The organism is Pseudonocardia lacus (assembly GCF_018531445.1).
Classification (GTDB): Bacteria; Actinomycetota; Actinomycetes; order Mycobacteriales; family Pseudonocardiaceae; genus Pseudonocardia; species Pseudonocardia lacus.
On record NZ_JAHDTH010000013.1, the window covers coordinates 1 to 56,848 of the forward strand.

The following is a 56,848-nucleotide window of genomic DNA, read 5'->3' on the forward strand; positions in this document are numbered from 1 at the left end:
GGCGGCGCGCTCGGCAGCCGCAGGTTGCGCCCGGCCGCCGCGGCGCCCGGCGCCCCGACCCCGGACAGACCGGCGGTGCCGGTGCCGTCCTCGTCGGCGGCCAGCCGGGCCCTGGCCGTGGCCAGCTGCGACTCGGCCGCCGCCACCCCGGCGTCCAGGGCGGTGGTGTCCAGGCGGGCCAGCACCGTGCCCGCGCTCACCTGCTGCCCGACCGCCACGTCGACGACGGCGATGCTGCCCCCGACCGGGAAGGCCAGGTCGGCGCGGTCGACCGGCTGGATGGAGCCGGCGGCGTCCAGGGTGACGGTCACGTCGCCCGGTCCGGCCGCGGCGGTGCGGTACCGGGGCGCGGCCGAGCCGGCGGTGGCGGCGAAGACCGCCAGCGCGGCCAGCAGCACCACGACCACCAGGGCGATGATCCAGAGGCGGCGGCGGCGCGGGGCACCGGTCATGGCTGTCATCAGCTGGTCTCCACTCACTCGCTGCGCAGCGCGTCGATGGGGGCCAGCCGGGCGGCCCGGCTGGCCGGGTAGACGCCGAACAGCAGGCCGATGCCGATCGAGACCGCCAGCGCCAGCAGCGTGGCCGACGGCGAGACGACGATCGGCTGGCCCAGCGCGTTCGACAGCGCCGCCGACCCGGCGATGCCGACGACCACCCCGGCGATGCCGCCGGCCAGCCCGAGCACCGCGGCCTCGACCAGGAACTGGCGGCGGATGACCGTGGGCGTGGCGCCCAGCGCCTTGCGCAGGCCGATCTCGCGGATCCGCTCGGTCACCGAGACCAGCATGATGTTCATGACGCCGATGCCGCCGACCAGCAGCGAGATCCCGGCGATGCCGCTGAGCACCGCGGTGAGCGCCCCGGTGATCGAGTTGGCGATGTCGAGGATGGACTGCTGGGTGGTGATGGTGAAGTCGGGCGCCGTCGGGTCGGTGATGCGGTGCATCGCCAGCAGCAACTGGCTGACCTCCTGGTGGGCCGCCGAGAGCGCCTCGGTGCTCTGCGCCTGCACGAAGATCGTCTGCACGGTGGTGCGGGCGGCGCCGCCGAAGATCCGCTCGGCGGCCACGCTGATCGGGACGACGGCCTGGTCGTCCTGGTCGCCCAGTGGGGAGCTGCCGCCGGGGTCGAGGATGCCGACCACGGTCATCGGCACCCCGGACACGGTCACCGTCCGCCCGACCGCGTTCTCCTCGCCGAACAGCTCGCTCGCCGTCGTCGAGCCCAGGACGACGACCGCCGCCTTGCCGCTGACGTCCTCGGCGGTGAGGAACCGGCCGTTGCTGACGGTGCGGGCCCGCACCTGCGACCAGTCCTCGGTGGTGCCGACGACGCTGGTCGTCCAGTTGGTGCCGGCGACGGCCAGCGGGCCGGGGCGTTGCACCGTCGGGGCGACGCCCGCCACGTCCGGGGCGACCTGCGGGTCGGCCAGCGCGGTGGCGTCGGCGAGGGTGAGGGTGGCCGCGCTGCCCTGCCCGCCGCGCACGCCGTTGGTGGTCGCGCTGCCGGGGGTGACGACGAGCAGGTTGCTGCCCAGCGAGTTGATCTGGGCGCCGATGGTGGCCTGGGCGCCGAGGCCGAGCCCGACGGTGAGCATCACCGCGGCGATGCCGATCAGGATGCCCAGCATGGTCAGCGCGGAGCGCAGCCGGTGCGCGCGGACGGCGTCGTAGCCGGTCCGGATGGTCTCCCACCAGTTCACGACAGGACCTTCCGCGCCCGGTGCGCGCCGGGCCGGTTCGGCTCGTCGGAGACGACCGTGCCGTCGTGCAGCCGCACGACCCGCCCGGCCGCGGCGGCGACGTCGTCCTCGTGGGTGATGAGGACGACCGTGCGGCCGGTGGCGTGCAACTCGGTCAGCAGGCCGAGCACGTCGGCGGTGGCGGTCGAGTCGAGGTTGCCGGTGGGCTCGTCGGCCAGCAGCAGCGCGGGCTCGGTGACCAGCGCGCGGGCCACCGCCACCCGCTGCTGCTGCCCGCCGGACAGCTCCCCGGGGCGGTGGTCGCTGCGGTCGGCCAGCCCGACGCGGTCGAGCGCGGCCAGCGCGCGCTCGCGGCGCTCGGCCCGCGCCACGCCCGCGTAGCAGAGCGGCAGCTCGACGTTGCGCCACGCCGGCATCGAGGCGAGCAGGTTGAACTGCTGGAACACGAAGCCGATCCGCCGGTTGCGGATCTCGGCGAGCTCGACCTCCGACAGCGCCCCGACGTCGGCCCCGGCCAACCGGTACGTGCCGGCGGTGGCGACGTCCAGGCAGCCCAGCACGTTCATCAGCGTCGACTTGCCGGAGCCGGACGGCCCCATGATCGCGACGAACTCGCCGCTGTCGATGCGCAGCGTGGTCGGGCGCAGCGCGGCGACCTCGATCTCGCCGCTGCGGTAGGTCTTGCTGGTGCCGTCGAGCTCGATGAGCGGCTCGCCGGTCGCCGGGGCCGCGGGAGAGCTCACGAGCCGCCCCCGGACCGGCCGCTCGGCGGCGTGCTACCGCCGCCGCCGTTCCCGTCGCCGCCGTTCCCGTCGCCGCTGTTCCCGTCGCCGCCGTTCCCGTCGCCGCCGCCACCGCCGTTGCGGTTGCCACCGAAGCTGCCGAACCCGGACGCCGGGGGCGCCTCGCCCGCCGCGGGCAGCACGACCTGCTCGCCGGAGGCCAGGCCGCGCAGGACCTGCGTGCGCCCGCCGGAGGTCGCGCCGACCTCCACCGGGCGGGTCACGTCCTGCTCCCCGTCGCGGACGACGACCGTGGTCTCGTCGCCGGTGCCGCGCACGGCCGCGCTCGGCACCAGCACGGCGTCGGTGATGCGCTCGGTGACGATCTCGACCTGGGCGGTCGAGCCGATGTGCAGGCCGGGCGGGCTGCCGGTCACGGCGATGGTGACCGGGTAGCCGGCGACGCCGGAGGTCGAGGTGGCCACCAGCGCGACCGACTCGACGGTGCCGGGGACCGGGTCGACGGCGCCGTTGGGGGTGATGTTCGCGGTCAGGCCGGCGCGCAGCTCGCCGACCTGGGTGTCGTCCACGGTGGCGTCGACGATGTAGGAGCCGGTGCTGACCACGACGACGTCGGCCGTGCCGGGGGCGGCCGTGGCCGCCGTCGACCCCGAGGACACCGCCGCCCCGCCGCTGGCGCTGATGCCGCCACCACCCGCGCCGCCCTGGCCCGCCCCACCGGCCGCGGCCGCGGCGGCGGACGCCGCGGACGAGCCGCCGACGCCCCCGGTCACCTGCTCGCCGACCGTCACGTTGACGGCGGCGACCGTGCCGGCGAAGGGGGCGGTGAGCGTCGCGTTGGACTCGTTGCGCCGGGCGACGTCGAGCTGGGCCCGCGCGGAGTCGACCGCGGCCCGGTCGGCGGCGATCTGCTCGGCGGAGGCGTCGGCGGAGCGGTCGGCGGCCAGTCGCGCCTCGGCCGAGGCCAGCGCCGAGCGCGCCTGGGCGACCTGGCCCGACAGCGACGCCGAGTCGACGGCGGCCAGCTCCTGCCCGGCGGCGACCTGCTGGCCGACCACCGCGGTGACCGAGACGACCTCCCCGCCGGCCGGGAAGTCGAGGTCGGCGCGCTGGGTGGGCTCCACCGTCCCGGTCACCACGACGGTGCGGTCGAGCTGGCCCGTCCGCGCGGTGGCCACCTCCGGTTCCACGGCCCCGGCCGACCGGCCGACGAGCCAGATCGTGGCCGCGACCGCCAGCACGAGCACGACCAGGAGGGCCGTGTAGCGCCGGGGGTGCCGGCGGATCGATCGGGCGATGACGGTCATCGGGACAACCTGCCTGTCGGACGCGCGAGTGCCGCCACCGGGGTCCGCAGCCGGACGGGTGACGCCCTTGACACGCTAGGGGCAGCCGCCGGGGCGCCGTGACCGCATGCTGAGCGATCGCTGAGATCCGCCCCGGCCCCTATGGTGGGCTGGTGGTGACCGTCGAGGACGTGCGCCGGGTGGCCGGACCGCTGCCCCGCTCCACCGAGCACCTGATCCGCGACCGGGTGAAGTTCCGCGTCGGCCAGATCGTCTACGTCGCCTTCTCCCGCGACGAGACCGTCATGGGGTTCGCGTTCCCCAAGGAGGAGCGCGCCGACCTCGTCGCCGCCGAGCCGACCGTGTTCCACCTGCCGGGCGAGTCCGACATGCGGTTCAACTGGGTGCACGCCTGGACGGCCGAGCTCGACGAGGAGCGCATGCGCGAGCTCGTGCTGGACGCCTGGCGGATGGTGGTGCCGAAGAAGGTCGCCGCGGCGCACCTGGGCGGCTGAGGCTGCCACGATCGGTGGCGATGGACGAGACGACCGCTTCCGACACCGCTTCCGACACAGCCGCCGACACAGCCGCCGACACAGCCGCCGACACAGCCGTCGCCCGCCTGACCGAGCTGGCGCTGGGCCACGTCCTGGTCAGCCTGATCGGCCTGGGCCACCGACTCGGCCTGCTCGACGCGCTCGCCGCCGGCCCGGCCACCTCCGACGAGCTCGCCGCCCGCGCCGGCGCCGCTCCCCGCTACGTCCGGGAGTGGCTGGGCGGGCTGGTCGGTGGCGGCATCGTGGAGTGGGACTCCGGGACCGGGCGGTACCGGTTCGCCCCCGGCTACGCCCGCCTGCTCAGCGGCGCCACCGCGGCCAACACCGCCCCGGGCGCGGAGATGCTCACCCGGCTCACCGCGATGGTCCCCGAGGTGGCCGACCGGTTCCGCGACGGCGCCGGCATCCCCGCCGCGACCTACGCCCAGCGTGCCGGCGCTTCGCTGGGCGGGTCGCGCCGCTACCTCTACGAGGAGCAGTTGGTACCCGGCTTCCTCGGCGCCGTGCCGGGCCTGCACGAGCGCCTGCGCGCCGGCGCCGAGGTCCTCGACGTCGGCTGCGGCCCCGGCCAGGTCGCCCGGCTGATCGCCGACGCCTTCCCCGCCTCCCGGGTGACCGGCCTCGACGTCGTCCCCGAGGCGATCGAGCGGGCCCGCGCCGGGCTCGGCGACCGGCCCAACCTCGACTTCCGCGTCGGCGACGCCGCCCGGCTCGACGAGGACGGCCGCTACGACGTCGTGCTCGCGCTCGACGTCGTGCACGACCTCGGCCGTCCCCGGGAGGCGCTGCGGGGAGTGCACCGCGCCCTGGCCCCCGGCGGGGTCCTGGTCATGGTCGACATCGCGTTCTCCGCCGACCTGGACGAGGTCGCCGGCAACCCCGGCGCCGCGCAGGCCTTCGGCGTGAGCGTGCTGCACTGCCTGCCGATCTCGCTGCACGGCGGCGGCGAGGGCCTGGGCGCCATGTGGGGGCGCGAGGCGGCGCGGGAGATGCTCACCGAGGTCGGGTTCACCGATGTGCGCGTGCACCCGAGCCCGCGGCCGCAGAACGCGGTGTACGTGGCGACCCGGTAGCGGCGCTCACCCGGCGACGGCGGCGTGGGCGGCGGTCAGGAAGTCGCGCGCGACGTCGGGTGGGCGCGGGGACGTCCAGGCCGCGTTGGTGAGCAGCACGGCCGTCAGGTCGTCGGCGGGGTCGTTGCGCCAGATCGTGCCCAGCCCGCCGTCCCACCCGTACTGGCCCACCGGCTCGGCCGGGTTGTCGTGGCGGGTGACCACCGAGACGCCGAAGCCCCAGCCGCGCCCGTCGAAGTCGTCGGGGAACAACCCGCCGAGCGCCTTCTGCGCCGGGGTGAGGTGGTCGGTCGTCATCACCCGCACCGAGGACCGCGACAGCACCGGCGCGCCACCGCGGCGCAGCATCGCGGCGAAGGCCAGGTAGTCGGCCGCGGTGCTCACCAGGCCGCCCGCGCCGGACGGGAACGCCGGGGCGGTGAGCCACTGCGCGGCGGCCGGGTAGGGCCGCAGCGCGCCGGTGTCCGGGTCGGTGGCACAGGCGCCGACGAGTCGGTCGGCGGCCCCGGGCCCGACGGCGAATCCGGTGTCGGGCATGCCGAGCGGGTCGAAGATCCGCTCGCGCAGGAAGTCCGGCAGGCTCCGCCCGGACGCCCTGGCGATCAGCACGCCGAGCACGTCGGAGCCGGTGTTGTAGAGCCAGCGCTCCCCCGGCTGGGCCATCAGCGGGAGGGTGGCGAAGCGCCGCATCCACTCGTCCGGCCCGGGCGGCACGGCCGGCTGCGGCGGTCCGACGAACAGCTCCAGCGGGGCCGCCGCCTCCGCGACCGGGCAGGGCCGGAGGTGGATGCCGCTGCCCATGCGGAACGTGAGGAGGTCGCGCAGGGTGATCGGCCGGCGGGCCGGCACGGTGTCGTCGACCGGACCGTCGATGCGCCGCACGACCCGCCGGTCGGCGAGCTCGGGAAGGAACCGCTCCACCGGGTCGTCCAGGCGCAGCACGCACTCCTCGACCAGGACGAGGGCGGCCACCGCGATGATCGGCTTGGTCATCGAGCTGATCCGGAAGACGGCGTCGGACCGCATGGGACGCGGATCGTCGACCCCGGCGGCACCGATGACGTCGACGTGGGTCTCGCCGTGGCGGGAGACCAGGGACACGAGACCGGGCGCCGCACCGCGCTCGACGTGACCGGCGAGGACGTCGTGCAGGCGGGCGAGGCGGGCGGGAACGAACGCGGGAGTCGTCACGCGGCTGGGACCGCGCCGGCGGCGCCGACTCATCGGTGGAGGCGGAACCGCTGCCATTCTCCTACCCAACGCCGTGGCGGAGGGTGGGCATCGCTCGCGGAGCTGGATCAGAACGGTGGCCCGGTGTCCGCGGTCGGCGGTGGCCGGTCCGGTGGTCGGGCCCGCCGCCGCTCAACCTCGGCGACGACGTGGGCGGTGAGGTCGGGTCCGTTCTCGACGCGGTAGTCGTGCGGATCGCTGGAGTAGGACCGCCATGGCAAGCCGACCCGCACCGCAGGCGCGCCAGCGCCGAGGAGCGGAAGCGGCGCGGCAGCACTGGTCGGGCCCGCGGGATACGCGTCACCACCCACTCGGCACCCCGGGGCCGGGGTCCTGGGCGCACCTCGCAGCCCTGAACATGGTCTCGCAGCCCGCCGGCGGGCTGCGAGGACCCACCTGACGCTGCGCTGCCGCCACCACCTCTGCGAGCCACCGCAGGCGCGCAGCGCCGAGGAGCGGAAGCGGCGCGGCAGCACTGGTCGGGCTCGCGGGACGCGCGTCACCAACCACTCGGCACGGCCCCGGGGCCGACGGTCCTGGCCGCACCTCGCAGCCCAGGACATGGTCTCGCAACCCGCCGGCGGGCTGCGCCAACCCACCCGACGCTGCACAGACACCACCACCTCTGCGAGCCACCGCAGGCGCGCCGCGCCGGGAGCGGAAGCGGCGCGGCAGCAACGGTCGGGCTCGCGGGACGCGCGTCACCAGCCACTCGGCACGCCCTGGGGCCGGCGGTTCTGGGCACCTCGCAGCCCAGGACGTGGTCCCGCAGCCCGCCGGCGGGCTGCGACAACCCACCTGATGCTGCGCGGACGCCACCACCCCTGCGAGCCACCGCGTGCACAACGCCGGCCGGTCACGGGCCCGCCCCGGGCCGGCACCGGGGCCGAACCGAAGAGCAGACTCGACGCGCTGACCTGTGGCCGAACGACCAGGGTGCCCGTTCAGCCCCCAACTTCACGGCTTGCCGCATACCCCGGACCCGGCCGAGTAGCCGCCCCGCGGCCCCGAGCGCACCTCGCAGCCCAGGACGTGGTCTCGCAACCCGCCGGCGGGCTGCGAGAACCCACCCGACGCTGTGCAGACACCACCACCTCTGCGAGCCACCGCAGCCGCGCCGCGCCGAGGAGCGAAAGCGGCGCGGCAGCACTGGTCGGGCTTGCGGGATGCGCCTCACCAACCATGCCCGGCGGGCGGTCCTGGGCGCGCCTCGCAGCCCGGGACGTGTGCTCGCAGCCCGCCGGCGGGCTGCGCCAACCCACCCGACGCTGCGCAGACGCCACCACCCTCTGCGAGCCGTCGCAGGCGCGCCGGCGCCGAGGAGCGGAGGCGGCGGCGCGGCAGCAACAGACGGCAGCAGTAGGTCGCTCAGCCCTCGCCGAGGCTCGCCTCGAACGCGCGCAGCCGCCCCAGGAACCGCTCCGGCTCGACCAGGTGCGGGTAGTGCCCCAACCCGTCCCACACCTCCAGTTGGGCCTGCGGGATGCGCTTGGCCAGCCACCCGGCATGCCCCGGGCCGGGGTCGACGCCGTCGAGGGCCAGGTAGGGCGCGGTGATCCCGTCGACCATCGCGTCCACGGCCGCCTCCAGCTCGACCGGGCCGGTGTCGAGCAGCAGCCCCCAGATGGCCAGCACGACCGCCTGGTCGGGTCGGCGCAGCGCCTCCAGCCGCGCCCACTCGTCGTCGGACAGCGGGCCGCGCATCGACGTGAACAGGGCCGAGACGACGGCCGGGAACGCCTCCCCCCGCAGGTTGTCGGCCTGCGCCTGCACGCCGGCCTGCAGCGGCGCCAGGTCGAGGCTCTGGTCGACGTTCACCACCCCGCGGGCCTCGTGCGCGGCCGCGTAGGCCGTCACGACCATCCCGCCCAGCGAGTGCCCGACCAGCAGCGGCGCCGGCCCGTCCGGGGCGGCCTGGGCCACGACGGCGGCGACGTCGTCGGCGAGCGCGGCGACGCCGTAGTCGTCGCCGCCGGGCGACTCCCCGTGCCCGCGCAGGTCGACGCGCAGGACCCGATGGTCGCGGGCGAGGTCGTCGGTGAGCGGGTCCCACGAGCGGCGGTTCTCGGTGATGCCGTGCACGAGGACGAGCAGCGGCCCGTCCCCCCGCAGGTCGTGGGCCAGGGGGACGGTCATGGCGCGACCCTAACGCGGCGCCCCGCAGCCCCGGCATCGTGATCACTCGAACGGCCCCGGGCCCGGGGACGTGGCCGGTTCCCGCCGCCGCGCCGCCCCGCCGCGCGGCTACGCTCGCCGGGTACGTCCGGCGCCGGTGGGAGGCCTCGAAGTGTCTGGGCCCGGCAACCGCGCCGCGACCGTCCTGGCGCTCGCCCTGGTCGCCCTGTCCGGGTGCGCGGCCGCCACCGCGACAGGCCCCAGCGCGGCCACCGCCGCGGCGCCCGCTCCGACCACGGCTCCCGCGACGCCCGCCGCCGCGCCCCCCGAGCTGCGGGTGATGACCTGGAACGTGCGCACCAACACCTACGACGCCCCCGACTGGGCCCCGGTCGTCGCCGAGCAGCGCCCCGATGTCGTCGCCTTCCAGGAGATCTGCGTCGGCGACGCCGAGGACCTCGTCGACCTGCTCCGCGAGGAGCACGGCCTGACCTACGAGCTCGCCCCGGGACCGGCCCGGGAGGCGCTCTACGAGACCTGCCGCGACACCGCGGCCGGACCGGTCGTGTTCGGGCAGGCCGTGCTGTCGCGGGTGCCGCTCGTGGACCCCGTGACGACGATCCTGCCCGACGGCGACGACCTCGACGAGCCCCGGTCGGTCCTGGCCGTCACCCTCGACGTGCCCGGCGCCCCGGTCCGGCTGCTGACCACGCACATCACCATCGGCCCCGAGCGCGGCGACAGCGAGGAGAAGGGGCAGCGGCGCCTGGACCTGCAGGCCGCGCAGGTCGACGTCGTGGGGCGGGCGGCCGCCGGCAGCGGGGAGCGGGTGCTGGTCATGGGCGACTTCAACATGGCGCCCCAGGACGGTCGCCTGGACGTCTTCGAGGAGTCCGGCCTGCTCGACGTCGACCGCGACCGCAACGCCCCCACCGGCGGCAACGACGCCGAGAAGCCCGGCTCGCCGGCCGTACACAAGATCGACTACATGTTCGTGAAGGGATTGGAGCGGATCGGCGAGCCGGAGACGTTCTGGGTCCCCAGCTCCGACCACCGGCCGCTGGTGGCGACCCTGCGCCCCTGACGGGGGCTACGCCGCCATGACCCAGCGGATGCCGTGGGTGACGACCTGCCCGCCGGCCCGCACCAGGGTGTGCTCGACGACGGGCAGGTAGGGCAGCCGCAGCGGGCCGCGGGCCCAGCGCGGGAGCAGTTCGACCGCGGCCGCGGCCAGCAGCGCGTAGGGCGCCCGGGCCGCGACCGCCAGCGGCGGGTTGAGCAGCAGGAACCGCGTGGTCGACCGGGCCTGCGGGGTGCCGGCCAGCTCGGGGCGGAAGGCCGCGATCCGGTCGGCCAGCTCGGCTTCGGTCTCCGGTGGGTCGGGGACGCCGAGCTCCCGGGCGACCCGGGCGGTGTCGGCGACGTAGCCGTCGCGCCCCGCCCGGTCGAGCGGGCGCGACCCGTAGCGCTGGTGGGCGCGCAGGAAGCTGTCGATCTCGGCGATGTGCACCCACTCCAGCAGGTGCGGGTCGCCCGCGGAGTACGGGCGGCCGTCCGGGGCCCGCCCGCGCACCCGCTCGTGCACGGCCTTGATCCTCTCGACCACGGCGCGCGCCTCCGCGTCCGGTCCGAACGTCGTGGCGGCCAGGAAGTAGCTGGTGCGCGCGAGCCTGCCCCACGGGTCGCCGCGGTAGCCGGAGTGGCCGGCGACCCCGGCCATCGCCAGCGGGTGCAGCGACTGCAGCAGCAGGGCGCGCAGCCCGCCGACGAACATCGACGCGTCGCCGTGGACCCGCCGGATGGGGCGGTCCTCGGCGAACCAGCGCGGGCCGGGCGCGTTGTGGATGCGTTCCCGCCGGCCCGGCCCCTCGTCACCGGCGACCTTCTGGAAGACGTCGGCACCCAGCCGCGCCCGCAGCGCCGTCACGCGGTCGGTGAGCGAGCCGACCCCTCCAACCCGCAGATCAACCACACCACCATCATCCGTGCCGGGCGCGCTCCCGGCCACCGGACGAGATCGTGGTGGGCTGCCCGTAGAGCCAGTCGACGTCCGGGGAGATCCCGAACGACGACGCCATCGCCTCGTCGCGGGCCAGCTGGTCGGGCCCGTCGGGGAGGTGGAAGCGGGTGCCGTTGTCGCGGGACATGGCCTGGACCCGGGCCGTGCGGGGCCTGCGCAGCTCCGCGTAGCGGACGAGCGCGCCCGGGACGTCCGCGGCGCCGTCCAGGCAGCCGGCGAGGGCGGCGGCGTCCTCGATGGCCTGGCCGGCGCCCTGCGCGGCGTAGGGCGGCATCGGGTGGCAGGCGTCGCCGAGCAGGGTGACCGCGCCCGCGCCCCAGCGCGGCAGCGGGTCGCGGTCGAACACGGCCCACTTGAGCGGGCGGTCGAGTGCCTCGATGACCGCGCGCACGGTCGGGTGCCACCCGGCGAAGGCCGCCCGCAGCTGGCGCGGGTCGCCCGTGTCGGTCCACGACTCGCGCGTCCACGAGCCCTCCTCGACGACGCACACGACGTTGAGCAGGCGGCCCCCGGCGACGTAGTAGTGCACGAGGTGCGCTCCGGGTCCGACGTTGACCGTGGCCCGCCGGCCCGGCCCCAGCCCGGCCACCCGCTCGGCGGGCACCAGGCCCCGGTACGCGGCGTGCCCGGTGAACCGGGCGGCCCGCGGCCCGAACAGCGACTCGCGCACCGCCGAGTGGATGCCGTCGGCGCCCACCACGAGGTCGACGTCGGCGCCCGAGCCGTCGGTGAACCCGAGCCACGCCCCGCCGGGCCGCTGCGCCACGCCCGCGCAGCGGCGTCCGGTCTCGACCCGGCCGGCCGGGAGGGCGTCGGCCAGCACCCGCACCAGGTCGGCCCGGTGCACGTGCAGGTACGGCGCCCCGTAGGTCCGCTCGATCGACGCGCCGAGCGGGGTCGAGGACAACAGCCGCCCGTCGTCCCAGCGGCGGAACTCGAACGCCTCCGGGCGCACCGCGACCCGCTCGATGGCCTCCAGCACGCCCAGCTCGCGCAGCACGCGGGTCGCGTTGGGCGCCAGCTGGATGCCGGCCCCCACCTCGGTCGCACCCGCCGCCTGCTCGACGACCCGCACGTCGTGGCCGGCCCGCGAGAGCGCGAGCGCCGCGGTCAGCCCCCCGATCCCCCCGCCGACGACGACCACGGACAACGATCCGGACATGGCGCTCTCCCCCGTGCGCCGCCCCACGGCGCTCCACGAGGAGGAGAGCACGCCCGTCAACCGATACCGCCGCAGATCCGGCGCGGCAGCTGATCGGCCCGGGCGAGCACTACGGTCGACACCCGGCGAGAGGAGCCAGATGCGCGCGTACGGGTTCAGCGAGACCGGCGGGCCGGAGAAGCAGACCTTCCTGGACGTCCCGGTGCCCACCCCGGGCCCGGACGAACTGCTGGTCAGGGTCAGGGTGGCCGGGGTCAACCCGGGTGACTGGCGGGTCCGCGACGGCTCCTACGGCACCACGGGCCCCGCGGTGCTGGGCCGTGAGGTCGCCGGCACGGTCACCGCGCTCGGGCCGGGGGTGAGCGGGTTCGCCGTCGGCGACGAGGTGTTCGGCGGCTGCCCGGGGATGGTCGGCGGCTGGGCGGAGCAGGCGCTGGTCACCGCGTCGTTCGCGGCGCACCGGCCGGCCGGGGTCGCGCCGGAGGCGGCCGCGGCCCTGCCGGTCGCCGCCGGCACCGCCCACGACATGCTGGAGCAGATCGGTCTCGGTCCGGGCGCCACCCTGCTGGTGAACGGGGCGGGCGGCGGCGTCGGGGTGCCGGCGGTGCAGCTGGCGCGGGCGCGGGGGCTGGCGGTGATCGGGGTCGCGAGCCCGGCCAAGCACGAGCTGGTCGCCGGGTTCGGGGCGGTCCCGGTGGCCTACGGCCCGGGCGTCCTGGACCGCGTGCGCGACGCCGCACCGGCGGGCGTCGACGGCGTCTTCGACCTGGCCGGTGGCGACGCCCTGCGCACCGTGGCCCAGCTCGTCGGGGACCGGTCCAAGCTGTTCTCGGTGGCGGACCGCGCAGTGATCGCCGAGGTCGGCGGGCGGGTCGTCGAGCGCGACCGCAGCACCGCCGTGCTGGACGAGCTGGCCCGCCTGGTGGCCGCAGGCGAGCTCGACCCGCACGTCACCGAGGTCCGCCCGCTCGACGAGGCCGGGGAGGCGCTGGCGCTCGTCGAGAGCGGGCACGCCACGGGCAAGGTCGTGCTGCGGATCGCGGCCGACTGACCGGCCGTTCCGGGCCCGGCCGGGCCCGGAACGCCGGCGCGGCTCACACGGCGGCGTCCATCCCCCGCTCCCGCAGCCGCTCGCGGGTGTTCGGGTTGACCGACGGCCGGAACGGGACCTCGACGACCTCGGCGGCCACCGGGGTGCCCGGGACGTCGGCGTACTCGTCGGGGAGGTCGACGGCCAGCGCGGTGCCGATCGCCGAGAGCCCCACGGGCACGTAGCCGAGCGCGATGTTGGTGCCGAGCTCGGGCGACCACCACGGCGAGGTCAGGTAGCCGATGGGCTCGCTGCCGCTGCTCTCGCGGACCAACCAGAAGTCCGGGGCGTACTCGCCGATCGGCCTGCCGGCGACCCGCATCCCCACCATGACCATCCGGAACGGCGGCTCCCCCGCCTCGATGAGCCCGCGGGCGCGCTCGAGCGCGGCCCTGCCGATGTAGTCGGCCTGCTTGGTGCGCGGCACCTGGTAGCCCAGGTTGACCTGGAACGGCAGCGTCTCGGCGTCCATGTCCTGGCCCCAGGACAGGATCCCGGCGGCCACCCGCCGGTGGTGGGCCGGGGCGATGACGCGCAGGTTGTGCGCCTTGCCGGCCTCCAGCACGGCGTTCCACATCTCCTCGGCGTGCAGCGTGGCGTCGCGCAGGTAGATCTCGTAGCCCTTCTCGCCGGTGAACCCGGTCTGCGAGACGACCACGGAGTGCCCGGCCACCTCCCCCTCCATCAGGCCGTAGGAGGGGATGTCGGCGATGCCGGGGCCGAACAGGTCGGTCATCAGGTCGACCGAACGCGGACCCTGGATCTGGACCGGGGCGACGTCGATCTCGTCGATCTCGACGTCGTAGGGCCGGCCGACCTTCACGCCCTGCAGCCACAGCATGAGATCGGAATCGGAGAGGCTGAACCAGAATTCGTCCTCGGCGATGCGCAACAGGACGGGGTCGTTCAGGATCCCGCCCTTCTCGTTGCACAGGATGACGTAGCGGGCGCGCATCACCGGGATCTTCGTGGCGTCGCGGGTGATCACCAGGTTGACGAAGGACTCCGCGTCGGGGCCCTTCACCCGGATCTGCCGCTCGACCGCGACGTTCCACAGCGTGACGTCGTTGACCAGCGAGTCGTACTCGGCCATCGCGCCGCCGTCCTCCGGGCGGACGTAGCCGCGCGGGTGGTAGACGCGGTTGTAGACCTCGGCCCGCCAGCAGCCGGCCGCCATCGACAGGTGCCAGTAGGGCGACTTGCGGATGCGCGTGGAGATCAGCATTTCGACGGGTGTCGGGCCCGTCTGCCGCAGGTTTATCGGGACGATCCGGTCGGATTGATCGACCGACGGCTGGTTGTGGTGAGACAGGGCATCACGGGTAGCGATCGACATTGACGGCTCCACCATTTCCGGATCAGATCCACGACCACGGGCGGCATGCGACGTGCGTACTTCCGGGAGAGTGCGCGAATGCTGCCGGATTTCTCGCGGCGAGCCGGAGGCTACTCGCGGCGTGCCGCATTGGTCAACGGGCCGCACGATACGCAACGACCCCGGCGCACAGCCGTCCCCCGTCCGGGCCAGTGACGGGCCGGACGGGGGACGACCGGAGGTGGATCGCCGGTGGTCAGAGCCGCCAGGAACGCAGCCACACGGTCTGCGGTGAGCCGCCCAGCACCGACAGCGCGGCCTCGGTCAGTTCCGCGTCCGTATCGGTGATGGCGTACCCGCGCTCACCCTTGGTCGACAGAGACTGGCCGGTGACGCTCACCCCGGCGTCGGCCAGCAACCGGGTGATGTCGGCCAGCACGCCGGGGGTGTTGGCGTGCAGGTAGCCCAGCCGGAACGCGCCGGCGGGCTGCGGCGGGGCCACCTGGGGCAGGTTCACCGACAGCGCGGTGGCGCCCGCGGTGACGAACCCGAGCAGCTTGCCCGACACGAAGTGCCCGATCTCCTCCTGCGCCTCCTGCGTCGACCCCCCGACGTGCGGGGTCAGGATGACGTTGTCCAGGCCGCGCAGCGGGGACTCGAAGGCGTCGCCCTGCGCCTTGGGCTCGATCGGGAAGACGTCGATCGCGGCGCCGGACAGGTGCCCGGACAGGATGTTCTCGCGCAGCGCCGCGTCGTCGACGACCATCCCCCGGGAGGCGTTGATGAACACCGCGCCCGGCTTCATCAGCGCGAACTGCTCGGCGCCGAACAGCCCGGCGTTCCCGGGGCGCCCGTCGACGTGCAGGCTCACGAAGTCCGACGCGGCCAGCAGCTCGGGCAGCGACCCGACCCGCCGGGCGTTGCCGTGGGCCAACCGGTCGGCGGTGTCGAAGAAGATCACCCGCAGGCCGACGGCCTCGGCGACGTTGGACAGCTGGGTGCCGATGTTGCCGTAGCCGACGATGCCCAGCGTGCGCCCGCGCACCTCGTGGCTGCCGCGCGCCGACTTGTCCCACACGCCCTCGTGCATCCGCCGGGTCTTCTCCGGCAGCCGCCGGGCCAGCGCGATGATCTCGCCCAGCACCAGCTCGACGACGCTGCGGGTGTTGGAGAACGGCGCGTTGAACACCGCCACCCCCCGCTCGGCCGCCTCGACCAGGTCGACCTGGTTGGTCCCGATGCAGAAGCAGCCCACGGCCAGCAGGTCCTTGCCCGCCTCCAGCACCGCGGGCGTGACCGTGGTGTTGGAGCGGATGCCCAGCAGCGACACCCCGGCCAGCGCCTCGACGAGCTCGTCCTCGCCCAACGATCCCGACCGGGCGTCGACCTCGAACCCCGCCTGCCGGAACGCCTCCGCCGCGACCGGATGGATGTTCTCCAGCAGCAGTACCTTCACGGGCACAACTTACGGGCCACCGGCAACGCCGCTGCCCCCACCGCCCCCACCGCCCCCACTGCGACGGCCCGTGCGCGCGTCAGCCGGGTGCCGGGGCTGCGGGGCGCGCGGGGAGCGCCAGCAGTGCGGCGTACGCGGCCAGACCGAACACCCCCGCACCCGCGACCGCCCAGCCGAACCCGCCGGTGGCGTCCACGACGACGCCGGCCAGCGGCGGCCCGATCAGCGCGCCCACGCCGGCCGCCGTGTAGACCAGCCCGACGAGCGCGCCGATGCCGCGCACCCCGAACAGCTCCGCGAGCACGGTCGGTTGCAGCGCGATCCAACCGCCGTAGCCGGTGCCGAGCACGACCGCGAACACCAGCAGCCACGGCCACGACGGCGCGAGCAGCCAGATCGCGAAGCTCGCCCCGAGCACCGCGAAGCACGCCCGGAACGTCCGCACGCGCCCGACCCGGTCGGCCAGTGCGCCGATCACCAGCCGGCCGGCCACGCTGGCCACGCCGATCACCCCGATCAGCGCCGCCGCGGCGACCGGGCCGGCGCCGGCCGCCGCGGCGGCCGTCGGCAGGAACACCAGCGGCACGAACAGCGCGACCGACCCCAGCAGCGTCGCGGCGTACATCGCGCGGAACTCCCGCGTGCGAGCCACCTCGCGCAGCGCCCGCGGCGGCTCGCCGACGGGCTGGGGCGGGCGGCGCACGGCGAACGCCACGACCACGAGCAGCAGCGCCGCGCCCACGCCGAGCAGCACGTGCGCCCGCCGCCAGCCGTGCTCGGCGATCAGCGCCGCCGCCAGCGGCGACCCGGCCAGGGTGCCCACGCCGATCCCGGCCACGGCGATGCCGACCGCGAGCGCGCGGCGGCGGTCGAACCAGCCGCTGACCACCGCGACCATCGGCACGTACCCGCACGCCACGGCGATCCCGACGCCCAGGCCGTAGGCCAGGTAGCCGACCCACAGCTGCTGCGCCGCCGACGTCACCAGCAGCCCGGCGGCCAGCGCGGCCGCGCCGACGAGCAGCACCGGGCGCGGACCGAACCGGTCCACCGCGCGCCCGCTGACCGAGCCGAGCAGGAACCAGCAGAACGCGGTGATCGAGAAGACGAGCGAGGTCGCCCCGCTGCCGGTGCCGAACTCCGCGGCCATCGGCGCGAAGAACGCCCCGAAGCTGTAGGCGACCCCGAAGACGGCGGCCATGGAGGCGAACGCCGCCGCGACGCTCACCCACGCCGCGGTCGACTCCAGTACGAGCTCGCCGTGGGTGCCGCGCCGCATCACCGCCCGAGCCTACGTGCGCGCCGGCGCCGCCATCGCGGTCCGATCGGCCAGAACGGCGTCGAGGTCGACCGGGGAGCCCGCGACCGCCCCGGCGACGAGCCGGTTCACCGCGGGGAGCACCGCCAGCCGCAGCGCCAGGCGCCGCAGCCGCAGCCGGCCGGGCGTCCGCGGCAGGAACCACCGCATCCCCCGCCGCGCGTCGGCCTGGACCTCGGTCACCACCGGCCGCCACCGCGCCTCGTAGTCGGCCAGGCCCGCGGCCACCGTGCCGGCCGCGTCGAGCCGGTCGGCGAGCACGAGGGCGCCGGCCACCGCCAGCGACGCGCCCTGCCCGGCCAGCAGCGACACCGCGTGCGCCGCGTCGCCCACCAGCACCACCCGCCTGCCCCTCCAGTGCGGGGCCACGACCTGCGCGACGGTGTCGTAATACATCCGCGGCGCGGGCGGGCAGAGTTCGAGCACCCGCGGGACGACCCAGCCCAGTGATCCGTACTCGGCGCGCACGGCGGCGCGCGGGTCGGCCGGCGGTGTCGGGTCGGTGCTGCGGTGCACGGTGAAGACCGCGACCCGCCCGTCGCGCAGGCCGTACATGCCCACCATCCGGTCGACGGTGTCGGTCATGCAGAACCGATCCCGCACCGCGGCGTGAATCCCCGGGTCGTCGACGGTGAACGCCGCCGTGTGGAACCCCAGGTGGCGCACCAGCCCCCGGTCCGGCCCGACGATCCGGCGCCGCGCTGCCGAGTGGATGCCGTCCGCGCCGACCACCAGGTCGGCCTCGACCGCGGTGCCGTCGCCCAGGACGACCCGGGCCCCGTCGTCGCCGTCCTCGACGGCGGAGACCGCGCTGCCGTAGCGCACGTCGACCCGGTCGGGCAGGTGCTCGGCCAGCACGGCCTCCAGGTCCGGGCGCATGATGCTGACCAGCTCGGCGCCCTGGGCCGCGGCGAACTTGGCGAACGGCAGCCCGGCCCGGCGCCGCCCCGCGGCGTCGAGGTAGGCCGCCTCGCTGACGCGGTAGCCGCGCTCGCGCACCGCGGGCAGCAGGCCGGTGAGCGCGGCCGCGCGGTGGCCCGGCCCGAAGAAATCGATCATGTAGCCCTGCGGGCGCGGGCCGGGGGCGCGCTCCAGCACGACGACGTCGTCCCCGCGCGCGGCGAACCGTCCGGCGGCCGCCAGCCCCGCGATCCCGGCCCCGCAGATCACGACCTTCATCCCCGTCCTCCTTCCGTGGGCGCGGACGGACCCGCTCCGACCACGCGGTGCAGCACCGGCCCGACCGCGGCGGCGGTCAGCGCCGGGTCGAGGGCCCGGTGCAGCAGCAGCCCGTCGACGGCGCCGGCCAGCACCGCCGCCGTGCGCTCCGGCTCCGCCGTGCCGCACCGGCGCAGCCAGCGGGCGGTGCGTCCGCGGAACTCGGCGATGACGGCCCCGACCCGGGCCCCGAGGTCGGCGTCGCGCGCCGCGGCGAGGTAGGTCTCCAGGAACACCAGCGAGACCGGGTCGGTACCGGTGTGCGCGTCCAGCGCCCCGAGCAGCAGCCGCAGCCCCTCGTCGGCGTCGGCGGCCCGCTCCATCGGCTCGGCGGCCCGCTCGGCCACCTCGCGCATCAGCCCGAGCGCGGCCTCGCGCAGCAGCGCCTCGACCGAGGGGAAGTGGTAGTGCACCAGGCCGGCGCCGACGCCCGCCCGCTCGGCGACACCGCGGGTGGTCACCGCCCGCCAGCCGGTCTCGGCGATCAGTTCGACCGCCGCACGGCGCAGTCGGCGGCGGACCTGCTCGCCCTTCTCCGCAGCGGTGGCCATGCGCGCCTCCCGATATTGGGCGTTCGCCTTGTGCGGATGCCCAATATCGACGGTACACGCCGACCCGGCCCGGGTCGACCGGGGCGTCAGGTCACGGCAGCGGGCGCCGGTAGGACGGGTCGGTGCGGTCCCGCGCCCCCGGCCGCCCGTTCGCACCCGGCTCCACCGGCGCCCCGGCCACCGGGTCGAACCGCTCGGAGTCGTGCACCACCACCCGCTCCAGGACCCGCCACCGCCCGTCGCGCCTCTCCAGCTGGTCGACGTAGCGCAGGTTGAGGACGTAGTCGGCGGCCGGGGCCTCGGCGGTGGCCGCGATCCGGTGGTAGGCGCGCGTGTAGGACTCCATCCACGCCCGGTCGCCGTCGACCTCGACGAGCTGGTTGGCGGTGAAGTGCGTGGTCGAGGCGAGCAGCGGCAGCATCCGGGCCAGCCAGGCCACGAACTCCTCCACCCCGCCGACGAACGAGCCGTGGTCGTCCACGGCCTCCGGGTGGTAGCAGGACCTCAGCAGGTCCCAGTCCATCCGGTCCACCGCCCGGCAGTAGCGCAGGTGCACCTCCTTGATCGCCGCCTCGTCGAGCAGGCGCCGCAGCCCGTCGGTCACACGACCACCCCCGGTGCCGACCGTGCCCGGGTCCGCGCCGGCGGGCAACGGCTCTTCCCACTGCACGGGCAACACCGGGCAACACCGGGCGGGCAACACCGCGGGCAACGACCTGACCGGCGAAAGCGCGGGCGATTCACCCGCGGCCGACCTGGCGGCCACCGGTCGTGGTCGGGTACGCAGGACCGGTGGCGACCACTGTGCGTGAGACCGAGCGGAAGTACGACCTCGACGAGGGCACCGAGCTGCCGCGCTGGTCCGACGTCCCCGGCCTGCACCACGCCGACGAGCCCGAGGAGCACCTCCTCGAAGCGGTGTACTTCGACACCGCCGACCTCGATCTCGCCGCGGCCGGGATCACCCTGCGCCGCCGCCGTGGCGGCACCGACCGCGGCTGGCACCTCAAGCTGCCGGCCGGTCCGGACAGCCGCGACGAGGTCCGGGTCGGGTTCGCCCGCGGCGAGGCCAACCGCCGCAACCCGCAGCCCCCGGCCGAGCTCGTCGCGCTGACCCGGGCCTTCACCCGCGGCCGGGAGCTGCTGGCCGTCGCCGAGCTGACCACCGTGCGCCGGCAGTGGCGGCTCACCGACGACGCGGGCCGCGGGCTGGTCGAGGTCGTCGACGACCGGGTCACCGCCCGCACCCTGGGCGCGAGCACCGGCTCGACCAGCTGGCGCGAGGCCGAGGTCGAGCTGGCCGAGCACGGCGACGACGCGCTGCTCGACCGCCTGGAGAAGCGGCTGCGCAAGGCCGGCATCCGCCGGTCGCGGGCACCGTCCAAGCTGGCCCGCGTGCTGGGCGACCGGGTGCCGGCGCCCGTGCGCCCCCCGCGGCTGCGGCGCCGCTCCACCCTGGGCGACGTCGTGCTGGCCTACCTGCACGAGCAGGGGGCCGTGATCCGGGCCTACGACCCCGCCGTGCGCCGCGACCTGCCCGACGCCGTGCACCAGATGCGGGTGGCCACCCGGCGCATGCGCAGCGCCCTGCAGGCGTACGGGCGGGTCGTCGACCGCGACCGGACGCGCGAGCTGGGCGACGAGCTGAAGTGGCTGGCCGCCGTGCTGGGCGCCTCCCGCGACCTCGAGGTGCTGGAGGCGCGCATCACCGACGCCCTCGACGGGGTCCCCGACGAGCTCGTCCTGGGACCGGTGCGCGCCCAGGTGACCCGGTACTTCGCCGGCCGCCGAGCCACCGCCCACGACGAGCTGGTCGCCGCCCTGGACGGTGAGCGCTACCTGGCCCTGCTCGCCGCGATCGACGCGCTGCTCGCCGAGCCCCCGCTGACCGGCGCGGCCGACGAGCCCGCGCGCGAGGGCCTCGGGCGGATCGTGCGCCGCAACCACCGCCGCGTCGCCGACCACGTCCGCGGCGCCGAGGAGCTGGCCCTGGGCGCGGAGCGCGACACCGAGTTGCACGACGCCCGCAAGGCCGCCAAGCGCCTGCGCTACGCCACCGAGGCGGCCGCGCCGGTGCTCGGCAAGCCGGCCCGCACCCTGATCTCGCGCACCAGGCAGGTCCAGGAGCTGCTCGGCGACCACCAGGACGCGATCGTCGCGCTCCCGGTGCTGCGCGAGCTCGGCGCCGCGGCCCACGCCGAGGGCACCAACGGCTTCACCTTCGGCCTGCTCTACGAGCGCGAGCACTCCCACCTGCCCGACTCCGCGCTCGGTCCGGCGTGGGAGCGGCTGAGCGAGGCCGCGCGCGCCGTGGCCCGGTAGCCGGACGTCGCACGACCGCTGCCTGGTGACCACCGTCACCGCCCGATCGGCGGCGGCGCGGGGCTCCATCGCGGAGGATCTTGACAGGTGATTACCCGCTGGTAGCGTCACCGTCCAGTAGAACTGAATTCCAGTATCACCGCTGGTGCCGACGGGAGTCCGACCTTCGTGCGCATCGCGTTGCTGTCCTACCGCAGCAAGAACCACTCCGGCGGCCAGGGCGTGTACGTGCGGCAGCTCAGCCGCGGCCTGGCCGAGCTCGGCCACCACGTCGAAGTGTTCTCCGGCCAGCCCTACCCCGAGGGGCTGGACCCACGCGTGCGGCTGACCCGGGTGCCCAGCCTGGACGTGTTCGGTCGGCCCGACGCCCCCCGGCTGCCGCCGCTGCGCGAGCTGCGTTCGGCCGCCGACGTGCTCGAATACCTCACCACCGCCTCCGGGTGCTTCGCCGAGCCACTGGCGTTCGGCGCCCGCATCGCCCGCCTGCTGCGCGACCGGGTCGACGACTTCGACGTCGTGCACGACAATCAGTCCCTCGGCTACGGGCTGCTGTCCCTGCGCCGGCGCGGCTTCCCCGTCGTGGCCACGATCCACCACCCGATCAGCCGCGACCGCCGCATCGCGGTGGCCGCCGCGCCCCGGCGCAAGAAGCTGCCGCTGGCCCGCTGGTACGGGTTCGTGCCGATGCAGGCCCGGGTCGCGCGCCGGCTGCCGGTGATCGTCGGGGTCTCCGAAGCCGCGGCCGCCGACACCGTCCAGGACTTCCGCGTCGACCCGGCCCGCATCCGGGTCGTGCCGCTGGGCGTGGACGTCGACCTGTTCGCGCCGGCCGGGCCGCGCGCGCCCGGCCGGATCGTCGCGGTGGCCAGCGCCGATCACCCGCTCAAGGGGATCGACCACCTGCTGGACGCGGTGGCGAAGCTGCGCGCCGACCGCGACGTCGAACTGCACCTGGTCAGCACGCTCACCCCGGACGGCCCGACCGAGCGGCGGATCGCCGCGCTGGGCATCGGCGACTGCGTGCACGTACGCAGCGGCCTCACCGACGCCGAGCTGGCCGCGCTGCTGGCCTCGGCCGAGGTCATGTGCGTGCCCTCGCGGTACGAGGGGTTCTCGCTGCCGACGGTGGAGGCCATGGCCTGCGGCACGCCGGTGGTGGCCAGCCGCGCCGGGGCGCTGCCCGAGGTCGTCGGCCCGGACGACGGCTGCGGGCTGCTGGTCCCGCCGGGCGACATCGACGCGCTCACCGCGGCGCTGGCGCGGGTGCTCGGCTCGACCGCGGAGCGCGACCGGCTCGGTGCCGCCGGGCGGGCGCGGGCGAGCGAGCGGTTCAGCTGGACCGCCGTCGCCCGGGCCACCGAGGACGCCTACCGCGAGGCCGTCGCCGCGACGGGGCGCCCGTGCTGACCGTCGACTTCGACCGGCTGCGCGTCGGGCGGCGCACCCGGTTCATCGACGTGGGCGCCGGGGCCGGCCGGCACTCGTTCGAGGCGCTGCGCCGCGGGGCCGACGTCGTGGCGTTCGACCAGGACGCCGCCGAGCTCGACAAGGTGGCCGAGTGGTTCGGCGCGCTCGCCGCCGCGGGCGAGGTCCCGCCCGGCGGCGAGGGTCGCGTGCAGGTCGGCGACGCGCTGGCCCTGCCCTACCCCGACGGCTGGTTCGACTGCGTGCTGGCCTCGGAGATCCTGGAGCACGTCCCGCAGGACGAGCGGGCCATCGCCGAGCTGGTGCGGGTGCTCGCCCCCGGCGGCACCCTCGGCGTCACGGTGCCGCGCTGGCTGCCCGAGCGGATCTGCTGGGCGCTCTCCGACGAGTACCACGCCAACGAGGGCGGCCACATCCGCATCTACCGCGCCGACGAGCTGGCCGCGAAGGTGCAGCGGGCGGGCGTGCGGCTGACCCACCGCCACCACGCGCACGCCCTGCACTCGCCGTACTGGTGGCTCAAGTGCGCGGTGGGCCCGAACCGCGAGTCGCACCCGGCCGTCAACGCGTACCACAAGCTGCTGGTCTGGGACATGCTCAAGGCGCCTGCGCTCACCCGCGGCCTGGAGCGCGCGCTCAACCCGCTCATCGGCAAGAGCGTGGCGCTGTACTTCGTCAAACCGGTCACCGCGCAGTCGTCCGACACCGCGCAGTCGTCCGGCGCCGCGCAGTCGTCCGGCGCCGCGCAGCCGTCCGGCACCGTGGCGGCGCCGTGACCCGGCTGCCCGCCGTCGCCGGGGTGCTCAGCGAGCGGCAGTGCCGGCGCACCGCCGCCGCGATCGCCGCCGTCCAGCAGCCCGGCGGGGCCCTGCCCTGGTTCCCCGGCGGGCAGACCGACCCGTGGGACCACGTCCAGGCGGCCATGGCGCTGAGCGCCGCCGGGCTGCGCGAGCAGGCCGACCGGGCCTTCGAGTGGATCCGCACGGCGCAGCGCCCGGACGGGTCCTGGGCGGCGAAGTACGTCGGCGGCGCCGTCGTCGACGACTACACGGACGCGAACTTCTGCGCCTACCCGGCCACCGGCGTGTGGCACCACTGGCGGGTCTTCGGCGACCGCGGCTTCGTCGAGCGGATGTGGCCGACGGTGCGCCGCGGGATCGACGTCGTGCTGGGGCTGCGTGCTCCCGGCGGGCAGGTCTGGTGGGCCCGCGACGCCGACGGCAGCATCCGGCGCGAGGCGCTGCTCACCGGCAACGCCAGCATCCACCTGAGCCTGCGCTGCGCCATCGGTCTGGCCGAGGTGGTCGGCGAGGCCGTGCCCGAGCTGGAGCTGGCCGCCGACGGCGTCCGCCACTCCCTCGACGAGCACCCCGAGCGCTACGCCGACAAGTCGCGCTACTCGATGGACTGGTACTACCCGGTCCTCGGCGGCGCCCTGCCGGTCGCGGAGGCGCGGGCCCGGCTCGCCGCGCACCGCGCCGAGTTCGTCGTCGACGGGCTGGGCATCCGCTGCGTCTCCGACCGGCCGTGGGTGACCGGCGCGGAGACCTGCGAGTACGCGCTCGCGCTCGACGCCGCGGGGCTCACCGCGCAGGCGCACGCGCAGCTGGCCGCGATGCAGCACCTGCGCGACCCGGACGGCTCCTACTGGACCGGAGCGGTGTTCCCCGAGGGCACCCGCTGGCCGGTCGAGCGCAGCACCTGGACCGCGGCCACCGTCGTGCTCGCCGCGGACGCGCTCTCGCGCACCACCGGCGGCAGCGGCCTGTTCCGCGGCGAGGGCCTGCCGGCCGGGACGATGAGCCCGACGCTGGAGGGGACGTGCCGGTGCCCGACATCCCGCTGACCGCGCTGACCGGGGGCTTCCCGGCCCGCCTCGCCGCGGTCGTGGACGGCGTGCGCGGCTTCATGCCCGTCGAGGAGGGCCTGGCTCTGCACGCGGCCGCCGTCGACGCGCTGGGTGCCGCCGGGAGCGGCGGGCTGGCCGTGGAGATCGGCACCTACTGCGGCAAGTCGACGGTGTACCTGGGCCACGCGGCCGCGGTCACCGGCGGCCACGTGGTCACCGTCGACCACCACCGCGGCTCCGAGGAGCACCAGGTCGGCTGGGAGTACCACGACCCCGACCTGGTCGACGGCACCGGCCGGCTGGACACGCTGCCCGTGCTGCGCCGCACGCTGGCCGACGCGCAGCTGGAGGACGTCGTGACCCCGGTGGTGGGCCGCTCGGCCGCGGTGGTCCGGTGGTGGCGCCACCCGATCGACTTCCTGTTCGTCGACGGCGGCCACACCGACGAGGCGGCCCAGGCCGACTACCGCGGGTGGGCGCCGCTGGTCCGCTCCGGCGGCACGCTCGTCATCCACGACGTGTTCCCCGACCCCGCCGACGGCGGCCAGGCCCCGTACCGGATCTACCGGGCCGCGCTCGACGAGGGCGGCTTCACCGAGACCTCGGTGACCGGCTCGTTGCGGGTCCTGCGCCGTGGGTGAGTGGCGGCCCGGGTCGGTCACAGCGTTGCGGACTGTGACGAGGCACTCATCCCCGGATCGCCCCTCGGGGCTGTGTGCTCATCCCGGCGAGACGTCCGACGTCCTACGGTCAGGAGCGTGTCCATGAACGACCGTCTCGAGATCGTGCGCTTCACCGGGGGTGAGCACGACGGCCTGGTCGTCGAGGCGCCCCCGCACGTCGCCGAGCGCCTGCACGCGACGAGGTTCGAGGTCCTGGCCACCGGCCGGCTCTACGACCTGACCGACCAGTGCCGCATCCCCGGCGCCCGCGCGATCACCCCGCCCACCGCCCCTGCGACCACGAAGCCCGCGGCGGAGCCGATGCCGGCCGCCGTGATCCCCTCGCCGACGCCTTCCCCCGAGCAGCCGGCGACGTCGGTGGCGGAGCCGGTGGCCCCGGCCGACGTGCCCCTCCGGGAGCCCGCGCCCGCCGCGCAGCGGCGCGCCGTGCCCGCGGTCCCGACGATGCCGGTGTTCCAGCCGGGCCGCCCCACGGGCTGAGCCGGTCCGGCGGCGGTGAGCCGGGCCATCCACCGGGAGTCCGGCTCAGGGGGCGGGCGGCGCTGCGAGCGCCCGCTCGGCCAGCACCAGTGCCCCGGCCGGACCGGCCATCCCACCCAGGCCCGCCGGCACGACGAAGTCCTCGGCGCCGTGCTCGGCCAGCGCGCCGTAGCCGCCCATGGCCTCGCCCAGCCGCGAGCGCACCAGCGGGAGCAGCCCGGCCATCATGGCGATGCCGCCGCCCACCACCACCCGCTGCGGGGACAGCGTGTAGACCATGGTGCGCACGCCCTCGGCGAGGTAGCCGGCCTCCCACTCCAGCGCCTGGCGCAGGTCCTCGCCGTCGAGTTGCTCGGCGGGGCGACCGAACCGGTCGGCGACCGCCGGGCCGCCGGCCATCCCCTCCAGGCAGTCGCCGTGGAAGGGGCAGCGCCCGGGGAAGTCGTCGCCGGGCTGGCGCGGGACGCTGATGTGACCCATCTCGGCGTGCCCCAGCCCGGTGGGCAGGCGCCCGTCGAGCACCGCGGCGGCCCCGATCCCGGTGCCCACCGTCAGGTAGACGAACGTGTCCACGCCGCGCGCCGCGCCCCAGCGGCCCTCCCCCAGCGCCGCTCCGGCCACGTCGGTGTCGAAGCCGACCGGCACGTCGAGCGCGGCGCGGACGGTCCCGACCAGGTCCACGTCGCGCCAGCCCGGCTTGGGGCTGGCGGTGATGCGGCCGTAGTCGGGGTGCTCGCGGCGCAGCTCCACCGGCCCGAACGAGGCGATGCCGACCGCGGCGGGCGCGGGGGCCCCGGCGAAGAACGCGAGGACATCGGCGAGCGTCGACTCCGGGTCGCGGGTCGGGATGCGGGTGGAGGCCACGACGTCGTCCGGGGACGAGCCCACCAGGCACACGACCTTGGTACCGCCGGCCTCGATCCCGCCGTAGCGGATCGGCTCGGTGCCCGACGAAAGGATCACCGGGCGCACGGTAGTCCCCGTCGCCCCCGCCGCACTAACGTCGACGGCGTGCCGATCCCCCCGCTGATCACGGCCGACGACCTCGCCGCCCTGCTCGCCACGCCCGCCGCGGACGTCCGGGTGGTCGACGCCACGACCCGGCTGTCCCTCGGCGCCGACGGCGAGCCGTACTCCGTGGCACCGGGCCACGACGGCCACCTGGCGGAGCACGTGCCGGGCGCGGTGTTCGCCGACCTGCCCGGTGCGTTCTCCGACCCGGACGCCCGCTTCGCCTTCACCCTGCCCTCGGCCGAGCGGTTCGCCGCGGCGGCCGGGGCGCTGGGCATCGGCGACGGCACCCACGTCGTCGCCTACGACACCGGCGGCCGCGCCTGGGCCACCCGGCTGTGGTGGCTGCTGCGGGTCTTCGGCCACGACGCCGTCTCGGTGCTCGACGGCGGGCTGGCGGCGTGGAAGGCCGCGGGGCACCCGGTCGAGTCCGGCGAGGTGGACGTGCCGCCCGCGACGTTCACCCCGCGCCCGCGCCCCCACCTGGTCGCCAGCACCGACGAGGTGCGCGAGCTGAGCGCCGGGGGCGGCGGTGTCGTGGTCAACGCCCTCGACCCGGCCACCTTCCGCGGCGAGGCGGAGACGACCCCCTACTCGCGTCGCGGGCGCATCCCGGGCAGCCGCAACCTGCACCTGGTCACGCTGCTCGACCCGCGGACCGGCCGCTTCCTGGACGTGCCGGTGCTCGCGGAGAAGCTGCGCGAGGCCGGCCTCCTCGACGCGCAGCGCTCGGTGACCTACTGCGGCGGCGGGATCGCCGCGACCCTGCCCGCCTTCGCCGCGTTCCTGGTCAGCGGGGCCGAGGTGGCCGTCTACGACGGGTCGCTCTCGGAGTGGACGGCGGACCCGGCGCTGCCGGTCGAGACCGGCTGAGGGCCCCGACGTGCACAGGGTCGCGCTCGCGGTGCACGAGCACACGATGCTGTTCGAGCTGGCGATCGCCGCGGAGGTCTTCGGCGTCGACCGCTCCGAGCTGTCGCCGACCGGCGACTGGTACGAGCTGGTCGCGTGCACGTCCGACGGCGCGCCCGCCCGCTGGCTGCCCGACACCCCCACCGGCGACCTCACCGCGCTGGCCGCCGCCGACACGGTCATCGTCCCCTCGACCGACGATCTCGACGGGCCACCGGACCCGGCGCTGCTCACCGCGCTGACCGAGGCGTACGAGCGGGGCGCGCGGATCGTGTCGCTGTGCACCGGGGCGTTCGTGCTGGCCGCCGCCGGCCTGCTGGACGGGCGCGCCGCGGCCACCCACTGGATGCACGCCGAGCACCTCGCCCGCCGGCACCCCCGGGTCGACGTCCGGGCGGACGTGCTGTTCGTCGACGAGGGCAGGCTGCTCACCTCGGCGGGCAAGACCGCGGCCCTCGACCTGTGCGTGCACCTCGTGCGCACCGATTTCGGCTCCGCGGCCGCCAACGGGCTCGTGCGCATGCTCGTCGGTCCCGGCCTGCGCCCCGGCGGGCAGGCCCAGTTCGTCGCCCCGCCGCGCACCCCCCGCGCCGACCACGCCCTGGCGGCCGCCCTGGACTGGGCCAGGTCCCGCCTCGACCAGCCCCTCACCGTCGAGGACCTGGCCGCGCGCGCGGGCCTGAGCAGCCGCCACCTCGCCCGCCGGATGCGCGCCGAGGTCGGCGTGCGCCCCCTGGACTGGCTGCACCAGCAGCGCCTGGCCCTGGCCCAGGAGCTGCTGGAGCGCACGGACGCCACCGTGGAGCAGATCGCCGCGCGCTGCGGCCTGGGCAGCGCCGCCACCCTCCGCCGCCACTTCCACCGCGCCGTCGGCGCCAGCCCCACCGCCTACCGCGACACCTTCGGACAGCGCCGCACGGCGACGGCCGATCAGGGTGTGGAGCCGGCGGTGCTGACGTAGTGATCCACCGGGTCGGGCCGCGGCCGCGTCACCGCCGGCGCTCGGCGTCCTCCAGGTAGTGCAGGACCGCGGCCACCCGACGATCGGTCCGGTCGGTGGGCGCCAGGTCGAGCTTGCCGAAGATGCTGCGGATGTGCTTGTGCACCGCCCCCTCCGTCACGACCAGCCGCTCGGCGATGGCCGCGTTGCCCAACCCCTCCGCCATCACCGCCAGCACGTCCCGCTCCCGCGGGCTGAGCCGGTCGAGCCGGCTGTCGGGGTGGTTGCGGGTCAGCAGCTGCGCCACGACGTCCGGGTCGATGGCCGTCCCCCCGTCCACGACCCGGTGCAGGGCATCGAGGAACTGCTCCACCCGACCGACCCGCTCCTTGAGCAGGTACCCCAGCCGGGTCGCCCCCCGGGTGAGCAGCTCGGTGGCGAACGCCTGCTCGACGTAGGCGGACAGCACCAGCACGGCCAGGTCGGGCCGGCGGCGGCGGGCCTCGACGGCGGCGACGATGCCCTCGTCGGTGTGCGTCGGCGGCATCCGGACGTCGACGATGGCCACGTCCGGGTGGTGCTCGTCGACGGCGGCCAGGAAGGCGTCCGGGCCGTCGACGGCGGCCACGACGTCCAGCGCCTCGGCGCGCAGCAGCAGCGCGAGGCCCTCGCGCAGCAGCGGGTCGTCCTCGGCGATCACGATCCGCACGGCAGCTCCACCTCGATGGTCGTCGGCCCGCCGGGCGGGCTGGTCAGGGCGAACCGGCCGTCGAACGCCTCGGCGCGGCGGCGGATGCCGGCCAGCCCGGAGCCCGCCGCGCCGTCCGCACCGCCCCCGCCGTCGTCGTGGATGCGCACGAGCAGCCGGTCGTCGCGGCGCGTCACCGCGACCGCGGCGTGCCGGGCGCCGCTGTGCTTGGCGATGTTGGTCAGCGCCTCGGCCACCACGAAGTAGGTGGTCGCCTCGACGGAGGCGGCGCACCGGCCGGCCGTGTCGGCGCGCAGGTCGACGTCGAGCCGGCAGGGCACCGGGCAGGCGGCGGCCAGCCCGGCGAGCGAGCCCTCCAGGCCGCGGTCGGCCAGCACCGGCGGCAGGATGCTGCGCACGACCGTGCGGAGCTCGGCCAGCGCCTGCTCGGCGGCGTCCTGGGCGCGCCCGAGCACGTCATCGGCCAGCGCCGGGTCGCGGGCCACGGCCCGGCGGGCGGCGCCGACCAGGACGGTGACGGCGACCAGCCGGTTCTGCGCGCCGTCGTGCAGCGAGCGCTCGATGCGGCGCAGCTCGACGGCGTGCGCGTCCAGTGCGGCGGCCCGGGTGGCGGTGAGCTGGGCGACCCGCACGGACAGGTCGGTCTCCGGGTCCGGGGGCAGCAGCCGCCACCCGGGGCGCGACTGCAGCCGGGCCATGACCGGCGCCAGGGCCACCGTGAGCGCCAGCCAGACCAGGCTGAACGGGACGACGGCCAGCGCGGTGGGCCAGTCGCGCACGGTCCAGGGCACCAGCGTCGGGGTGGCGTCCTCGGGCGGCAGCAGGTACCAGAAGAGGGGGAACACGACGTCGGTGACGGCGGACAGCGGGAGCGTCAGTGCGATGATGCTGAGCAGCAGCCCCACCGTCGCGTGGGAGACGAGCCACAGCAGCTCGCGCCGGGTCGTGGGGTCCGCGGCCGCGGCCCGCAGCCCGGTCGGCACCGGCCCCGGGCCGACGATCTCCGGGCCGTAGCGGGCCAGACGCGCGCGCTCGCGGTCGGCGGCCAGGCGCAGGGCCTGCAGCGCCGCGGGCACCAGGAACCGGCCGACCCACAGCAGGCAGCCGGCCGCCACGAGGGCCACCCCGACCAGGGTCACCAGGGCCAGCAGCGTGGTGCCGAGCCCGGCGCCGAGCTGGTCGAGCGCGACGAGGGTGCGGCGGCTGACCCGCCTGGTCGCCCGCCGGATGCCACCGGTGGGGGCGGCGGGCGGCGCGGGGTCCGCCGTCACGTGGCCGGGCGCCGGCATCCGCACCTCCTCGGTGATCGACCCTAGGGCGCCGCGGCGGCCCGGCCACGGGCGGGGGTACAGCCTGCGCTACCTCGATCGGGCAGCTGGGGGGATCGGCGGCGGGCCCGCCGCTTCGTAGCGTCGACGACGTCAACGCACACCGAGAACACCAGAACACCGAGAAGCACCGAGAACCCCGAGGAGCACCCATGCCCGGCACCGACCGCCCCACCGTCCGCCCCGCGAACCGCCCCACCCCCGCACCCGGGGCCGTCGCCCTGCGGGTGACGCTCTGGGTGGTGCTGGCGATCGGGCTGGTCGGCAACGCCGTCGTCTCCGTGATCGGCAACGGTGCCGTGGCGCCGCACGCCCTGTTCGGCGGGATGGGCGCGCTGGGCCTGGCCGGGCTCGTCACGCTGCACCTGCGCTCGCGGCGCTGACGGCCGTCCCGCCCGGGTCCGCGGTCCTGACGGACCCGGATCGTGGCAGTCTGTCCCCGTGACGACGACGTCCGGACCGCAGGTCGACCCGGGGCACCTCGCGTTCTGGGCCCTCCCCCAGCAGGAGCGGGCCGCCGCGTTCGCCGCCCTGCGCCGGCTCGACGCCCCGCGGTGGGTGCCGTTCCGCAACCGCATGCCCTTCACCCCCACCGACGACGGCTTCCTCGCCGTCGTCCGGCACGCGCACGTCGTGGAGGCGACCCGGGCCGCCGACCTGTTCGGCAACGCCCCGACCGCCGCGTCGCTCTACGACGTGCCGCCGTGGCTGTCCCGCTACCTCGGCTCGATGATCAACATGGACGGGCCGGCGCACGCCCGGATGCGCAAGGTCGTCGCGCGCCGGTTCTCCCCCCGGCTGCTGGCCCGGCTCACCGACGGCATCCAGCAGCGCGCCGCCCGGATCGTCGACGACGTCATCGCCCACGGGCCGGGCGACTTCGTCGCCCAGGTCGCGCAGCGGCTGCCCGTCGAGGTGATCTGCGACCTGCTGGGCATCCCCGAGCGCCACCACGCGCTGGTGGCCCACCACGGCACCACCCTCGTCGGCTTCTCCGACCCCGAGTACACCGGCATCCGCCGCGAGTACCTGCTGCGCCACGGCGCCCCCGGGCCCCAGCACGTGCTGCCGGGCAGCCTGCGCATCGTGCGGGCGGGGCACGCGCTCGTCACGCTCGTCGGGCGGCTGGGCCGCGAGCGCCTGCGCGACCCCCGCGACGACCTCATCACCACCCTGGTGCACGCCGACGCCGACGGCGAGCGGCTCACCCCGCGCGAGGTCGGCACGCTGTTCGTGCTGCTGGTGCTGGCCGGCAGCGAGACCACCCGGGCCACCATCGCGCACGCCCTGAGCCTGCTCACCGCCCACCCCGAGCAGCGCGAGCTGCTGCTGGAGGACCTCGACGGCCGCGTCGGGGGCGCGGTGGAGGAGGTCGTGCGCCACGCCAGCCCGGTGATCCAGTTCCGGCGCACCGCCACCCGCGACGGCGACCTGGCCGGGCACCCGGTCCGCGCCGGGCAGAAGGTGCTGCTGTTCTACTGCTCGGCCAACCGCGACGAGGACGTGTTCGCCGACCCGGACCGCTTCGACATCACCCGCTCCCCCAACCCCCACCTCGGCTTCGGCGGCCCGGGCCCGCACTTCTGCCTCGGCGCCAACCTGGCCCGCCTGGAGGCCACCACCATGCTGCGCGAGCTGTACACCCGGCTCCCCGGGATCCGGGCAGTCGGCGAGCCGGAGATGCTGCTGTCCAACTTCACCCACGGGGTGAAGCGGATGCGGTTCGCGGTCTGAGGACATGAGCGATCCCCCCGCCCCGAGGGGTGCCCACCCGTCCGACGAGGAGATCGAGGCGCTCCTCCGGGCCATCGCCGACGGCTTCCGCTCCCCGCTGCGCGCGCCGGTCCTGCGCACGCCCGACGAGGTGGGCCTGGACTTCGAGGAGGTCGCCTTCCCGTCCGCCGACGGCGTGCCGCTGGAGGGCTGGTTCATCCCCGCTCCCGGAGCGGACCGTGTGGTCGTGGCCAACCACCCGAGCGGGTTCAGCCGATCCGGTCTCCCGACCCACCTGGAGCCGTGGCGGTCGCGGTGGGAGTCCAGCGGAAACGGGATCGAGGTGGACTTCCTGCCGGACTACCGGATCCTGCACGGCGCCGGCTACCACGTGCTGGCCTACGACCTGCGCAACCACGGCCTCAGCGGCGCGGCCAACGGGGGCATCGGCACCAGCGGGGTGTTCGAGGCGCGCGACGTCGTCGGGTCGCTGAACTACGTCCGGTCCCGACCCGACACCCGGGAGCAGCGGATCGGCCTGCTCAGCCGCTGTCTCGGCGCCAACGCCACCTTCGCGGCGATGACGCAGTCCCCGGACGCCTTCTCGGCGGTGCGGGGTGTGGTCGCCGTGCAGCCGCTGACGCCCCGGGTGATCCTCGAGCGCCAACTCGCCATGGCCGGGGTGCCGCCCGAGCGCATCGACGACCGGTTGATGGCCGACCTGAGTCGGCGCCTCGTCCTCACGACCAGCGTCGGTCTGCCGCGGCGCGCCCCGATCGAGTGGGCGCGCAACGTCACCGTGCCGATCTACCTACTCCAGGTGCACGACGACGTCCTCACCGACCCGAGCGACGTCCGGGCGATGTTCGACGCCGTTCCCGGCGACCGCAAGGGGCTGCACTGGATCCGCGGGACCACCCGCCGCTGGGACGGCTACCTGGAGTTCCAGCGCCGGCCCGGCCCCATCCTCGACTGGCTGGGCACCACGCTCGGGGCCCCGGCGCGACGCTGAGCCCCACCGGGAGCGTCCCGCCGCCTCAGCCACCCTCGCCCGCCGAGGGCACCAGCACGCACCGGCTGCCCCGGAAGATCGTCACCATGCACCGGTTGTTGTGGTTGCACAGCGAGCGGGTGGCGGCGTCCGCGGCGATCCGGTTGACCAGGTCGGGCTCGCGCAGCAGGGCGCGGGCCATCGCGACGAACTGGAAGCCCTCGCGCATGGCCGTGTCCATGCCCGCGCGGTCGGTGATGCCGCCGAGCAGGACCATCGGCAGGGCGACGGCGGCCCTGATCTGGCGGGCGTCCTCCAGCAGGTAGGTGTCGCGGTAGGGGTACTCGCGCAGGAAGCGCGAGCCGAGCAGCCGCACGCCCGCGCGGATCGGGCGCGGCATGACCTCGGCGAACTCGCGCACCGGCGCGTCGCCGCGGAACAGGTACATGGGGTTGAGCAGCGAACTGCCCACCGTCATCTCCAGCGCGTCGACCGTGCCGTCGGCCTCGAGCCACCGCGCCAGCACGACGGCCTCGTCCAGCCAGAACCCGCCCGGCACGCCGTCGTCCATGTTCAGCTTGGCCAGCACGGCGATGCGGTCGCCCGCGGCGTCGCGCACGGCGTGCATGATCCGGCGGGCCAGCCGGGCCCGGTTCTGCAGGTCGCCGCCGAACTCGTCGGTGCGCCGGTTGAGCCTGGCCGAGAGGAATGCGCTGGCCAGGTAGTTGTGCCCGAGGTGGACCTCGACCGCGTCGAACCCGGTCTCGATCGCCATCCGCACCGCGGCGCCGTGCGCGGCGACGATCCGGTCCAGGTCCTCGCGGGTGGCGGCGCGCACCGCGCGCAGGGAGACCGGGTTGCGCCGGCGGCTGGGGCCCAGCGCGGGCAGGCCCGTCCGGGTGGCGTCGGCCACCGGCCCGGAGTGGCCGATCTGCGCGGAGACCGCGGCGCCCTCCGCGTGCACGGCGTCGGTGAGCCTGCGCAGGCCCGGCAGCGCCGCCGGGCGCCAGACGATCTGGTGGCCGTCGGTGCGGCCCTCCGGCGCGACGGCGCAGTAGGCGAGCGTCGTCATGCCGACCCCACCGCGGGCGTGGGCCACGTGGAAGTCGACGAGTGCGTCGGTGACCAGGCCGCGGCGCGCCATGTTCTCGTAGGTGGCCGACTTGATCGTGCGGTTGCGCAGGGTCGCCGGGCCGATCCGGCCCGGGGAGAACACGTCGGGCGGCGGCGCGGGGGTCGTGGCTCGGGTCATGGGTCGGCCTCCTCGCGGCGACTCCACCACCCGGCGCGGACCGTGGGCAGGCCCGCTCCCACTCACCAGGACGGCGGGCGCCCCGTCGGCACCGCGGGCACCACCTCCTCGGCGAACCACGCCAGGTAGTCCAGGTACTCGTTCTCCGAGGCGAGCGCGCGCGGCGGCTCGACGACGGTGCGGGTGATGCCGATCGAGCGGTACTCGCCGCAGTAGGCGTCGACGAGGCGCTCCCGGTGGCCGGCGAGCGCGGCGGGGCTCGCGGCGGCGAAGCCCTGCGGCAGCCGCGCCCCGCTCGGCGACTTCAGCCAGTTCAGGTCGAAGGTCGCGGCCTTGCCGTCGAACTCGGGCCGGGTGCGCAGGTAGTCCAGCAACGGGGGGATCTCGGCGGTGCCGAAGCGCACCGGGTTCGGCTGCCAGCCGTCGTGGCGGGCCGCGCGGCGCAGCGCCGGCTTGGAGTTGCCGCCCACGTAGATCGGCGGGCGCGGGCGCTGCACCGGCTTCGGTTCGACGGCCAGGCCGCTGATCGCGAAGTGCTCCCCGCGGTGCTCGGGGCACTCCTCGGTCCACAGCACCCGCAGCGCCTCCAGTACCTCGTCGGCGATCGCGCCGCGCTCGGCGAACGGGACGCCCAGTGCGGCGAACTCGGCGACGGCGTGCCCCACCCCGACCGAGACGTTCAGCCGGCCGCCGGACAGCACGTCGATGGTCGCCAGCTCCTTGGCCAGCCGCAGCGGGTGGTGGTAGGGCAGCACGAGGACCGCCGCGTCGATGCGGACGCGGCGGGTCGCCGCGGCGGCGAAGGCCATGACGGTCAGCGCGTCCTGCCAGTACGGGCCCAGCCGGGGCACCTCGGCGTGCGGCATGGCCAGGTGCTCGGACACCGACACGCTCCGGTAGCCGAGCCGGTCGACCTCGGCCAGGATCCGCCGGAACCCGTCGCCGTCGAGCGCGTGCGCCCAGCCGTGGGCGCCGGGGATGCGGTTGGTCCCGGGCAGGATGACGTCGAAGTCCACGGTGGGCCCCGTTCCGGCCGAGCGACGGGCCGGACGCTAACGACCGGGGTGCGGGCTCACAAGGGGTCGCTCCCGATCACCGGGACGCGGTCGCGGACTGCTCCGGCGGGGTCAGCCGCAGCACCAGCAGGGCGATGTCGTCGGCGCGGTTGCGCCCGAAGTTGGCCAGCAGGTCGTCGCACAGGTCCTCGGGGTCCGACCCCAGGGTGGGCCAGGTGCGCAGGCGCTCCATGGCGGCGTCGATGTCGGTCGGCCGGTCCTCCAGCATCCCGTCGGTGACCAGGACGAGGGTGCGCACCCCGGCCAGCGGCAGGACGGTCTCGTCGGGGTGCTCCAGCCCGACGCCCAGCATCGGCCCGGCCACCGGCGCGTAGTGCGCGTCGTCGTCGCCCACCAGCAGCGGCGGCGGGTGCCCGGCCGTCGCGACGGACATCTCGCTGCGCTCGGCGTCGATCAGCAAGAGGCACAGGGTGGCGTACTCGCGCCGGTGGTAGTGGCGCAGCACGCGCTCCAGCCGGCGCTGGATCGCGGCGGGCCCGTGGCCGTCGATGGCGTAGGCACGGAGGGCGTGGCGCAGCTCCAGCATGATCGTGGCGGCGTGGATCGAGTGGCCCGCCACGTCGCCGATGGCCACCAGCACGCGGCCGTCGGCGAGCCGGATGATCTCGTAGAAGTCGCCGCCGATCTCGGCGTGCTGGACCGCGGGCAGGTAGCGCACCGCCGCCCGCAGGCCGGGCAGCGTGCCGAACTCCACGGGCAGGAAGCTGCGCTGCAGGGTCAGCGCGAGGTCGTGCTCCTCGATGTGCGCGCGTTGGGCGTCGGCGGCCAGCACCGCCGCCCCGGCCAGCTGGACGAGGCCGTCCACGAGCCGGGTCGGTGGCGTGGGCTGGTCGTGCACGACGACGCAGACCGGGGGATGCCCGGCCCTGGCCCGCGACAGCAGCGTCCAGCTGCTGCCGACCGCGGCGTCCAACGCGGCCGCCACCGCGGCCGGCACCGGGAGCAGCTGCCCGTCCGACGGCGCCGCCCCGTTCTGCGCGAGCAGGCGCGTGAGCACCTCGGGCGCGGGCGAGGAGAGCACGGGGGAGGCGCCGGGCCCGGCCACGGTGGCCTGGCGCAGCCGCCCCTCGGGGCCGGCGACCATGGCCGTCGCCGGGGCGGCGGCGATGTCCGCGGCGCCCGCGGCCACCGCGGAGACCAGCGCGTCGACGTCCCGGGCGATGTTCATGGTGATGGTGGCCGCGGTCAGCGCCGTCTGCTGGCGGGCGAGCTCCTCGGCCTGGCCGCGCGCCCGGTAGTAGCGCAGCACCGAGTTCACCGTGGCGACGAGCTCGGCGGGCTCGACCGGGTCGGTCAGGTAGGCGTCGGCGCCGCGGTCGAGCCCGTGGGCCCGGTCGCGGCCCTCCACCGACGTCGCCGACAGGTGGATCACCGGCTGCCCGAGCGCCGGGTCGGTCTTGATCTGCTCGCACACCTCGAAGCCGGTCATGTCCGGCAGGCCCACGTCGAGCACGACGATGTCGACCGGCCGGGTGCGCACCAGCTCCAGCGCTTCGGCGCCGGTGGCCGCCTCGGCGACCCGGAAGCCCTCGCGGCGCAGCCAGCTGCCCACGATGTAGCGGGTCGCCGGGGCGTCGTCGACGACCAGCACCGTGGTGACGCCGTCCCCGGCCGGGTCCGCCTCAGCCATCGGTCCCTCCCAGCAGCGCTGCGGCATCGGCGGCCGCCGTGAGCAGCACGGCCGGAGTCAGGTCGGACTTCGACAGCACCACCGCAGTCTCGGCCACCTCGGTGATCCACGCCGGGTCCAGCGCGGCCGCGGTGACCACGACGACCGGCAGCCTCGCCAGGACGGGGTCGGCGCGCATCCCGGCGAGCACCGCCCAGCCGTCCGGCGGCGGGATGTTCAGGTCGAGCACGAGCAGGTCGGGCGGCGCGGCGTGCAGCATCCGCACCGTCGTGGGGCCGTCGGCCGCCTCCTCGACCTGCTCGGCCACCGCGACCAGCACCCGGCGGGCCAGCGCGCGGAACGCCGGGTCGTCGTCGACGACGAGCACCTTGCCCAGCCGGGGGGCGGCCGGATCCTGGCCGGCTGCCGGCAGCTCCAGCGTGGCGGTCGTCCCCACGCCGACCTCGCTGCTCAGCGTCAGCCCGCCGCCCAGGATCTCGGTCAGCCGCCGGGCCAGCGGCAGCCCCAGGCCGGTGCCCGCCGCCCCGACCTGCAGCGGGCCGGGCACCTGGTGGAACTCCTCGAACACCCGCGACAGCTGGTCGGCCGGGATCCCGATGCCGGTGTCGGCCACGGTGACGCGCAGCAGGCCCACCTCGGCGTCGAGGACGGCGCTCACGCGCACCTCGCCCGCGGTGGTGAACTTCAGCGCGTTGGTGGCCAGGTTGCGCACGATCCCGTTGAGCATGCCGGGGTCGGTGGACACCGGGGGCATACCCGGCTGCACGTCCACCCGCAGCGCCACCCCGGCGGGCGCCAGCGGCAGCAGGCTCGCCCGCAGGTGCGCCAGCTGCGCCCCGACGTCGACCGGGGCCCACTGCGGCTCCATCCGGCCCGACTCCGCCTTGGCCACGTCGAGCAGCTCGTTGACCAGCGCGAGCAGCACCGACCCCGAGTCGCGGATCATCTCGACCTGCAGGCGCTGCTCCGCGCCGAGCGCCTCGGAGCGCGGGTCGAGCAGCAGCCGGGCGAGTCCGACGACCGAGTTGATCGGGGTGCGCAGCTCGTGGCTGACGTTGGCCCAGAACCGGGTCTTGCTCTCACTGACCTCGCGCAGCTGCTCGGTCTTCTCGTCCAGCTCGGCGTAGAGCGCCACCACGCCGCGGTTGGTCTCCTCCAGCTCGCCGGAGAGCTCGGCGTGCAGCGCCATCACGCCCCGGTTGGTCTCCTCCAGCTCGGCGTTGGCGTGCTCCAGCGCCTCCTGGCGGGCCTGCAGCACCTCCAGGGTGTCGAGCAGCTCCTGGTTCTGCGTGCGCAGCTCGTCGAGCGCGGACGCGGTGGTGGTGGATCGGAACCGCTCGCGCAGCTGCTCGACGACACCCGGCCGGAGGGGGTCGGTGGTGGCCGGCAGCCGCTTGCCCAGCACGACCGTGCCGACGCCGTCGCCCTGGACCACCTCGCAGCGGTCGGTGAGCCGGCCGGCCGCCCGGACCCCCTCGGTGTGCTCCAGGCCCGGCAGCTCCCCGGTCCAGCGCGCGGTGACCAGCAGGGCCGAGCCCCCGGACGCCAGCGACAGCACCAGCTCGGCGCGCCTTCCCCGCAGGACCAGCTCGCGGCCCAGCTCGGACACCGCGGTCGCGACCCGGACCTGGTCCTGGTTCTCCAGGCCGACCGCCGCGGCGACCTCGCGGCCGCGCTGGCGGGCGACGAACACGTCGCGCTCCTCGGCCAGCACCAGCCGCAGCACCTCGTGGCCGATCACCGCGACCCGCTCACGCTCGCGCCCGGGCCACGACGACCCCGGCGTCGTCGTGCCGGATCCCGGCCTCGGCCAGCAGCGCGGCGGCCACCACCAGCGGGGAGCGGGTGAACAGGCCGTCGATGCGCGACGGGCCCCAACGACCGGTCAGGCCGTCGGAGTGCAGCACCACGAGCGCGCCCTCGGGCAGGGGGTACTCGAAGGTGCGCACCGCGCGCATCCGCACGCCCGCCACCCCGGGCATCGACACGGCGCTGCGCTTGGCCTCGCGGTGCACGACCGCCGCGGCGATGTTGCCGACCCCGCACAGCCGCACCACCCCCGCGACCGGGTCGAGCTCGGCGACGGCGAGGGCGGCGCCCCGGGTGCCCGACAGCGCCGCGTGCAGCGTCGCCACCGCCCGGTCCGGGCCCACCGGCCACGGCTGCCCGCGCAGCGCCGCGACCGCCCGCTGCGACGCCGCAGCCGCGATGGGGCCGTGCCCGAGCCCGTCGCACATGAGCAGGAGGGTGCGCTCGCCGTCGTGGCGGATCAAGTAGGCGTCGCCGCAGGCGGTCTCGCCGGTGATCGGCCTGGTCAGACCGGCGGCCGTGGGATCGGCCGGGGTGGGGACCCGGCGGTCGGCGTCGAAGCGGGCCACCAGCACGGTGCCCACCCCGGCCGGGGAGAAGATCTCCAGGTCGTCGGCCAGCCGGACGATCGCGCCCAGGCCGATACCCAGCGTCCCCGCCGTGGTGTGGCCGTCGCGGCTGGCCGCCGCCACGTCGACCATGCCGGGGCCGCGGTCCACGGCCAGCAGCTCGACCGCGGTCGTCCGCGCGCCGCGCAGGCTGCGCAGCAGCACGGACCCGCCCCCGGCGTGCCGGACGACGTTGGTCGCGATCTCGGTGGCCGCCAGGCCCAGCTCGGCCGCCCGCGCGGGCGGGAAGCCCAGCACGGCGGCCAGCCCCTCGGCCGCGCGGCGCACGGTGCCCGCCGCGCTCAGGTCGTCGACGCGCAACCACTGGACGTCCTCGGCGGTCGAAGGCGGGCCCGTGGCCGCCGTCACCTCGACCACTTGACGACCGTGACGCTGGTGCCGCGCCCGACCTCGGTGTCGATGTCGAACTCGTCGACGAGCCGCTTGGCCCCGCTCAGCCCGAGCCCGAGCCCGCCGCCGGAGGTCCAGCCCGCGGTCAGCGCCAGGTCGAGGTCGGGGATGCCGGGGCCCTCGTCGCTGAACACCGCCCGGATCCCGGAGCGCCCGGCCCGCTGCACCACCTCGATGCGCGCCGTCCCGGACCCGCCGTGGACCAGCGTGTTGCGGGCCAGCTCGCTGGCCGCGGTGACCAGCTTGGTCTGGTCGACCAGGGACAGCCGGATGCCCTGCGCCCTGGTCCGCACGAGCTGGCGCACGCGCACGACGTCGTCGCCGGAGGAGATGGGCAGCTCGTCCACCCCGGTCGCCGAGGTGCTCACCGCCGGCTCGGATCCGGCTGGTGCCGCTCCCCCGCCGGGTCGTCGATCGGGACGAACTCGTCATCGTCCTGGGCGATGTCGCGCACCGTGCGCCGGTCGGCGATGAGGCGGTCCAGGATGGCCCGCCCCTTCTCCAGGTCCAGCGCGGTGCGCACCCCGTCGAGCGAGAGGCCCAGCTCGACCAGCGTGATGGCCACCGCCGGGCGCATCCCGACGACCACCGTCTCCGCGTCGAGCACCCGCGACAGCGCCGCGATCGAGCTGAACATCCGCCCGATGAAGGAGTCGACGATGTCCACCGCGGAGATGTCGATGATGACCCCGCGGGCGCCGGTGGCCACGATCCGCTCGGCCAGCTCCTCCTGCAGCGCGAGCACGTCGTCGTCCTGCAGGTCGACCTGGATGGACACCAGCAGCGCGTTCCCCAGCCGCAGGACCGGGACCTGCTGGCTCATCGCCCTCCCCCGCTGCGCCTGCGCACCACCTCGACGCCGCTGCCGCGCAGCGCGTGCAGGAGCGCGTCGGCCAGGTTGGCCTTGGTGGGGATGTCGCCGAACTCGATGCCCAGCGCCACGATGGTCTGCGCGATCTGCGGGCGGATGCCGGAGATGGTGCACTCCGCGCCCATCAGCCGGGCCGCGACCACGGTCTTGAGCAGGTGCTGGGCCACCTCGGTGTCGACGGCCGGGACCCCGGTGATGTCGATGATCGCGTGCTCGGACCCGGTGTCGACCAGGGTCTGCAGCAGCTTCTCCATCACGATCTGGGTGCGCGCGGAGTCCAGCGTGCCGATCAGCGGGACCGCGACCACGCCCTCCCAGAGCTTGACCACCGGCGTGGACAGCTCCATCAGCTGCTCGGACTGCTCGGCGATCACCTCCTCGCGGGCGCGGACGTAGCTGTCGAAGGTCAGCAGGCCCAGCGCGTCGACCCAGCGGGACGCCACCAGGATCGCGTCGGTGCCCTGGCCGGCGCGGGCGGCCAGGTCGAACAGCGCGCCCTTGAGCGAGAACACACTGACCGCGGTCTCGCTGGGGGTGAAGCCGCGGCGCGCGCGGTCGCGCGACAGCTCGGACAGCAGCGCGCGCACCTCGCCGTAGGCCTCGTGGTCGAGGTCGAGGCCACCCCCGCTGACGCCCTTGGCGAGCGCCGTGAGCAGGTCGCGGAAGGCGCGTTCGAGCTCGGCGGACGACGCCCGGCCCTGCAGGTGCACCGCCGCGTCGCGCAGCCACCGTTCGAGCAGCGCCTGCTCGTCCTGCAACAGCAGCCCCAGCAGGTGCTGCCCGTCGTTCTCCGCCATGCTCGCCCTCTCATTGCGTCCCGGGCGCGAAACACCACAAACACCACGCGGAATACCACGTCGCCCCGGCTTGGCCCGGCCACCCTATCCGCCCGCCGCACGGCGCCGGCCGACCGCATCCGGTCGTCGCGCGTGCGCGGCGGAGCCGCGCGGACGATCGCCCGCAGGCATGGACGCGGCGCGACGATCACCGCCGTCCGGGCCTTGCGGTCACCCGATCGGGTGGCTACGGTCGCACCCGTCGCTGTCGATGCGTATCGACAGCCTGCCGACGACGAGGCGGTGGGGGTGCCGTGGTCACGAGCCGGGACGTCGCCCGTGTCGCCGGGGTCTCGCAGAGCACCGTGTCCTACGTGATGTCCGGTCGCCGGTCCATCTCCCCGCAGACCCGCAAGCGCGTCCTGGACGCCATCGACCAGCTCACCTACCAGCCCAACGCCGGCGCCCGCGCGCTGGCCAGCCAGCGCACGCAGGTGGTCGGCCTGGTCGTGCCGTTCGGGGCCAGCGCCGACACCGCCGGCATCCTGCCGTTCCTGGAGACCATCGCCGGCTGCGCGCGCGCCGAGGACCACGACGTCCTGCTGGTCACCGCGGACGAGGGGGCCGCGGGCCTCACCCGCCTCGCCGGTCGCGCGCTGTGCGACGCGATCGTGCTCATGGGCATCGAGGCCGTGGACGCGCGCATCCCGGTGGCCGCCGAGCTGGGGGTGCCGGTGATCCTCATCGGCGTCCCGGACGACAGCGCCGGCCTGCACTGCGTCGACCTGGACTTCGCGCTGGCCGGCGAACTGGCCGTCGACGAGCTGGCCGGGCTCGGGCACGACCGGGTCGTGCTCATCGGGCACCCGGCCGAGGTCATCGACCGCGACCTCAACTACGTGCGCCGCTTCCAGCGGGGCAGCGCGGCCGCGGCCCGGCGCCACGGGCTGGGCCACTCGGTCGTCGACCCGGTCCCGCCGGGCACCGACGCGGCCCGCGCGGCGGTGGAGCGCGCGCTGGCCGACGGCGGCCGGCCCGGCATCGTCGTGCCGAACTCGCAGGCCGTCGAGCCGGTGCTGCACACGCTGATCGAGCGCGGGGTGGTCCCCGGCCGCGACGTGTCGCTGATCGGGCTGTGCACCGACGCCGACGCCGAGGCCAGCGTGCCTGCCGTCACCAACGTCTCGCTCGAACCGCGCGACGTCTCGCGGCGGGCGATGCACATCCTGTTCCAGCTGCTCGACCGCGACGGCCAGCACCCGGCCGAGCTGGTCGAACTGGTCGCGCCCCGGCTCACCCGACGAGAGACGACCGTCCCCCCGCCCTGACCCGCACCGGCTCCGGCGGCCTTCGGCACGCCGGCTATCGATACGCATCGACATGATCGAGAAGTCGACCGAGAGGACCCGGCAATGGCTCGACGAGGAGCACCACGACGGACCGCTCTCCCCGCGCTCGCCGCGGCCGCGGCGCTCGCGCTCACCGCGTGCGGCGGCGGCAGCGGCGGCGCCACCCCCGGCGGTGAGGTCACCTCGCTGCGGGTGCTCGACTACTACAACAACGAGCCCGACAAGACCGTCTACGCGCGCAAGCTCGACGAGTGCGGCCAGCAGGCCGGCGTGGCGATCGAGCGCGAGACCATCCCCGGCCCACAACTCGTCGCGAAGGTGCTGCAGCAGGCCTCCTCGCGCACGCTGCCCGACGTCCTCATGCTCGACAACCCCGACCTGCAGCAGATCGCCGCCACCGGCGCGCTCGCCCCGATCTCGGACTTCGGCCTGTCCGTCGACGGGTTCCAGGAGGGCGTGGCCAGCGCATCGACGTTCGAGGGCCAGGTGTACGGGCTGCAGCCGGTCACCAACTCGCTGGGCCTGTTCTACAACGTCGACATCCTCGCCCAGGCGGGCATCCAGCCGCCGACCACGTGGGACGAGCTGAAGACCGCCGCGGCCGCGCTCACCCAGGGCGAGCGCTACGGCGTCGCGTTCTCCGCCGTCGCCGACTACGAGGGCGCCTGGCAGTTCCTGCCGTTCATGTGGTCCAACGGCGGCGACGAGACCGACATCGCCACGCCGCAGACCGCGCAGGCGCTGCAGCTGTGGGTGGACCTGGTGAACTCCGGTTCGGCGTCGAAGTCGGTGCTGAACTGGGGCCAGGCCGACGTCAAGGACCAGTTCGCGGCGGGCAACGCGGCGATGATGGTCAACGGGCCGTGGCAGTTCCCGGCGCTGGACGAGGTGGCGGGCCTGAAGTACGAGGTCGTGCCGATCCCGGTGCCGCGCGCCGGCCAGGACGTGGTGGCGCCGCTGGGCGGGGAGACCTGGACCATCCCGCAGACCGGCGACCCGGCCCGCCAGGCCAAGGCCGCCGAGATCGTGGCCTGCCTCAACACCGACGAGAACCAGATCGCGCTGGCCACCGACCGCACCACCGTGCCGACGAAGACCGCGCTGCGCGACCGGTTCGTCACCGAGGTGCCGCGCATGGCCGCCTTCACCGACGTCGTGCAGACCGCCCGCTCGCGCACCGGCAAGCTCGGCGCCGAGTGGCCGGCCGCGGCCACCAAGATCTACACGGCCGTGCAGACCGCACTGACCGGCGGCGCCGCGCCGCTGCAGGCGCTGCAACAGGCCCAGGATGGCTGAGCGGGCCGGCGGGGTGGCGGCCCCCGAACGGCCGCTCGTGAGCACCGCCGCGCCGGAGCCCGTCAGCGGCCCGGCCGGCGGGTGGCGGTCGCCGCGCGGGCGCGAGCGGCTGCTGCAGCTGGGGTTCCTCGTGCCGGCGGTGCTCTACCTGGTGGTCTTCTTCGGCTACCCGGTCGTGCAGAACCTGCTGATGGGATTCCAGGAGTACACGACCCGCACCTTCTACACCGGCGAGGCGCCGTGGGTCGGCCTGGACAACTACGCCGCGGTGATCTCGTCGAACGTGTTCGGCACGGCCCTGCTCAACACGGCGCTGTTCACCGCGGGCTCGATCGCCGGGCAGTTCGTGCTCGGCCTGGCGATCGCGGTTTTCTTCCACCGGCGCTTCCCGCTCGGCGGCCTGCTGCGCTCGCTGCTGCTGCTGCCGTGGCTGATCCCGCTCATCGTCTCCGGCGCGGTGTGGCGCTGGATCCTCGACCAGGACAACGGCGCGCTCAACCAGTTCCTCGGCGCGCTCGGCGTCGCCGACCGCCCGGGCTGGCTGACCAGCACGTCGCTGGCGTTGATCGCGGTGATCGCGGTGAACATCTGGATCGGCATCCCGTTCAACACCACGATCCTCTACGGGGGGCTGCAGGACGTGCCCGAGGAGCTGTACGAGGCGGCCGCCCTGGACGGGGCCACCGGCTGGCGGGCGTTCCGGCACGTGACCTGGCCGCTGCTGCGCCCGGTGGTCGCGGTGGTGCTGGTGCTCGGGGTGGTCTACACGATCAAGGTGCTGGACATCATCCTCGGGCTCACCGACGGCGGGCCGGCCAACGCCACCCAGACCGTCGCCACCCAGGCCTACCACCTGTCGTTCCAGGAGTTCCGCTTCGGGGAGGGCGCCGCGATGGGCAACGTCCTGATCGTCATCTCGCTGGTGTTCGCGCTGCTCTACCTGCGGGCCAACCGGCGCGCGCTGGTGGGTGGGGGCCGATGACCCGGCGGCGGGGTTGGGGCAGCACGCTGGTCGGGGTGCTGATCCTGGCCGTGTTGCTGTTCCCGCTGTACTGGATGCTCAACGTCTCGCTGCAGCCCAGCGGCTCGGCCGTGCGCACGCCGTGGATCCCGCTCGACCTGTCCTTCGACGGGTACGCCACCGCGCTGCGCGAGCAGGGCGGCAACCTGGTCACCAGCCTGGTGGTCTCGCTGGGCACCGTGGTGGTCAGCCTGCTGATCGCCACGCCCGCGGCCTACGCGCTGGCCCGGTTCCGGGTGCGCGGCGCCGGCGTCGTGCTGTTCGCGATCCTGCTCAGCCAGATGATCCCCGGCATCGTCGTGGCCAACGCGCTCTACGACGTCTACAGCGACCTCGGGCTGCTCAACTCGGTGCCCGGGCTGATCCTGGCCGACGCCTCGCACGGCATCCCGTTCGCGATCATCATCATGCGGGCGTTCCTGCTGGCCATCCCGAGCGAGGTCATCGAGGCCGCCCGGGTGGACGGCGCGGGCCAGATCCGCACGTTCGTCGCGATCGTGCTGCCGATGAGCCGCAACGCGCTCGTCACCGCCGGGCTGTTCACGTTCCTGTTCGCCTGGAGCGACTTCCTGTTCGCGCTCACGCTGACCACGACCGAGCAGGTCCGCCCGGTGACGCTGGGGATCTTCACCTACATCGGCACCTACATCAACGACTGGAGCTCGGTGATGGCCACCGCCGTGCTCGCCTCCGTCCCGGCCGTGGTGCTGCTGGTGGTGGCGCAGCGGTTCGTCACCGCCGGCGTGGCCTCCGGAGCGCTGAAATGACCGAGAGGAACGCAGCGATGACCCCCGTCCGCGTGACCGTCTGGGGCGAGAACCGCCACGAGCAGATCGAGGAGCACGTCCGCGCCATCTACCCCGACGGCATGCACGAGACCATCGCCGACGGCATCCGGGAGAACCTCGGCGACGGGGCCGAGGTCCGCACCGTCACCCTCGACGACCCCGAGCACGGGCTCACCGAGGACGCGCTGCGGGCCACCGACGTGCTCGTCTGGTGGGGCCACGCCGCGCACGACGAGGTGGCCGACGAGGTCGTCGAGCGGGTGCACCGGCACGTGCTGGCCGGGATGGGCCTGGTGGTGCTGCACTCCGGGCACTGGTCGAAGGTGTTCGTCACGCTCATGGGCACCAGCTGCACGCTGCGCTGGCGCAGCGAGAACGACCGCGAGCTGATCTGGACCGTCGACCCGACCCACCCGATCGCCGAGGGGGCGCCGCATCCGCTGATCATCGAGTCCGACGAGATGTACGGCGAGTTCTTCGACATCCCCGCCCCCGACGAGCTGATCTTCATCAGCACGTTCTCCGGCGGGGAAGCCTTCCGCAGCGGCTGCACGTTCCGCCGCGGGTACGGGCGGATCTTCTACTTCCGCCCCGGCGACCAGGACTACCCCACCTACCACCACCCGGACGTCCGGCGGGTGATCGCCAACGGGGTGCGGTGGGCGCGCACCGACCGGCCCGAGCGCACCGACCCGGTGCTGCTGCGCTACGAGACCGGGGAGTTCTTCACCGGCACCGGCTACGCGGGGCCGCTCGGGTGAGCGGTGCGGATCCGCTGCGGGTGGTGCTGGCCGGCGCGGGGAACATGGGCCGGGCCTGGTGCGCGGCGATCGAGGCCGACCCGGACGTCGAGCTGGTCGGGATCGCCGACCTCGACCCGCCCACGGCCCGGGCCGCGGCGGAGTCCACCGGGCGGGACGTGGCGGTGGGCGCCGACGCCGTGGAACTGGCCGCGGCGACCGGGGCGCGCGCCGTCGTGAACGCCACCGTCCCCCGGGCCCACCACCCGGTCACGACGGCCGCGCTGCTCGCCGGGCTCGACGTGCTCGGCGAGAAGCCGGTGGCCGAGACCGTGGCCCAGGCGCTGTCGCTGGCCGCGGCGGCCCGGGTCACCGGGCGGCTGTTCATGGTGAGCCAGTCACGGCGGTGGAACCCTCAGCTGTTCGCGCTGCGCGCGATGGCGGCCGAGCTGGGCGCGCCGGGCTCGCTGACCACGGAGTTCTTCCGCGACCCGCACTTCGGCGGGTTCCGCGAGGAGATGGCCGACCCGCTGCTGGTCGACATGGCGATCCACGCCTTCGACGCGGCCCGGTTCCTGCTCGGTGCCGAGCCGGTGTCGGCCTACTGCGAGGCGCACAACCCGCCGTGGAGCTGGTACGCGGGCGACGCCTCGGCCACCGCGGTCTTCGCGATGGGCGGCGGCGCCCGCTACACCTACACCGGCAGCTGGTGCAGCCGCGGCGCGCAGACGTCGTGGAACGGCGAGTGGCGGTTGAGCGCCGAACGGGGTTCGGCCCGCTGGGACGGCGACCACGACCCGGTCTCCGACGCCGGCCCCGGCACCCCGTCGGCTCCCCCGGGCTCCGGCATCGCCGGGGCCCTGCGGGCCTTCACCGACGCGGTGCGCTCCGGCACCGTCCCGATGGGCGAGGTGCACGAGAACGTGCCCAGCCTGGCGATGGTGGAGGCGGCCGTGCGGTCGGCGCGGACGGGCCGGCGCGTCCTGATCGACGACGTCCTCGCCGAGGCCCGCGCCCGGGCGCTGGACGACGAGACCCACCCCGCCGTCCGCGAGGAGCTGGCCCGCTGGGCCGACGTGCGCCGGGAGCTGGCCGCCGGGGTGGACGGGTCGCGGTGGCTCAGCCCGGCAGCACCGCGGTGATCGCCGAGACGACCTCGTCGGCCTCCGGCTCGGTGCGCGGGCGGAACCGGCCCACCACCCGCCCGTCCGGGGCCACCAGGAACTTCTCGAAGTTCCACTGCACGTCGCCGCCCTCGCCGGAGGCGTCCTCGGCCGCGGTCAGCGCGGCGTACAGCGGGTGCCGCCCGGCCCCGTTGACCTCGACCTTCTCGGTCAGCGGGAAGGACACGCCGTAGGTCGCCGAGCAGAACGTCGCGATCTCTTCGGCCGAGCCGGGCTCCTGGCCGGCGAACTGGTTGCACGGCACGCCGAGCACCGTGAAGCCCCGGTCGCCGAACCGCTCCTGCAGGCGCTCCAGCCCGGAGTACTGCGGGGTCAGCCCGCACTTCGACGCCACGTTGACGACCAGGACGGCCCGACCGTCGAGGGCCGGGAGCGGACCGCCGTCGAGCGCGGCGATGGGGGTGTCGGACAGCGCCATGCGCGCGACGCTACGCCGCCCGTCGATCACGCCCGCGCAGACGTCGACGCGGAGCAACTGGTCCCGGGTGGACGAGGCCTCGGTGCTGGCGGCTGCGCAGCGTCGGGCGTGCCCTCGCAGCCCGCCGGCGCGCTGCGACGACCCACCCAGGCCTGCGACACCGCCCCCACGCTGCAAAGACCACCACCCGGCGGCCCGTGTGGGCGCGCACACCCGGCCGGCACGGTGCTCGGGCGGTGCCTCGCAGAGGCGGCCGGCGTCCGCGCAGCGTCGGTCGTGCCCTCGCAGCCCGCCGGCGCATTGCGAGACCACGTCCAGGGCTGCGGGATATGCCCAGGACCGCTGCCCGGAAGGGCGCAACACCGCACCGGCGGGCTCGCAGATCCCGCGGTGCCCTCGCAGCCCGCCGGCGCGCTGCGAGGACCCACCCAGAGCTGCGACACCGCCTCCACGCTGCGAGGAGGTGGACGTCGCACGTCCGGGAAGCGCACGAGGTCTTCGGGGGACCAGCACTCAACCGCGGTCGCGTACCTCCGCCCGCAGCACCGGCTTGAGCACCTTGCCCGAGGCGTTGCGCGGCAGCGCGTCGACCACCAGCAGCCGGGTGGGCTTCTTGTAGGAGGCGAGCCGGGTGCGGCACCACTCGACCAGCTCGTCGAGCGCGGGCGGGGCCGCCGGGTCGGCCGGCACGACCACGGCGACCGGCGTCTCGCCCCACTGCTCGTGCGGCGCGGCCACCACTGCGACGTCGGCCACCGCGGGGTGGCCGGCCAGCACGTTCTCCACCTCGGCGCAGTAGATGTTCTCCCCGCCGGAGATGATCATGTCCTTCTTGCGGTCCACGACGTACAGGAAGCCGTCCTCGTCGGCGCGCACCAGGTCGCCGGAGTGGAACCAGCCGCCGGCGAAGGCCTCGGCGGTGGCCTCGGGCAGGTTCCAGTAGCCCGCCATGAGGTTCGGGCCGCGGTAGACGATCTCGCCGACCTCGCCCGGCGCCACGTCGCGCATCTGGTCGTCGACGATCCGGACCGACACGGCCGGCACCGGCCGGCCCACCGAACCGATCTTGCGGATGGCGTCCTCACCGTCGAGCACGGTGGTGATCGGTGACATCTCGGTCTGGCCGAAGGTGCACACGTTCGGCACGCCGGGGAAGACCTCGGCCATGCGCTCCAGCAGCGCCACCGGCGCCGGGGCCGCGCCCCAGCACATGACGCGCAGGTGCGCGGCGCGCTCGCCGGCCCCGGGGACGGCGACGACGGCCTGCCACTGGGCGGGGACCAGGAACAGGTGCGTCACCCGCTCGCGCTCCAGCACGTCGAGCAGGGCGGCGGGGTCGAACTGGCCGCTGGGCTGGATCACCGTGGTGCCGCCGGTGGCGATCAGCGGCGCGATCGCCCCGATGGCGGCGATGTGGAACATCGGCGAGGCGCACAGGTTGACCTCGTCGTCGCGGTAGAGCCGCCAGTAGCGGATCAGCGTCTGGGTCTGCACCGCCAGGTTGAGGTGGGTGAGCACCGCGCCCTTGGGGCGTCCGGTGGTCCCGGACGTGTACATGATCAGGGCCGGGTCGTGCTCGGCGATCCGCACGTCGGGCAGCGGGCGCTCGGGGCCGGCGGCCAGGTCGTCGAACGGCAGGGCGCCGGGGCCGGCCGTCGCCGGGTCCGCTCCGGTGACGAGCACGACACCGCCGCCGGACAGCGAGCCGCGGACCTTGGCGGCCAGCGGGGCGAGGTCGGCGTCCACGGCCAGCGCGACCGCGCCGCTGTCGCCCAGGATGAACGCCACCTCGTCGGCGGAGAGCCGGAAGTTCACCGGCACCGCGATGGCGCGCAGCGCCGTGGCCGCCAGCACCGCCTCCAGGAACTCGGGGCGGTTGCTCATCAGCACCGCCACCCGGTCGCCCTCGCCGACCCCGTGCTCGGCCAGCGCCCCGGCCAGCGCGCGCACCCTGCCGCGCAGCTGCGCCCAGCTGGTGCGCCGCTCGCCGAACACCAGCGCGGTGCGGTCGGGCACCTGGTGGGCGTGGCGCTCGATCTGGTCGATCCAGTGGTGGCCGCCGCCGGGCAGGACCGGTGCGTCGTCAGGCATGGCTTCCCCTCGTGCTGGTAGATCGGCACGACGGCCGTCGGCTGGTAATTTAACGACCGATCAGTCGTCTGTCAGGGGGTCAGCGTGGCCGAGCTCGTGATCCGGGAAGACCGCGGGGGCTGGACCCTGCTGACCCTGAACCGGCCGGACAAGCTCAACGCCCTGACCGTGGGCCTGTTCCGGGAGCTGCGCCGCCACGTCCTCGACCTGCGCGCCGACGACGCCATCGGCTGCGTCGTGCTGCGCGGCGCGGGCCGGTGCTTCTCCGCGGGCCACGACCTCTCCGACATCGCCGCCGGCGAGGACGTCCCCTCCCGCGGCTGGCACAGCGAGACGCTGCGGCTGCTGGAGAAGCTGCCCAAGCCGGTGGTCGCCGCCGTGCACGGGCACTGCTACACCGGCGCGCTGGAGGTGGCGCTGGCCGCCGACTTCATCGTCGCCGCCGACGACGCCCGCTTCGGCGACACCCACGCCACGTTCGCGCTCACCCCGATCTGGGGGATGAGCCAGCGCCTGCCGCGCCGGGTGGGCGCCGCCACCGCCAAGCGGCTGATGTTCACCGCCGACATGATCGACGCGACCGAGGCGGTGCGCATCGGCCTGGCCGAGTACGCCGTCCCGGCCGCGGGCTTCGACGCCGAGATCGAGGCGCTGGCCACCCGGATCGCGGCCAACTCGGGGTTCACCCACGCCGCCAACAAGCGCCTGCTGGAGGCCACCGACGGCGACCCCCTCGACGCGGGCCTGCAGTGGGAGATCATGGAGAACGCCGGCCACGGCCCCGACATGCACCAGCGCATCACCGCCTTCAGCACCCGCGACCGGTAGGAGCCGCGCATGGACCTCGACTCCGGACCCGACCTCGACGCCTTCCGCCGCGAGGTCGCCGAGTTCCTCGACACCGCCCCGACCGACGCCATCCGCGAGGCCGGGCGCAAGACGACCAGCGTCTTCGCCCCCTTCGACGAGACCATGGCCTGGCACCGGATCCTGGCCCGCAAGGGCTGGGCCGCCCCCGGCTGGCCGGTGGAGCACGGCGGCGTCGACTGGACGGTCGAGCAGCGCTTCGTCTTCACCGAGGAGTACTGCCGGCGCGACCTGCCCCCGCTGCTGCCCAACGGGCTGAAGATGATCGGGCCGCTGCTGATCGACCTGGGCACCGAGGAGCAGAAGCGCAGGCACCTGCCCGGGATCCTGGCCGGTGACGACTACTGGACGCAGGGCTACTCCGAGCCGGGCGCCGGCTCCGACCTGGCCTCGTTGAGCTGCGCGGCCGTGCCCGACGGCGACGATTACGTCATCACCGGAAGCAAGATCTGGACGACCCTGGCCCACCGGGCCAACCGGATGTTCATGCTGGTGCGCACCAGCACGGCGGGCAAGAAGCAGCAGGGCATCACGTTCCTGCTGCTGGACCGCCTCGACCTGCCCGGCCTGCGGATCCGCCCCATCGTCGGGCTCGACGGCTTCCCCGAGCAGTGCGAGGTGTTCTTCGACGAGGTGCGCGTGCCGCAGTCCGCCCGCGTGGGCGCGGAGAACGACGGGTGGACGGTCGCCAAGCACCTGCTCTCCCACGAGCGCGGCGGGTCGACCGGCAGCCCGTGGCTCGACCGGTTCGTGCGGATGATCCGCGCGGCCGCCGCCGAGCGGACCTCGCCGTTCGGCGGGGTGCTCGCCGACGACCCGGTCTTCCAGCGCGACCTCGGCGAGCTGGAGGCCGACGTGGCCTCGATGCGCCACATCGAGGAGCTGGCGATCAGCGGGCACCCGATCGCCGACGACCCGTCGTTCCCCTCGGTCAACAAGACCGTCAACTCCGAGCTCACCCAGCGGCTGACCACGCTCATGGCGCGGGTGTCGGGCCTGGAGGGGCTCGCCCTGCAGCTCGACGCCCTGGGCATCGGGTCGGGGACCGCGCCGCTGGGCGACGACTTCGACCTGGTGTCCATGCCCTACTACCTCAACAGCCGCGCGGCCTCGATCTACGCCGGGACCAACGAGGTGCAGCGCGACCTGATCGCGCGCTCGCTCGTGGCCGGCCGCTGAGCCCGCGGGAGGAGAGCGGCATGGACTTCGGGTTCACCGACGAGCAGGCGCTGCTGCGCGAGAGCGTCACCCGCTACCTGGAGAAGAACTACTCGTTCGAGGCCCGCCGGGCGCTCGTGCGCTCCGACCGCCCGTTCTCGCCCGAGGTCTGGGCGACGTTCACCGAGCTCGGACTGCTCGGCCTGCCCTTCCCGGAAGGGGTCGGCGGCCTGGGCGGCTCGGTCGTCGACGTCGTGGCCATCGCCGAGCCGTTCGGCGAGCACCTGCTGGTCGAGCCCTACCTGCCCACGATCCTGCTGGCCGGGCGCGCGCTCGCCGCGGCCGGTGAGCACCCGGTGGCGCGCGACTGGCTCGCCCGGATCGTGGCCGGCGACGCGCACGGCGCGCTCGCCCACGAGGAGGGCCGGGGCACGCCGGACCCGGCGCGGGTGGCGACCCGCTGCCGCAGGTCCGGCGACGGCTACCGACTCGACGGCGAGAAGCGGCTGGTGCTGGGCGCCGCGCACGCCGACGTGCTGGTCGTCACCGCCCGCATCGACGACGGGACCGGCGGGCTCGCCCTGCTGGTCGTCGAGCCCGGCGCGTCCGGCGTCCGGATCACCCCGTTCCGCACGATCGACGGCCGCAGCGCCGCCCACGTCGGCTTCGACGCCGTCGAGGTGCCCGCGGAGCACTGCCTGACGACCGACGCGCACGCGGCGATCACCGCCACGCTGGCCGACGCCGTCGTCGCGCTCGCCGCCGAGGGGGTCGGGGCCATGACCGCCCTGCTGCGGCGCACCGCCGAGTACGCCGCCACCCGCAAGCAGTTCGGCGTGCCGATCGCGGGCTTCCAGGCCGTGGCCCACCGGCTGGCCGACATGCGGATCGCCTGCACCAAGGCCCGCGCCACGCTGCTGCGCACCGCCGCGCTGGCCGAGGCCGGGCGGGCGGCGCCGCGCGACATCTCCGTGCTCAAGGCCCAGGTCGGGCGCCTGGGCCGGGCGGTCGGCGAGGCGGCGGTGCAGACCCACGGCGGCGTCGGGACCACCGACGAGCTGGCGGTCGGGCACTACCTCAAGCGACTGCTGGCCATCGACGCGATGTTCGGCGACAGCGAGTACCACCTGCGGCTCGTGGGGGCGGGCACACCCGCGGTGTGACCTGCGACGCCTGTCATCCCGATCGGTACGACCCGGCTTGCGTGGTTGTCCAAGCAGCGCTTAGCGTGCGCAGCAGCCAGCGGGAGCAGGAGCGCACGGATGACGACCACCGGGACCGGCACCACCCTCCCCCGCGCCCTGCGCCACCTCGTCGACCACACGGCCGCCACCCTCGACGCCACCAACCGGGAGATCACCCGCGCGGCCACCCGGTCGCTGGCCGAGGCCGGCACCCGGACGCCGCTCGACACCGCCAGCAGAGCGGTGAAGTGGTGGACGGTGCAGGCCGATCGCCGCCGCCCCAACTGGCACACACCCAACGAGGTCGTGCTCAGCACGCCGTTCGCGCACCTGCGCGACATGACCGCGCCGCGCCACCGCGGCGACGACGTCGTCCCGACCCTCGTGCTGCCGCCGCAGGCCGGGCACTCCAGCCACATCGTCGACCACTCCGCCGAGCAGACCCAGCTCGGCACGATCGCCGCCGCCGGCCTCACCCGGCTGCACGTGCTGCAGTGGCGCCCGGCCACCGCCGCCACCGCGCACGTCACGATCACCCATTACCTGGACGTGGTCGACCGCTCGATCCGGCTGCTGGGCGGACGGGCGAACCTGGTCGGCGACTGCCAGGGCGGCTGGCTGGCCGCCATCTACGCGGCGCTGCACCCCCACCGCGTGCACACCCTCACCCTGGCCGGCGCACCCATCGACTTCCACGCCGGCGAGTCCGTGATCGCCTCCAGCACCCGGGTCCTCACCAGCGCGTTCGGCCTGGCGCCCTACCGGGCCCTGGTGGCGGCGGGCGGCGGGGTCATGCCGGGGCGCGCGGTGCTGGCCAACTTCATCGCGATCCGGCCGCAGGCCGAACTGGCCCGCCAGTGGGACCTGCTGGCCCACCTCGACGACGACGCCCACGTCCGGCGCCACCGGGCGTTCGACGACTGGTTCACCCACACCCAGGACATCCCCGGCGCCTTCTACCTGTGGCTGGTCGAGCACCTGTTCCGGCGCAACGAGTTCGTCCGCGGCGACCTGGTCGTCGACGGGCGTCGCGCCGACCCGGCCGCGATCACCTGCCCGCTGTTCCTGCTGGCCGGCGAGACCGACCACATCACCCCGGCACCCCAGGTGTTCGCCCTCGCCGATGTGGTGGGGACGCCGTCGGAGCGGGTCACCATGCGCACTGCGGCGGGTGGGCACCTCGGGTTGTTCATGGGGCACGAGGCGCTGCGGGTGGATTGGCCGCCGCTGCTGGCGGCTGTGCGCGCGTTGTCCTGACCCTCGGGTGGGCCTTCCTTTGAGGGGCCTCCGGCGGCTCCTCCGCGGAGGGCGACCTCTGATCGAGCAGGGGGGTCAGCCCCTGCCGTCACGGCATCCGGGGGGTGGAATGGCCGCTCCGCGGCCAGCTTCGCGGTCGCTCAGGGCGGGCGGGGCGTCCTCGCAGCGCGGGGTGGGCGTCGCAGCGCCCGGTGGGTGTCCTCGCAGCGCCGGGTGGGCGTCGCAGCGCCGGGTGCGCGGCGTCCTCGCAGCGCCAGGTGGGTGCCGTAGCGCCGGGTGCGCGGCGTCCTCGCAGCGCCAGGTGGGGGCCGTAGCGCCGGGTGCGCGGCGTCCTCGCAGCGCCAGGTGGGTGCCGTAGCGCTGGCTGAGTCGTCGCAGCCCGCCGGCGGGCTGCGAAGACAGCGCTGGGTCTGCGAGGGCTCCGAATCACATGATCGACTCGACCTGGGAGGGCGACCACGCACACGTGCAGGCGTCTTCGCAGAGTCCCCCTGGTCTCCGCAGGGTCCACAGCACCTGCGAAGACCGCACCACCCCTGCGAAGACGCCCCGCGCCCGCTCAGCCGCGAACGTACCGACCAGGCCCCTCCCCCAGCACCGGATACCGTCGGCTGCCCGTGGGCGGCGGCTCCCGCAGCGGCCCCGCCCCCGCCCTCGCCCACTCCACCCAGTCCTCCCACCACGTGCCCGGCCGCCGCTGCGCCCCCTCCCGCCAGTCCTGCGCGCTGGTCGCACCCCCGTCACCGACCATGTGCCACGCCTTCGGCCCGGGCGGGCTGACGATCCCGGCGATGTGCCCGCCGCTGACCAGCACGAACCGGGCCGGGCCGGCGACCAGGCCCACCGACCTGTAGGCCGACTCCCACGGCACGATGTGGTCGTTGACCGCGCTCACCACGTACACCGGAGAGGTGATGGCGCCCAGGTCGACCGGGGCGCCGGCGAGCCGCAGGGTGCCCGCGGCGAGCGCGTTGCCGACGTAGAACTCGCGCAGGTAGAACGCGTGCATCGCGGCCGGCATGCGGGTGCTGTCGGCGTTCCAGGCCAGGATGTCGAACGCCGGCGGGTCCTGGCCCATCAGCCAACCGGACACCAGGTAGCCGAAGATCAGGTCGTTGGCCCGCAGCAGGTCGAACGTGGCCGCCATGGAGCTGGCGGGCAGCGTGCCCCGCTCCGCCATCCGGCGTTCGAGCTTGGCCACGGTCCGGGCGTCGGTGAACGTGGCCAGCGGACCCGGCTCGGTGTAGTCGAGCATCGTGTTGAGCAGGGTCAGCGAGCCCACCCGCCGGTCGCCCGCCCCGGCGAGGTGGGCGGCGGTGATGGCGGTCAGCGCGCCGCCCAGGCAGAGCCCCACGATGTCGACGGTGTCCGCGCCGGTGATCGCGGTGATGACGTCGACCGCCGTGCGCGGGCCGTGCACCAGGTAGTCGTCCATGGTGGTGGCGGCCATCCCCGGCGACGGGTTGCGGTAGCTGATCGCGAACACGGTGCGCCCGTGGCGCACCGCCCACTCGACGAAGCTGCGGCCCGGCGCCAGGTCCATCACGTAGTACTTGTTGATCCACGGTGGGCTGCACAGCAGCGGCACCGCGTGCACGCGCTCGGTCTGCGGCTCGTACTGCAGCAGCTCCATCAGCTCGTTGCGGAACACCACCTTCGCGGGGGTGGCGGCGAGGTCGCGGCCGAGCTCGAAGCCGCTCGTGTCCACCTGGCGGGGGCGTCCGCGGTTGTTCACCAGGTCGTCGACGAAGTTGCGGGCGCCCCGGACCAGGCTCGCGCCGCCCGTGTCGAAGGCCAGCCGGAGCGCGGCCGGGTTGAGTGGCAGCAGGTTGGTCGGCGCGGCGGCGTCGAGCAGCAGGT

52 protein-coding genes and 1 pseudogene (1 of these 53 cut by a window edge) are annotated in these 56,848 nt (G+C 75.2%); 25 read left to right on the plus strand and 28 right to left on the minus strand.

Annotated features, from left to right (window positions below):
- The 4 genes and pseudogenes from KIK08_RS04720 to KIK08_RS04735 form a co-directional block, all read right to left on the minus strand.
- Positions 1-461: pseudogene (locus tag KIK08_RS04720) on the minus strand (hypothetical protein); the annotation flags it as partial.
- 14 nt (positions 462-475) lie between these two features.
- A complete protein-coding gene (locus KIK08_RS04725; protein WP_214401747.1) occupies positions 476-1,705 on the minus strand; it encodes an ABC transporter permease in 1,230 nt (409 codons plus the stop codon).
- On the minus strand, positions 1,702-2,448 hold the full coding sequence (locus KIK08_RS04730; protein ID WP_214401748.1) for an ABC transporter ATP-binding protein: 747 nt from the start codon (positions 2,446-2,448) through the stop codon (positions 1,702-1,704). The genes KIK08_RS04725 and KIK08_RS04730 overlap by 4 nt, the downstream gene beginning before the upstream one ends.
- Positions 2,445-3,755, minus strand: a complete 1,311-nt coding sequence (locus KIK08_RS04735) for an efflux RND transporter periplasmic adaptor subunit (protein WP_214401749.1) — start codon at positions 3,753-3,755, stop codon at positions 2,445-2,447. Before KIK08_RS04735 ends, KIK08_RS04730 begins: the two co-directional genes overlap by 4 nt.
- A 152-nt stretch (positions 3,756-3,907) precedes the next feature.
- Here KIK08_RS04735 and KIK08_RS04740 point away from each other — a divergent pair, with 152 nt between their 5' ends.
- Both KIK08_RS04740 and KIK08_RS04745 read left to right on the plus strand, forming a co-directional pair.
- Positions 3,908-4,249, plus strand: coding sequence for an MmcQ/YjbR family DNA-binding protein (locus KIK08_RS04740; RefSeq protein ID WP_214401750.1), 342 nt, complete (start codon positions 3,908-3,910; stop codon positions 4,247-4,249).
- 20 nt (positions 4,250-4,269) lie between these two features.
- Complete coding sequence (locus tag KIK08_RS04745) at positions 4,270-5,364, plus strand: class I SAM-dependent methyltransferase (protein WP_214401751.1); 1,095 nt, start codon at positions 4,270-4,272, stop codon at positions 5,362-5,364.
- Between the two features lie 6 nt (positions 5,365-5,370).
- On the opposite strand, the gene KIK08_RS04750 is transcribed toward KIK08_RS04745, so the two are convergent.
- Positions 5,371-6,555 carry a serine hydrolase domain-containing protein gene (locus tag KIK08_RS04750; RefSeq protein WP_308257394.1) on the minus strand — a complete coding sequence of 395 codons (1,185 nt, stop codon included), beginning with the start codon at positions 6,553-6,555 and terminating at the stop codon, positions 5,371-5,373.
- 1,407 nt (positions 6,556-7,962) lie between these two features.
- The gene (locus tag KIK08_RS04755; RefSeq protein ID WP_214401753.1) at positions 7,963-8,730 is read right to left on the minus strand and encodes an alpha/beta fold hydrolase; all 768 of its coding nucleotides are present in this window, start codon (positions 8,728-8,730) and stop codon (positions 7,963-7,965) included.
- A 151-nt stretch (positions 8,731-8,881) separates the two neighbouring features.
- On the opposite strand from KIK08_RS04755, the gene KIK08_RS04760 reads away from it, so the two are divergent.
- Positions 8,882-9,793: an endonuclease/exonuclease/phosphatase family protein gene (locus KIK08_RS04760; protein ID WP_214401754.1), complete on the plus strand. Its 912-nt coding sequence runs from the start codon at positions 8,882-8,884 to the stop codon at positions 9,791-9,793.
- Positions 9,794-9,799: 6 nt separating this feature from the next.
- On the opposite strand, the gene KIK08_RS04765 is transcribed toward KIK08_RS04760, so the two are convergent.
- Entirely contained in the window at positions 9,800-10,681 is an 882-nt protein-coding gene (locus tag KIK08_RS04765) for an oxygenase MpaB family protein (protein ID WP_308257395.1), read from the minus strand.
- Between the two features lie 7 nt (positions 10,682-10,688).
- Positions 10,689-11,891, minus strand: a complete 1,203-nt coding sequence (locus KIK08_RS04770; RefSeq protein WP_250556312.1) for an FAD-dependent monooxygenase — start codon at positions 11,889-11,891, stop codon at positions 10,689-10,691.
- Between the two features lie 139 nt (positions 11,892-12,030).
- Here KIK08_RS04770 and KIK08_RS04775 point away from each other — a divergent pair, with 139 nt between their 5' ends.
- Entirely contained in the window at positions 12,031-12,942 is a 912-nt protein-coding gene (locus KIK08_RS04775) for an NADP-dependent oxidoreductase (RefSeq protein WP_214401755.1), read from the plus strand.
- Positions 12,943-12,985: 43 nt separating this feature from the next.
- On the opposite strand, the gene KIK08_RS04780 is transcribed toward KIK08_RS04775, so the two are convergent.
- The 6 genes from KIK08_RS04780 to KIK08_RS04805 form a co-directional block, all read right to left on the minus strand.
- Complete coding sequence (locus tag KIK08_RS04780) at positions 12,986-14,206, minus strand: glycine cleavage T C-terminal barrel domain-containing protein (protein WP_214401756.1); 1,221 nt, start codon at positions 14,204-14,206, stop codon at positions 12,986-12,988.
- A 346-nt stretch (positions 14,207-14,552) separates the two neighbouring features.
- Positions 14,553-15,752: a phosphoglycerate dehydrogenase gene (gene serA, locus KIK08_RS04785; protein ID WP_214401757.1), complete on the minus strand. Its 1,200-nt coding sequence runs from the start codon at positions 15,750-15,752 to the stop codon at positions 14,553-14,555.
- A 79-nt stretch (positions 15,753-15,831) separates the two neighbouring features.
- Complete coding sequence (locus KIK08_RS04790; RefSeq protein WP_250556321.1) at positions 15,832-17,031, minus strand: MFS transporter; 1,200 nt, start codon at positions 17,029-17,031, stop codon at positions 15,832-15,834.
- A gap of 12 nt (positions 17,032-17,043) precedes the next feature.
- Complete coding sequence (locus tag KIK08_RS04795; protein ID WP_214401759.1) at positions 17,044-18,249, minus strand: FAD-dependent monooxygenase; 1,206 nt, start codon at positions 18,247-18,249, stop codon at positions 17,044-17,046.
- On the minus strand, positions 18,246-18,839 hold the full coding sequence (locus KIK08_RS04800; protein ID WP_214401760.1) for a TetR/AcrR family transcriptional regulator: 594 nt from the start codon (positions 18,837-18,839) through the stop codon (positions 18,246-18,248). The genes KIK08_RS04795 and KIK08_RS04800 overlap by 4 nt, the downstream gene beginning before the upstream one ends.
- A gap of 91 nt (positions 18,840-18,930) precedes the next feature.
- Positions 18,931-19,443 (minus strand): nuclear transport factor 2 family protein, encoded by a 513-nt coding sequence (locus KIK08_RS04805; protein WP_214401761.1) that lies wholly within the window; start codon positions 19,441-19,443, stop codon positions 18,931-18,933.
- 188 nt (positions 19,444-19,631) lie between these two features.
- On the opposite strand from KIK08_RS04805, the gene KIK08_RS41500 reads away from it, so the two are divergent.
- The 6 genes from KIK08_RS41500 (at position 19,632) to KIK08_RS04835 (ending at position 25,598) form a co-directional block, all read left to right on the plus strand.
- Complete coding sequence (locus KIK08_RS41500; RefSeq protein WP_214401762.1) at positions 19,632-21,161, plus strand: CYTH and CHAD domain-containing protein; 1,530 nt, start codon at positions 19,632-19,634, stop codon at positions 21,159-21,161.
- Between the two features lie 168 nt (positions 21,162-21,329).
- A complete protein-coding gene (locus KIK08_RS04815; RefSeq protein WP_214401763.1) occupies positions 21,330-22,568 on the plus strand; it encodes a glycosyltransferase family 4 protein in 1,239 nt (412 codons plus the stop codon).
- Complete coding sequence (locus tag KIK08_RS04820; RefSeq protein WP_214401764.1) at positions 22,562-23,362, plus strand: class I SAM-dependent methyltransferase; 801 nt, start codon at positions 22,562-22,564, stop codon at positions 23,360-23,362. Before KIK08_RS04815 ends, KIK08_RS04820 begins: the two co-directional genes overlap by 7 nt.
- Complete coding sequence (locus KIK08_RS04825) at positions 23,359-24,432, plus strand: prenyltransferase/squalene oxidase repeat-containing protein (RefSeq protein ID WP_214401765.1); 1,074 nt, start codon at positions 23,359-23,361, stop codon at positions 24,430-24,432. Before KIK08_RS04820 ends, KIK08_RS04825 begins: the two co-directional genes overlap by 4 nt.
- The gene (locus KIK08_RS04830) at positions 24,408-25,076 is read left to right on the plus strand and encodes a class I SAM-dependent methyltransferase (protein WP_308257396.1); all 669 of its coding nucleotides are present in this window, start codon (positions 24,408-24,410) and stop codon (positions 25,074-25,076) included. Before KIK08_RS04825 ends, KIK08_RS04830 begins: the two co-directional genes overlap by 25 nt.
- Positions 25,077-25,199: 123 nt before the next feature.
- Positions 25,200-25,598 (plus strand): hypothetical protein, encoded by a 399-nt coding sequence (locus tag KIK08_RS04835; RefSeq protein ID WP_214401766.1) that lies wholly within the window; start codon positions 25,200-25,202, stop codon positions 25,596-25,598.
- A gap of 45 nt (positions 25,599-25,643) precedes the next feature.
- On the opposite strand, the gene KIK08_RS04840 is transcribed toward KIK08_RS04835, so the two are convergent.
- On the minus strand, positions 25,644-26,561 hold the full coding sequence (locus KIK08_RS04840; RefSeq protein WP_214401767.1) for an ROK family protein: 918 nt from the start codon (positions 26,559-26,561) through the stop codon (positions 25,644-25,646).
- Between the two features lie 48 nt (positions 26,562-26,609).
- Between KIK08_RS04840 and KIK08_RS04845 the strand changes: the two genes are divergently transcribed.
- Both KIK08_RS04845 and KIK08_RS04850 read left to right on the plus strand, forming a co-directional pair.
- Positions 26,610-27,482 (plus strand): sulfurtransferase, encoded by an 873-nt coding sequence (locus KIK08_RS04845; protein ID WP_214401768.1) that lies wholly within the window; start codon positions 26,610-26,612, stop codon positions 27,480-27,482.
- A 10-nt stretch (positions 27,483-27,492) separates the two neighbouring features.
- Complete coding sequence (locus KIK08_RS04850) at positions 27,493-28,482, plus strand: GlxA family transcriptional regulator (protein ID WP_214401769.1); 990 nt, start codon at positions 27,493-27,495, stop codon at positions 28,480-28,482.
- A gap of 28 nt (positions 28,483-28,510) precedes the next feature.
- Here the strand turns inward: KIK08_RS04850 and KIK08_RS04855 are convergent, their stop codons facing one another.
- Positions 28,511-29,170, minus strand: coding sequence for a response regulator (locus tag KIK08_RS04855; protein ID WP_214401770.1), 660 nt, complete (start codon positions 29,168-29,170; stop codon positions 28,511-28,513).
- On the minus strand, positions 29,158-30,459 hold the full coding sequence (locus KIK08_RS04860) for a sensor histidine kinase (protein ID WP_214401771.1): 1,302 nt from the start codon (positions 30,457-30,459) through the stop codon (positions 29,158-29,160). The genes KIK08_RS04855 and KIK08_RS04860 overlap by 13 nt, the downstream gene beginning before the upstream one ends.
- A gap of 191 nt (positions 30,460-30,650) precedes the next feature.
- Here KIK08_RS04860 and KIK08_RS04865 point away from each other — a divergent pair, with 191 nt between their 5' ends.
- The 3 genes from KIK08_RS04865 to KIK08_RS04875 are packed head-to-tail and all read left to right on the plus strand — an operon-like array spanning position 30,651 to position 33,223.
- Complete coding sequence (locus tag KIK08_RS04865) at positions 30,651-30,881, plus strand: hypothetical protein (RefSeq protein WP_214401772.1); 231 nt, start codon at positions 30,651-30,653, stop codon at positions 30,879-30,881.
- Between the two features lie 58 nt (positions 30,882-30,939).
- The gene (locus KIK08_RS04870) at positions 30,940-32,232 is read left to right on the plus strand and encodes a cytochrome P450 (RefSeq protein WP_214401773.1); all 1,293 of its coding nucleotides are present in this window, start codon (positions 30,940-30,942) and stop codon (positions 32,230-32,232) included.
- 4 nt (positions 32,233-32,236) lie between these two features.
- Positions 32,237-33,223 carry an alpha/beta hydrolase family protein gene (locus KIK08_RS04875; RefSeq protein WP_214401774.1) on the plus strand — a complete coding sequence of 329 codons (987 nt, stop codon included), beginning with the start codon at positions 32,237-32,239 and terminating at the stop codon, positions 33,221-33,223.
- Positions 33,224-33,248: 25 nt separating this feature from the next.
- On the opposite strand, the gene KIK08_RS04880 is transcribed toward KIK08_RS04875, so the two are convergent.
- The 8 genes from KIK08_RS04880 to KIK08_RS04915 all read right to left on the minus strand — a co-directional run bounded on the left by KIK08_RS04880 (position 33,249) and on the right by KIK08_RS04915 (position 41,656).
- The gene (locus KIK08_RS04880) at positions 33,249-34,454 is read right to left on the minus strand and encodes an NADH:flavin oxidoreductase (protein ID WP_214401775.1); all 1,206 of its coding nucleotides are present in this window, start codon (positions 34,452-34,454) and stop codon (positions 33,249-33,251) included.
- 62 nt (positions 34,455-34,516) lie between these two features.
- Complete coding sequence (locus KIK08_RS04885; RefSeq protein ID WP_214401776.1) at positions 34,517-35,470, minus strand: TIGR03619 family F420-dependent LLM class oxidoreductase; 954 nt, start codon at positions 35,468-35,470, stop codon at positions 34,517-34,519.
- 76 nt (positions 35,471-35,546) lie between these two features.
- The gene (locus tag KIK08_RS04890) at positions 35,547-37,160 is read right to left on the minus strand and encodes a SpoIIE family protein phosphatase (RefSeq protein WP_214401777.1); all 1,614 of its coding nucleotides are present in this window, start codon (positions 37,158-37,160) and stop codon (positions 35,547-35,549) included.
- The gene (locus KIK08_RS04895) at positions 37,153-38,901 is read right to left on the minus strand and encodes an ATP-binding response regulator (protein ID WP_214401778.1); all 1,749 of its coding nucleotides are present in this window, start codon (positions 38,899-38,901) and stop codon (positions 37,153-37,155) included. Before KIK08_RS04895 ends, KIK08_RS04890 begins: the two co-directional genes overlap by 8 nt.
- Before the next feature lie 10 nt (positions 38,902-38,911).
- On the minus strand, positions 38,912-39,955 hold the full coding sequence (locus KIK08_RS04900; protein WP_214401779.1) for an ATP-binding SpoIIE family protein phosphatase: 1,044 nt from the start codon (positions 39,953-39,955) through the stop codon (positions 38,912-38,914).
- On the minus strand, positions 39,943-40,356 hold the full coding sequence (locus tag KIK08_RS04905) for an anti-sigma regulatory factor (protein WP_214401780.1): 414 nt from the start codon (positions 40,354-40,356) through the stop codon (positions 39,943-39,945). Before KIK08_RS04905 ends, KIK08_RS04900 begins: the two co-directional genes overlap by 13 nt.
- Complete coding sequence (locus KIK08_RS04910; RefSeq protein WP_308257397.1) at positions 40,353-40,811, minus strand: STAS domain-containing protein; 459 nt, start codon at positions 40,809-40,811, stop codon at positions 40,353-40,355. The genes KIK08_RS04905 and KIK08_RS04910 overlap by 4 nt, the downstream gene beginning before the upstream one ends.
- Positions 40,808-41,656 (minus strand): STAS domain-containing protein, encoded by an 849-nt coding sequence (locus KIK08_RS04915; protein WP_214401781.1) that lies wholly within the window; start codon positions 41,654-41,656, stop codon positions 40,808-40,810. The genes KIK08_RS04910 and KIK08_RS04915 overlap by 4 nt, the downstream gene beginning before the upstream one ends.
- A 293-nt stretch (positions 41,657-41,949) precedes the next feature.
- Between KIK08_RS04915 and KIK08_RS41505 the strand changes: the two genes are divergently transcribed.
- The 6 genes from KIK08_RS41505 to KIK08_RS04945 all read left to right on the plus strand — a co-directional run bounded on the left by KIK08_RS41505 (position 41,950) and on the right by KIK08_RS04945 (position 47,971).
- Positions 41,950-42,963 (plus strand): LacI family DNA-binding transcriptional regulator, encoded by a 1,014-nt coding sequence (locus KIK08_RS41505; protein WP_214401782.1) that lies wholly within the window; start codon positions 41,950-41,952, stop codon positions 42,961-42,963.
- Positions 42,964-43,047: 84 nt separating this feature from the next.
- On the plus strand, positions 43,048-44,280 hold the full coding sequence (locus KIK08_RS04925; protein ID WP_214401783.1) for a sugar ABC transporter substrate-binding protein: 1,233 nt from the start codon (positions 43,048-43,050) through the stop codon (positions 44,278-44,280).
- A complete protein-coding gene (locus KIK08_RS04930; protein WP_214401784.1) occupies positions 44,273-45,262 on the plus strand; it encodes a carbohydrate ABC transporter permease in 990 nt (329 codons plus the stop codon). Before KIK08_RS04925 ends, KIK08_RS04930 begins: the two co-directional genes overlap by 8 nt.
- Positions 45,259-46,068, plus strand: a complete 810-nt coding sequence (locus KIK08_RS04935) for a carbohydrate ABC transporter permease (protein WP_214401785.1) — start codon at positions 45,259-45,261, stop codon at positions 46,066-46,068. Before KIK08_RS04930 ends, KIK08_RS04935 begins: the two co-directional genes overlap by 4 nt.
- Positions 46,069-46,085: 17 nt before the next feature.
- Positions 46,086-46,850, plus strand: a complete 765-nt coding sequence (locus KIK08_RS04940) for a ThuA domain-containing protein (protein ID WP_250556314.1) — start codon at positions 46,086-46,088, stop codon at positions 46,848-46,850.
- Complete coding sequence (locus tag KIK08_RS04945; protein WP_214401787.1) at positions 46,847-47,971, plus strand: Gfo/Idh/MocA family protein; 1,125 nt, start codon at positions 46,847-46,849, stop codon at positions 47,969-47,971. The genes KIK08_RS04940 and KIK08_RS04945 overlap by 4 nt, the downstream gene beginning before the upstream one ends.
- Here the strand turns inward: KIK08_RS04945 and KIK08_RS04950 are convergent.
- Together KIK08_RS04950 and KIK08_RS04955 are read right to left on the minus strand one after the other, a co-directional pair.
- Positions 47,949-48,431 (minus strand): glutathione peroxidase, encoded by a 483-nt coding sequence (locus tag KIK08_RS04950; protein WP_214401788.1) that lies wholly within the window; start codon positions 48,429-48,431, stop codon positions 47,949-47,951. The two genes, KIK08_RS04945 and KIK08_RS04950, sit on opposite strands and share 23 nt — an antisense overlap.
- 513 nt (positions 48,432-48,944) lie before the next feature.
- Positions 48,945-50,522 (minus strand): long-chain-fatty-acid--CoA ligase, encoded by a 1,578-nt coding sequence (locus KIK08_RS04955; protein ID WP_214401789.1) that lies wholly within the window; start codon positions 50,520-50,522, stop codon positions 48,945-48,947.
- An 84-nt stretch (positions 50,523-50,606) separates the two neighbouring features.
- On the opposite strand from KIK08_RS04955, the gene KIK08_RS04960 reads away from it, so the two are divergent.
- From KIK08_RS04960 to KIK08_RS04975, 4 genes are all read left to right on the plus strand, one after another.
- Entirely contained in the window at positions 50,607-51,350 is a 744-nt protein-coding gene (locus KIK08_RS04960; RefSeq protein WP_214401790.1) for an enoyl-CoA hydratase/isomerase family protein, read from the plus strand.
- 9 nt (positions 51,351-51,359) lie between these two features.
- Positions 51,360-52,568, plus strand: a complete 1,209-nt coding sequence (locus KIK08_RS04965; RefSeq protein ID WP_214401791.1) for an acyl-CoA dehydrogenase family protein — start codon at positions 51,360-51,362, stop codon at positions 52,566-52,568.
- A gap of 20 nt (positions 52,569-52,588) precedes the next feature.
- Positions 52,589-53,710, plus strand: coding sequence for an acyl-CoA dehydrogenase family protein (locus KIK08_RS04970; RefSeq protein WP_214401792.1), 1,122 nt, complete (start codon positions 52,589-52,591; stop codon positions 53,708-53,710).
- A 99-nt stretch (positions 53,711-53,809) separates the two neighbouring features.
- The gene (locus tag KIK08_RS04975) at positions 53,810-54,988 is read left to right on the plus strand and encodes an alpha/beta fold hydrolase (RefSeq protein WP_214401793.1); all 1,179 of its coding nucleotides are present in this window, start codon (positions 53,810-53,812) and stop codon (positions 54,986-54,988) included.
- A gap of 559 nt (positions 54,989-55,547) precedes the next feature.
- Here KIK08_RS04975 and KIK08_RS04980 read toward each other — a convergent pair.
- Positions 55,548-56,848: the 3' portion of a PHA/PHB synthase family protein gene (locus tag KIK08_RS04980; RefSeq protein WP_214401794.1), read on the minus strand. 349 nt of this gene lie beyond the right edge of the window; only the last 1,301 of its 1,650 coding nucleotides appear in the window; the start codon falls outside the window, past its right edge — the gene reads right to left on this strand; its stop codon occupies positions 55,548-55,550.

What these genes read in the sequence shown, in the direction of transcription:
- KIK08_RS04950 (WP_214401788.1), bottom strand. Translation starts at nt 48,431, where the DNA reads ATGGCGCTGTCCGACACCCCCATCGCCGCGCTCGACGGCGGTCCGCTC.
- KIK08_RS04970 (WP_214401792.1), top strand. Translation starts at nt 52,589, where the DNA reads ATGGACTTCGGGTTCACCGACGAGCAGGCGCTGCTGCGCGAGAGCGTC.
- KIK08_RS04775 (WP_214401755.1), top strand. Translation starts at nt 12,031, where the DNA reads ATGCGCGCGTACGGGTTCAGCGAGACCGGCGGGCCGGAGAAGCAGACC.
- KIK08_RS04915 (WP_214401781.1), bottom strand. Translation starts at nt 41,656, where the DNA reads ATGGCGGAGAACGACGGGCAGCACCTGCTGGGGCTGCTGTTGCAGGAC.
- KIK08_RS04860 (WP_214401771.1), bottom strand. Translation starts at nt 30,459, where the DNA reads ATGCCGGCGCCCGGCCACGTGACGGCGGACCCCGCGCCGCCCGCCGCC.
- KIK08_RS04790 (WP_250556321.1), bottom strand. Translation starts at nt 17,031, where the DNA reads ATGCGGCGCGGCACCCACGGCGAGCTCGTACTGGAGTCGACCGCGGCG.
- KIK08_RS04875 (WP_214401774.1), top strand. Translation starts at nt 32,237, where the DNA reads ATGAGCGATCCCCCCGCCCCGAGGGGTGCCCACCCGTCCGACGAGGAG.
- KIK08_RS04770 (WP_250556312.1), bottom strand. Translation starts at nt 11,891, where the DNA reads ATGTCCGGATCGTTGTCCGTGGTCGTCGTCGGCGGGGGGATCGGGGGG.
- KIK08_RS04940 (WP_250556314.1), top strand. Translation starts at nt 46,086, where the DNA reads ATGACCCCCGTCCGCGTGACCGTCTGGGGCGAGAACCGCCACGAGCAG.
- KIK08_RS04755 (WP_214401753.1), bottom strand. Translation starts at nt 8,730, where the DNA reads ATGACCGTCCCCCTGGCCCACGACCTGCGGGGGGACGGGCCGCTGCTC.
- KIK08_RS04925 (WP_214401783.1), top strand. Translation starts at nt 43,048, where the DNA reads ATGGCTCGACGAGGAGCACCACGACGGACCGCTCTCCCCGCGCTCGCC.
- KIK08_RS04890 (WP_214401777.1), bottom strand. Translation starts at nt 37,160, where the DNA reads ATGGCTGAGGCGGACCCGGCCGGGGACGGCGTCACCACGGTGCTGGTC.
- KIK08_RS04835 (WP_214401766.1), top strand. Translation starts at nt 25,200, where the DNA reads ATGAACGACCGTCTCGAGATCGTGCGCTTCACCGGGGGTGAGCACGAC.
- KIK08_RS04800 (WP_214401760.1), bottom strand. Translation starts at nt 18,839, where the DNA reads ATGGCCACCGCTGCGGAGAAGGGCGAGCAGGTCCGCCGCCGACTGCGC.
- KIK08_RS04975 (WP_214401793.1), top strand. Translation starts at nt 53,810, where the DNA reads ATGACGACCACCGGGACCGGCACCACCCTCCCCCGCGCCCTGCGCCAC.
- KIK08_RS04910 (WP_308257397.1), bottom strand. Translation starts at nt 40,811, where the DNA reads ATGAGCCAGCAGGTCCCGGTCCTGCGGCTGGGGAACGCGCTGCTGGTG.
- KIK08_RS04955 (WP_214401789.1), bottom strand. Translation starts at nt 50,522, where the DNA reads ATGCCTGACGACGCACCGGTCCTGCCCGGCGGCGGCCACCACTGGATC.
- KIK08_RS04795 (WP_214401759.1), bottom strand. Translation starts at nt 18,249, where the DNA reads ATGAAGGTCGTGATCTGCGGGGCCGGGATCGCGGGGCTGGCGGCCGCC.
- KIK08_RS04935 (WP_214401785.1), top strand. Translation starts at nt 45,259, where the DNA reads ATGACCCGGCGGCGGGGTTGGGGCAGCACGCTGGTCGGGGTGCTGATC.
- KIK08_RS04880 (WP_214401775.1), bottom strand. Translation starts at nt 34,454, where the DNA reads ATGACCCGAGCCACGACCCCCGCGCCGCCGCCCGACGTGTTCTCCCCG.
- KIK08_RS04735 (WP_214401749.1), bottom strand. Translation starts at nt 3,755, where the DNA reads ATGACCGTCATCGCCCGATCGATCCGCCGGCACCCCCGGCGCTACACG.
- KIK08_RS04965 (WP_214401791.1), top strand. Translation starts at nt 51,360, where the DNA reads ATGGACCTCGACTCCGGACCCGACCTCGACGCCTTCCGCCGCGAGGTC.
- KIK08_RS04745 (WP_214401751.1), top strand. Translation starts at nt 4,270, where the DNA reads ATGGACGAGACGACCGCTTCCGACACCGCTTCCGACACAGCCGCCGAC.
- KIK08_RS04865 (WP_214401772.1), top strand. Translation starts at nt 30,651, where the DNA reads ATGCCCGGCACCGACCGCCCCACCGTCCGCCCCGCGAACCGCCCCACC.
- KIK08_RS04930 (WP_214401784.1), top strand. Translation starts at nt 44,273, where the DNA reads ATGGCTGAGCGGGCCGGCGGGGTGGCGGCCCCCGAACGGCCGCTCGTG.
- KIK08_RS04780 (WP_214401756.1), bottom strand. Translation starts at nt 14,206, where the DNA reads ATGCTGATCTCCACGCGCATCCGCAAGTCGCCCTACTGGCACCTGTCG.